The following is a 56,388-nucleotide window of genomic DNA, read 5'->3' as shown; positions in this document are numbered from 1 at the left end:
TCGCGCACTTGCGAGCTGGTCAGGCCGCCGCTGTAGATCGGAATATTCAACTGCAGGCCAACGCTGGTCTGTTCGACGTCGCCGCTGATGGGCCCGCCGAGGTTGGGGTTGGTGAAACCGAGGTTGTCGTTGTCGCCTTTCTGGTACTGCGCTACCGCATCCAGGGTTGGCGCGTGCCCGGCCTTGCGCTGGCGCAGGGTTTCTTCGGCGGCGGTGACGGCGTAGTTGGTCGCTTGCAGGTTGAGGTTCTGCTTGCCGGCGGTTTCGACCCAGGACGTGGCGTCATTCGGTACCGGGACCTGCACCGGCAGGGTGTGGCGGATGCCCTGGATCGCGTCGTAGTTGCGGTTGGTCAGGGTGATCAGTGCTTCGAACGCGTCATCGACCTGGCGTTGCGCGACGATCCGGTTGGCCCGGGCCGTGTCGTAACTGGCCTGGGATTGCAGGACGTCGGTCTTGTCCGAAAGGCCGACATCGAAGCGTTCATTGGACTGATCCAGCTGACGCTTGAAAGCGGCTTCTTCGGCTTTGGTCGACGCCAGGTTGTCCTGGGCGCGCAGCACCGCAAAATAGTTCTCGGCTGTTTGCAGGATCAGGTTCTGTTCAGTGGCCGACAACTCCAGCGCCGCCTGTTCATTGACCGCTTCGGCAGCCTGCAACTGGAACCAGCGATCGGCACGGAACACCGGTTGGGCCAGGGTTGCCGACCAGGAATTGCCGCTGCGGTTGGAGGTAGTCGATGGTTCATCGAGCTTGGTCCGGGTGCTCTGCATCTCGGCACCGGCCGAGAGATTTGGCAGCAGGCCGGCCCGGGCCTGGGGTACCACTTCCTTTTGCGCGCCATAGTTGGCACGGGCTGCGGCGAGGTCGGCGTTGTTATCCACAGCCTCCTGATAGACGCTGACCAGATCGGTTTTCGCTGACAAGGGCGCGTCTGCTGCCCAGGCCATTCCGTTGATAGCACAAGACACGGCAAGGGCCAGTGAAAGTTTGCGCAGCATAGGGCGATCCTTGAACGATTGAGTCTTTCTGAACCGGTGAGTGTAGATGCGCGGGCACTTTGCAACAATCGGCCAATTACACCATTTATCGTCACCGTGTTTGTACTGTTGGCTTTGCAGCGGCGTCCAGTCTAGACTGGGCGCGTTCTTGTCGGGGTGCCTTGCGTTGAGGCTGAGATCGGATAATCCGGATCCCGTTGAACCTGATCAGGTTAGCGCCTGCGTAGGGAACAAGATTTCTCGCTTTCCCGGCGAGTCTCTTGTGTCAGGTCCGGGAATGTCGAGCCAGCCGTAAGTAGCTGCAGGCATCCCCGCACATCTGGCACAGCACCGCTCCTGGTGCGTCCGTGCCTTTCAGGTTCTCCCCGACATTCCACTGCTAGGAAGCCGTCTGGAGAGCCTGTGATGAGTAAACAAGAAAAATACCTGACCAATCTGAGTGAGTCGGCCCAGGTCGATCAGCAGTCCGTACAGCCGTTCACCCGTTCGCGCAAAATCTATGTCGAAGGCTCGCGCCCGGACATCCGCGTGCCGATGCGTGAAATCAGCCTGGACGACACTCCGACCGATTTCGGCGGTGAAGCCAACGCGCCGGTGCTGGTCTACGACACTTCCGGCCCCTACACCGACCCCAATGTCGTCATCGACGTGCGCAAAGGCCTGAGCGATGTGCGTTCGGCCTGGATTGACGCCCGTGGTGACACCGAGCGCCTGCCCGGGTTGTCGTCGGACTTCGGCCAGCAGCGTCTGGCGGATGCCGAGCTGACCAAGCTGCGTTTTGCCCATGTGCGCAATCCGCGCCGGGCCAAGGCCGGCGCCAACGTCAGCCAGATGCACTACGCGCGCCAGGGCATCATCACCGCCGAGATGGAATACGTCGCCATCCGCGAGAACATGAAGCTGCAGGAAGCCCGCGCCGCCGGCCTGCTCGACCAGCAGCACCCGGGCCACAGCTTCGGTGCCAGCATCCCCAAGGAAATCACCGCCGAGTTCGTCCGTGAGGAGATCGCCCGTGGTCGCGCGATCATTCCGGCCAACATCAACCACGTTGAACTGGAGCCGATGATCATCGGCCGCAACTTCTTGGTGAAGATCAACGGCAACATCGGTAACAGTGCGCTGGGCTCTTCGATCGAAGAAGAAGTGGCCAAGCTGACCTGGGGTATCCGTTGGGGTTCGGACACGGTCATGGACCTGTCCACCGGCAAGCACATCCACGAAACCCGCGAGTGGATCATCCGCAACTCGCCCGTGCCGATCGGTACCGTGCCAATCTACCAGGCCCTGGAAAAGGTCAATGGCGTCGCCGAAGACCTGACCTGGGAGCTGTTTCGCGACACCCTGATCGAGCAGGCCGAGCAGGGCGTGGACTACTTCACCATTCACGCCGGCGTGCTGTTGCGTTATGTGCCGCTGACCGCCAAGCGCGTTACCGGTATCGTCAGCCGTGGTGGTTCGATCATGGCCAAGTGGTGCCTGGCGCATCACAAAGAGAACTTCCTCTACACCCATTTCGACGAAATCTGCGAAATCATGAAGGCCTACGACGTCAGCTTCTCGCTGGGCGACGGCCTGCGTCCGGGTTCGATTGCTGATGCCAACGATGCGGCGCAATTCGGCGAACTGGAGACCCTTGGCGAACTGACCAAGATCGCCTGGAAACACGATGTCCAGTGCATGATCGAGGGCCCTGGCCACGTGCCGATGCAGTTGATCAAGGAGAACATGGACAAGCAGCTGGAATGCTGCGACGAAGCACCGTTCTACACCCTCGGCCCGCTGACCACTGATATTGCCCCGGGTTACGACCACATCACCTCCGGTATCGGTGCGGCGATGATCGGCTGGTTCGGTTGCGCCATGCTCTGCTACGTGACGCCCAAGGAGCACCTGGGCCTGCCGAACAAGGATGACGTCAAGACCGGGATCATCACCTACAAGATCGCCGCTCACGCTGCCGACCTTGCCAAGGGCCATCCGGGCGCGCAGATCCGTGACAATGCCTTGTCCAAGGCGCGCTTCGAGTTCCGTTGGGAAGACCAGTTCAACCTTGGCCTGGATCCGGACACCGCACGTTCGTTCCATGACGAAACCCTGCCCAAGGATTCGGCCAAGGTCGCGCACTTCTGCTCGATGTGCGGGCCGAAGTTCTGCTCGATGAAAATTACCCAGGAAGTGCGTGAGTACGCCGTCAACCAGCGCATTGATGCGGTGGATGTGGCGGTCGAGGACGGCATGCGCGAGCAGGCCGAGCGGTTCCGCCAGGAAGGCAGCCAGTTGTACAAGAAGGTGTAACCGCATCGCGGGGCAAGCCCGCTCCCACAGAGATTACCTGTGGGAGCGGGCTTGCCCCGCGATAGGCCCCTAAGAACAAAAACTACTCCCTGTCGAGATCACCTTTGTGAGCACACCCAGCCAGTTTTCCCCCGATCACCCGGTAACCACCGGGCAACGCGTCCTCAGCGGTCGCGACCTCTGTTCCCTATGGTTCTCCCTAGGCATCGGCCTGATGGTCCTGCAGACCGGCGCCTTGCTCGGTCCCGGCCTGGGCCTGGCCAACGCCGTGCTGGCGATCATCATCGGTACCAGCGTGGGGGTCTTGCTGTTGGCGGCGGTCGGCGTCATCGGCAGCGATACCGGCCTGTCGTCCATGGCGGCCCTGCGGCGCAGTCTCGGTCGCGAAGGCGCCCGCCTGCCAGCGCTGCTCAACCTGCTGCAGCTGATCGGCTGGGGCTCGTTCGAAATTATCGTCATGCGTGATGCCGCCAGTCTGCTCGGCGCCCGCGCCTTCGGCGAAGGCAGTGCGCTGACCAACCCCTTGCTGTGGACCTTGTGCTTCGGCGCCCTGGCAACCCTGCTGGCGGTCAGCGGGCCGCTGACTTTCGTGCGCAAGATCCTGCGCAAATGGGGCATCTGGCTGTTGCTCGGGGCCTGCCTGTGGCTGACCTGGAACCTGTTTGCCAAAGCCGATCTCGCCGCCCTGTGGGCACGTGCCGGTGATGGCTCGATGTCGCTGGCGGTGGGCATCGACATCGCCATTGCCATGCCGTTGTCGTGGCTGCCGTTGATTGCCGACTATTCCCGCTTCAGCCGCCATGGCAGCCGGGTGTTTTTCGGTACGGCGCTGGGTTACTTTGTCGGCAACGTGTGGATGATGAGTCTGGGTGTGGCTTATACCCTGGCCTTCGCGCCAGCGGGCGAGGTCAATACCTTGCTGTTGGCGCTGGCCGGTGCCGGTATCGGTATTCCCTTGCTGCTGATTCTGCTCGATGAATCAGAAAAGGCCTTCGCCGACATCCATTCGGCGGCGGTATCAACCGGCCTGCTGATTCGCTTGAAGGTCGAGCATCTGGCATTGGCCATCGGTGTGCTGTGCACCTTGATCGCCTGCTTCGCGCCGCTGGCGCAGTACCAGAACTTCCTGCTGCTGATCGGCTCGGTGTTCGCCCCGCTGTTCGGCGTGGTGCTGGTCGATCATTTCGTCGTGCGTCGCCGTCGCAGTGACGCCAGTCCGATCCAGAGCCTGCACTGGCGCGCTCTGGTCGCCTGGGCCTGCGGCGTCGCCACCTACCATCTGCTGGCGCATTACGCTGCCGATCTCGGCTCGACCCTGCCTGCCTTGCTGCTGGCAGGGTGCGTGTACTGGGCGGCAGCGCCGTCGGTCAGCCGCGACCCGGAAACAACTCCGGCTTGATCACACCGTTCAGGCGCGGGTAGGGGATCTTCAGTTCGATGTGGCCCATGGAATACGGGGCGATGGCATACACTTCGTACTTGAGCACTACCGCGCCGTAGGTCAGGGCGATATGCGGGGTCTGGCGGAACGGCCAGGTTTTGACGAACTCGGCGTCCTTGTCCATGCCGGTGCTGATCAGCCAGGCCCTGTGGGCTTCCTCGGCAGTTTTCCAGAATGTCGCTTCCTGACCCGGCACCAGCATGTCCTGCAGGGTCAGGACCTTGTCCTGCTGACGCGAGTAGTTGATGAAGCCACGCCCCGGCATGCCATGGGCGCCACCGGTGTCCAGATAGCTGGACAGTTCGATGATCACCAGTCCGTCATGCTGCTCGCGTACCTTGGCTTGCAAGTAGCTGCTGTTGCGGGTCTCGGCGGTGGCCATGAACTGGTCTTCGTAGGCCTTGAGCGAAGCGGGCAGGGCGCTGTGCTGGTTGTCCTGGGTCATTTGCAACAGACGTTTTTCGACGATTGCGTCCAGTTTCGGGTTGGCCGGGAAGTGAATGGTGTCGATATTGACCAGCGGGCAATCGGCCGTGTTGCAACCGGGCTTGATGTGCTCCCAGCGGTCGCGCTTGACCTCCAGTGGCGTGCGCATGTTGGGCTGGAACAGGCTTTGACAAGCGCCCAGGGCCAAGGCCAGCACGGCCACGGTAGTTAGTTTCACAAGCGTCATGATGATCCTTGTAAGGCAAAGGTGATCGGGCTTGGACCGTCGGCAAGGCCTTCAGTTCGCCACTAAGCTGAATATCAGCAGGCTGTCTATCCTCGCAGCCCGGCCTACAAGTTGAAAGGGGTGAAACGTGGCGGTGCGCAGGTTAGGATGGCGCGATGCAGTACACGAGGTTATGAGGATTTCCATGTCAGACACGCTGAAACCTGTGCCCACGGACGTCGAGATCGTCGAAAGGGTCAACTGCTTCAAAGGCTTCTACCAGCTTGACCGGGTTCGCTTGCGCCACGAGCTGTTCGCCGGTGGCATGGGGCGCGAGATCAGCCGTGAGCTGTTCGTTCGCCATGATGCCGTCTGTGTGCTGCCCTACGATCCTGTGCGTGATGAAGTGGTGCTGATCGAGCAGTTTCGCGTCGGTGCCATGGGCAAGGTCGCCAACCCCTGGTTGATCGAACTGGTCGCTGGTCTGATCGATAAAGATGAAGTACCGGAAGAAGTTGCACACCGCGAAGCGCAGGAGGAAGCTGGGCTTGTGTTCAAAGCGCTGTGGCCGATGACCCGGTATTTCCCGTCACCTGGCGGCAGCGATGAGTTCGTTCATTTGTTTCTGGGCCAGTGCAGCAGCGTTGGGGCGGGCGGCCTGCACGGGCTGGAGGAAGAGGGTGAAGACATTCGCGTCAAGGTCTGGGCGTTCGAGGATGCCATGCAGGCCGTGCGCGATGGGCTGATCGCCAATGCGGCAAGCATTATTGCCCTGCAATGGCTGGCCTTGAATCGAGATGAAGTCAGGGGGCTATGGTCGTGAATCTGTTGCGCGAACGCTACCGGGTCGATCTGGTCGGGTTGCAGGCTGCCTGCGAGGCCAACTATGCGCGTTTGATGCGCTTGTTGCCGGACATGCGCAGCACCATGAGTTCGCGCCGCATCGGTATGACCCAGGGTGACCAGATGCTCGGTGTGCTGGTCCTTGATGTGGTGCTCGCCTGTCCCTACACCACCACCCTGCGCGTGCGCCAGGAGCACAGCCTGCCATGGCTGCCGGTACCACAGCTGGAAGTGCAGGTGTATCACGATGCGCGCATGGCCGAAGTGGTCAGCGCCGAGCACGCCCGGCGTTTTCGCAGCATCTATCCTTACCCGAATGCGGCGATGCACCAGCCTGACGAAAAAGCTCAGCTCAATCTGTTCCTCGGTGAGTGGCTCAGTCACTGTCTGGCCTGCGGCCATGAGTTGGCCGCAGTTCGCTGAAATGTGACGGCGGTCGTTTTCGCGTATTTGCTCAAGCGCCGCTTGCCGCCATAATCGCGCTGAATCCTTTCAAGGAGTCGGCCCTTGCCGCAACAATCGATCCCGCATAGCGATGCACCCTTGTACCTGGTGCAACTGACTGACAGTCATCTGTTTGCCGATGGGCAGGGTACGCTGTTGGGCATGAACACCCGCGACAGCCTGCAGCGGGTGGTCGAACGAGTGCGTGAAGAGCAGCCGCGGATCGACCTGCTGCTGGCTACTGGCGATTTGTCTCAGGACGGCAGCGAAGCCTCCTACGAATTTTTTCGTGATTTGACGGCAAGCCTCGGGGCCCCGGCCCGCTGGCTCGCCGGTAACCATGACGAGCCTGTGCCGATGGAGCGCGTGGCGCAGGGCAGTGATCTGCTCAAACCGCTGGTCGATATCGGTAACTGGCGCATCCTGATGCTTAATTCAGCGGTGCCGGGATCGGTGCCGGGCGTGCTCGATGAGCGCCAGTTGGCGCTGCTCGAGCAGTCCCTGAAAGAGGCGCCCGAGCGTCATCACCTGATCTGTTTCCACCACCAGCCGGTACCCATCGGTTGCTCCTGGATGGCACCGATCGGCCTGCGCAATGGCGACGCACTGTTTGCCCTGCTGAACGGTTATCCACAGGCGCGGGCCTTGCTGTGGGGGCATGTGCACCAGGAATGGGATGAGCGGCGTGACGGTCTGCGGCTATTGGCCTCACCCTCCACCTGCATTCAGTTCGAGCCCGGCAGTGAGGACTTCAAGGTCGGTGAGCAGGCTCCCGGCTACCGCTGGTTGCGCTTGCATGGCAATGGCTCGATCGAGACCGGAGTCTCGCGGGTAACCGGCTTCGCGTTCACGGTCGACTATGAAGGCGACGGCTATTAAGTGTTGCTGAATGGGTGAAACTGCTCCATCTGCCGTTGAACAGGCTAAAATGCGCGCTTTCCTGCCTGGCACCGTCAGGCGATTGAAGTACACCGGGGGCGGCATGTCGGGTTCGATTCTCTATATACACGGGTTCAACAGCGCGCCCTCGTCCAAGAAAGCCTGCCAATTGATTGCAGTGATGGAGCAGATCGGCCTGGGCGAACGCCTGCGGGTGCCAGCGCTGCACCATCACCCGCGCCAGGCCACGGCCCAGCTCGAAGCCGCGATTGCCGAGCTCGAAGCGCCATTACTGGTCGGCAGCTCGCTCGGCGGCTACTATGCCACCCACCTGGCCGAGCGCCACGGGCTAAAAGCATTGCTGATCAACCCGGCGGTCAACCCGCACCGGCGTTTCGATGGCTTTCTGGGCACTCAGCAGAACCACTACACCGGTGAGTCCTGGGAGCTGACCCTCGATCATGTGCAGGCCCTGGCCGAGCTCGAGGTGGCGCCGCCTACGGATGCCGGGCGCTATCAGGTCTGGCTGCAAACCGCCGATGAAACCCTGGACTACCGCCAGGCCGAACAGTTCTACCGGGCCTGCGCGCTGCGCATCCAGGCCGGTGGCGATCACAGCTTCCAGGGCTTCGCCGAGCGCCTGCCAGCCTTGTTGAGCTTTGCTGGCATTGCGCCACAGCAGTATCAAACGCTCGATTTTTCTGTATTTTGATGACTTATTTTCACCCACGACTGACGACGAGTACCCATGGCCATTCCCAGCGCTAGTGCCTATAACGCAGACGCCATCGAAGTCCTCTCGGGCCTTGACCCGGTGCGCAAACGCCCGGGCATGTACACCGACACCAGCCGGCCGAACCACCTGGCCCAGGAAGTCATCGACAACAGTGTCGACGAAGCCCTGGCCGGGCACGCCAAGTCGGTGCAGGTGATCCTGCACGCCGACCATTCGCTGGAAGTGTCCGATGACGGTCGCGGCATGCCCGTGGATATCCACCCGGAAGAGGGTGTTTCCGGGGTCGAACTGATCCTTACCAAGCTGCACGCCGGCGGCAAGTTCTCCAACAAGAACTACCAGTTCTCCGGTGGTCTGCACGGCGTGGGTATTTCCGTGGTCAACGCCTTGTCCAGTCAGGTGCGGGTCAAGGTCAAGCGCGATGGCAACGAGTACCAGATGACCTTCGCCGACGGCTACAAGGCCACCGAGCTGGAAGTCGTCGGTACAGTTGGCAAGCGCAATACCGGCACCAGCGTGTATTTCGCGCCGGACCCGAAGTATTTCGATTCACCGAAGTTTTCCATCAGCCGCCTCAAGCACGTGCTCAAGGCCAAGGCGGTCTTGTGCCCGGGGCTGCTGGTCAGCTTCGAAGACAAGGCCAGCGGCGAAAAAGTCGAATGGCACTATGAAGACGGTCTGCGTTCCTACCTGGTCGACTCGGTCAGCGAGTTCCTGCGCCTGCCCGATGAGCCGTTCTGCGGCAGCCTGGCGGGGAACAAGGAAGCTGCCGACTGGGCCCTGTTGTGGTTGCCCGAGGGCGGCGACAGCATCCAGGAAAGCTACGTCAACCTGATTCCTACCGCTCAGGGCGGCACGCACGTCAACGGCCTGCGCCAAGGCTTGCTCGATGCCATGCGCGAGTTCTGCGAGTTCCGCAATCTGTTGCCTCGTGGTGTCAAGCTGGCACCCGAAGATGTCTGGGAACGCATCAGCTTCGTCCTGTCGATGAAAATGCAGGAGCCGCAATTCTCCGGGCAGACCAAGGAACGCCTGTCGTCCCGTGAGGCCGCTGCGTTCGTCTCCGGGGTGGTCAAGGACGCCTTCAGCCTGTGGCTCAATGCGAACCCCGAGCTGGGCATGCAGCTTGCCGAGCTGGCCATCAACAATGCCGGACGTCGACTCAAAGCCAGCAAGAAGGTCGAACGCAAGCGCGTTACCCAGGGGCCGGCATTGCCGGGCAAGCTGGCTGACTGCGCCGGGCAGGACCCGATGCGAGCCGAGCTGTTCCTGGTCGAGGGTGACTCGGCAGGCGGTTCGGCCAAGCAGGCGCGCGACAAGGAGTTTCAGGCGATCCTGCCGCTGCGCGGCAAGATCCTCAACACCTGGGAAGTCGACGGTGGTGAAGTCCTGGCCAGCCAGGAGGTGCACAACATCGCCGTGGCCATCGGTGTCGATCCCGGTGCTGCCGACATGAGCCAGCTGCGCTACGGCAAGATCTGCATCCTCGCCGACGCCGACTCCGACGGTCTGCACATTGCCACCTTGCTTTGCGCTCTGTTCGTCCAGCACTTCCGTCCGCTGGTCGAGGCCGGTCACGTCTACGTGGCCATGCCGCCGCTGTACCGCATCGACCTGGGCAAGGAAATCTACTACGCCCTCGATGAAGCCGAGCGTGATGGCATCCTCGATCGCCTGGTCGCCGAGAAGAAGCGCGGCAAGCCGCAGGTCACGCGATTCAAAGGCCTTGGTGAAATGAACCCGCCGCAGCTGCGTGAAACCACCATGGATCCGAACACCCGCCGTCTGGTCCAGTTGACCCTGGACGATCTGGACGGCACCCGCGAAATCATGGACATGCTGCTGGCCAAGAAGCGTGCCGGAGACCGCAAGAACTGGCTGGAGTCCAAAGGCAACCTGGCCGAGGTCCTGGCTTGATTCGTTCACTCCTGGCAGCAGTGCTTGGCGTTTTTGCCCTGTCATCACAGGCCGCGCCGTGGCCGGAGTTGAAGTTTGTCGCCGAGTACCCGGTCGAGGGCATGCGCGGCGGCAACCTGTCGGGCCTGGCGCTGTGCAAGGGTGAGCTATGGACGGTGTCAGACCGCGATGACGACCTGATTTACCGGCTCAATACCCAGGCGCCGGTATGGCAGGCCGAATCGGTGCCGGTGGCGGCGCCGCCGGTGCCGGATAGCGGCTTGCCCTGGGGGATTCGTTCGCGAACCTGGGCAGTCGGTAAGGTTCGTGGCGGCGATCTGGATTTCGAAGGCATCAGTTGTGATGCCGCCGGTAACCGCTACCTGGTCAGCGAGGCCCATGCTGGCGTGTTGCAGGTTCCGGTCGACGGCGAGCCGAACTGGCTGAAGATCGACCCGAGCATGGTGCGTCAGGCGCGGGCCAGCGGCATGCTCCTACATTTCAACGCCCTGTTCGAAGGCCTGGCGGTGAGTCCGGCCGGTGATCGCATCTGGTTGGCGGCCGAGCGCGAGCGCCGCGGGCTGTTGCTGATCAATCGCCAGCAGACCGTCTGGAGTTGCGGCGATGGCTGTGTGCTGCTCAGCGAGGCCGGGGTCGAAATGCAGCCGCCGCAGATGCCCGGCGCGCGCGCGCTACCACGGGATTTTGCTGACCTGGCACTGTTCAACGGCAAGCTGTTCACCCTGGAACGCAACGCCCATCGTATCTGTCGGCGCGACACGGCGAGTGCCAAGGTCGAGCGCTGCTGGTCGTACGCTGAAGGTGGCTTGACCGAGCCGCGTCTGTACGCCCAGCCTTTTGGCCTGGCCGAGGCGTTGGTGATCGATGCCGAAGGCGCCTGGATCGGTTTGGACAACAATGGTGCAACCCGCAACGACGGCGAGTCGCGGCCGGTTGTCTGGCGTTTTGCCGCTCCAGCTGGCGGCTGGAGCAGTAAATCGTGAGTCAGCCTCCAGGCAAGCGTGCTGGCAGAGTACTGCTGGTCCTGGCCTGGGCGGCCGGATTGTTCCTGGCCACACGTTTTTTCGGTGATTGGGAGCAGCGTCAGGCCAACCCCAATGCACAGGTCCGTTCCCAGCACGGCGAAGGTTTTATCGAGGTGCAGCTGGCAGGTAACGGCCAGGGCCACTTTGTCGCCGATGGTCAGATCAATGGCCAGGCAGTACATTTTCTCCTCGATACCGGTGCCACCGACGTGGCAGTTCCCGAACGGCTGGCCGCAACCCTTGATCTTGAGCGTGGTGCCCCGGTGATGCTGAGTACCGCCAATGGCCGGACCCAGGGCTATCGAACCCGCCTTGGCACGCTGCAACTGGGTGACATCCTGCTGCGCGAGGTGCGCGCCCTGGTGGTGCCAGGGCTGGATGGCGACCAGGTACTACTGGGCATGAGTGCTCTGAAACAACTCGAATTTACCCAGCGTGGTGGCACCTTGCTGCTGCGCCAGAACCTGAAATGATGAGGCCCGCATGAGCGACTCCCTTGATCTCAGCCTCGATGGCGTAGAGCGCCGGTCACTGGCTGACTTCACCGAACAGGCCTACCTCAACTACTCCATGTACGTGATCATGGACCGCGCCTTGCCGCATATCGGCGACGGCCTGAAGCCGGTGCAGCGACGCATCGTCTATGCCATGAGCGAACTGGGCCTGGACGCCGACTCCAAGCACAAGAAGTCGGCGCGTACCGTGGGTGACGTACTCGGCAAGTTCCACCCCCACGGCGACTCGGCGTGCTATGAAGCCATGGTGCTGATGGCCCAGCCGTTCAGCTACCGCTACACCCTGGTCGATGGCCAGGGCAACTGGGGTGCGCCGGACGATCCGAAATCGTTCGCCGCCATGCGTTATACCGAGGCGCGCCTGTCGCGCTACTCCGAAGTGTTGCTCAGCGAGTTGGGCCAGGGCACTGCCGACTGGGTACCGAACTTCGACGGTACCCTGGATGAACCTGCGGTACTGCCGGCACGTTTGCCGAACATCCTGCTCAACGGCACCACCGGTATTGCCGTAGGCATGGCCACCGACGTGCCGCCGCACAACCTGCGCGAAGTCGCCAGCGCCTGCGTGCGCCTGCTGGACGAGCCGAAAGCTACGGTCGAGCAGCTTTGCGAGCATATCCAGGGCCCGGATTACCCGACCGAAGCGGAGATCATCACCCCGCGCGCGGAACTGCTGAAAATTTACGAAAGCGGTCGCGGCTCGGTGCGCATGCGCGCGGTCTACCGCATTGAAGATGGCGATATCGTTGTCACGGCACTGCCGCATCAGGTCTCCGGGGCCAAAGTGCTGGAGCAGATCGCCGCACAGATGCAGGCCAAGAAGCTGCCGATGGTGGCAGACCTGCGCGATGAGTCGGACCACGAAAACCCGTGCCGCATTGTGATCATCGCCCGCTCCAACCGGGTTGACCTCGACGAGCTGATGCAGCACCTGTTCGCCACCACCGACCTTGAGTCCAGCTACCGGGTCAACGTCAACATTATCGGCCTGGATGGTCGTCCGCAGCTGAAGAACCTGCGTGCGCTGCTGGTCGAATGGCTTGAGTTCCGCGTACAGACCGTGCGCCGCCGCCTGCAATTCCGTCTGGACAAGGTCGAGCGCCGCCTGCACCTGCTCGAAGGTTTGCTGGTTGCGTTCCTCAACCTGGATGAAGTGATCCACATCATCCGTACCGAGGATCAGCCCAAAGCCGCGCTGATCGCGCGCTTCGACCTGACTGAAACCCAGGCCGAGTACATCCTCGAAACCCGCCTGCGCCAGCTGGCGCGGCTGGAAGAGATGAAGATCCGCAATGAGCAGGACGAGCTGGCCAAGGAGCAAGCCAAACTGATCGCGCTGCTGGGCAGCGAAAGCAAGCTGCGCAAACTGGTGCGTGCCGAGCTGATCAAGGATGCTGAAACCTACGGCGACAATCGTCGTTCGCCGATCGTCGAGCGTGCTGAAGCCAAGGCGCTGTCGGAAAATGAATTGATGCCGACCGAGCCGGTGACGGTGGTGCTGTCGGAAAAAGGCTGGGTACGTTGCGCCAAAGGCCATGATATCGACGCCACGGGCCTGTCCTACAAGGCCGGTGACGGTTTCAAGACCGCCGCCGCCGGGCGCTCCAATCAGTTTGCCGTGTTCATCGACACCACCGGACGCAGCTATTCGGTTGCCGCGCATACCTTGCCTTCGGCACGCGGCCAGGGCGAACCGCTGACCGGTCGTCTGACGCCGCCGCCGGGGGCGGGCTTCGAGTGTGTGCTGCTGCCTGAAGATGATGCGCTGTATGTAATCGCCTCCGACGCCGGCTACGGCTTCGTGGTCAAAGGCGAAGACCTGCAGGCCAAGAACAAGGCCGGCAAGGCGTTGCTCAGCCTTCCCAATGGCGCCAAGGTCATAGCCCCGCGTGCGGTGGCTGACCGCGAGCTGAACTGGCTGGCAGCGGTGACTACCGAAGGTCGTCTGTTGATCTTCAAGATCAGCGACCTGCCACAGCTGGGCAAAGGCAAGGGCAACAAGATCATCGGGATTCCCGGCGACCGGGTTGCCAGCCGTGAGGAGTTCGTCACCGATCTGGCGGTCATTGCCGATGGCGCCACTCTTGTGTTGCAGGCCGGTAAGCGTACGCTGTCACTGAAGGCCGATGACCTTGAGCATTACAAAGGGGAGCGTGGCCGTCGAGGTAATAAACTGCCACGGGGCTTCCAGCGGGTTGATGCGTTGTTGGTGGAAAATCCCGTATAAGCCGGGACAGAGGCTGCGAATGGGTAAATTAGCGCCCGTTCGTGGTTGAAACACTGGAGTCGTGCCGCTATTTCGCGGATGATAGGGCCCTTGCGGTGCCAGCGTAGCTGTGTGCCCGAATGAATCTATGTGAGTATCACTGCGGTTTGCCTTGTGGCGACCGCCTGGATGGGATGATGAAATTTCTGCGCCTTCCGTTTGTTCTGCTGATGAGTGGCGTGCTCGGTCTGGCCGGTTGCAGCATGCACCAGCCGGTATCCCTGTATCAGCTCGACAGTGGTGAGCCTGGCCAGCCCAAGCAAAGCGCGGGCATGGCTGTCGTGCTCGGCCCGGTATCGGTTGCCGACTACCTGCAGCGCGAGACCCTGCTGCAGCGCCAGTCCGATGGCAGCTTGACCGCAGCGACCGATGGCCGCTGGGCTGGCAGCCTGTCGGCAGATATCGATCAGTTGCTGGTCCGTCAGCTGGCCTGGCGCCTGGACAGCCAGCGCGTAGTGCTGGCACCGGCTAATACCGGCTTCACGCCGGATGTGCAGGTCCTTCTGTCGATTACCCGTCTGGACTCCGGCACTAACCAGCCGGCGATTCTGGATGCCCAGTGGCGCTTGCTTGATCGCCGTGGCCAGGTCCGGGACAACCGCATCGTTCATCTGGAGCAGCAGCACCAGGGTAGCTCGGCGGCACAGGTTCAGGCCCAGGGACAGTTGCTGCAAAAGCTCGCTGAGCAGTTGAGTATTGCCCTCAAGCCTCTGGCCAACCAGCCTCCGATTGTTGAAGAGACGCCGAAGAAGGCCGCGCCGGTGCAGGTGCGCAAAGAGCCGGAGAAGCCAAAGATTCCTCTGGCGACGCCGATTCGTACCGATCTGGAAGTGTTCCGCTTCTAAGCAAGTACCCATAAAAAAGCCCGCAGCGATGCGGGCTTTTTTGTGGCTGTGGTATTGAGGTTGCTATCGCGGGGCAAGCCCGCTCCCACAGTGGGAGCGGGCTTGCCCCGCGATCAATGCATAAAGATCAACCCTTGACCCGACGCTCATGCATCCGCGCCAGCTGGCGCTCCAGCATCGACGGGTAAGGCTCCATCAGGCGCTCGACGCAGCAGGCGCCCTCGGGGCTGGCAATCGGACGGATGCGGGCACGCTGACGGATCAGGCTGTCATCGCTGATCTTGCGCTCAACCAGCAGCAGGTTACGGCTGTGTTGCGACAGGGCCAGGGCATCCTGGGCCTTCTCGGTCAACAGCAGGTCGATCTGGTTCAGGCCGTGCAGGTCTTCACCCAGGGTCAGGCCCAGCTGCAACTGCAAGGTGATGCCGCTGTCGGCCACTTCGATCTGCAGGGCATGCCCAAGGGCGCGCAACAGCTCGCCACAGCAAATGGCATTGGTGAGGTAGTCCTCGCCGCTGTCCTGGCTGTGGAACAGCATCAGGGTGCTGCCGTCGTTGAGGGTGTGTACTTCGCTTTCATACAGCGATGCGGCCTGGTCAAGGCAGTCGCGATAGCGCTCCAGCAACTCGGTCAGGCGGGTGCGCGGCAGGCGCCGAAGTTGCTCCTGGGAGCCTAGCTGTACCGCCAGTACCGCACTGGCCTGGGGCTCGCGATTGACGGCTTGCGGGGCAGGGCGCGGGGCGTTGTGCGTTTCGTCGTCGATCAGGTCGGCAAATGCGTCATCGTTGTCGTCATCGTCGGTGGTTACCGGCTTGCTGACCCTGGACACAGCAGGTGCTTCGTCAAAACTTGGGTCGCGCAGGTTACGAACTTCGAACTCGGGTTCGTCTTCGTCCAGTTCTTCGGGCTCTGGTTCGACTTCGCGCGGCGGTGGGGCGAAGCGGGTGTGCAACTGGCGGGCCAGGTCACCGATCTCATCTTGGCGGTCAGTGGCCGGGGTGAACTCGTTGATGTCACGCAGCCACACCCGCAGCTGCAGCAGCGGGGTAGAGATGAAGCGTCCCAGGCGCAAGCTCATGGCCAGGGCCAGGGCCAGCAGAATACCGGCGAGAATGCCCATGCTCTGCAGGCTGATGGTCAGCGGCTGCTGGAACTGGCTCATGTCCAGGCTGATGCGCAGTTGTCCGGCAGTCACGTCCTGGAAGGTGATCTTGGTCTGGTACAGGCCTTCGGCCTCACCCAGCAGGCCGTTTTTCGGGCGCTGGCCGGCTTCGGCAAGGATCCGGTTGTCGACGCTGTAGATCGCCGCATGGGCCACCAGCGGGTTTTTCACCAGGTTGCCCAGCAGCACATTGAGGCTGAGGATGTCGTTGGACACCAGCAGCTCGGTCGCCGAGGTAGCGGTCTGCGTGGTCAGGCTCTGCCCCAGGGCGTCGGCTTGTTCATGCATGGCCTGCTTGAATTGCAATCCCATCACGCAGGCATAGATCACCAGCGCCAGTGCTACCAGTAGCACGTTATGGCAGGCGATACGCAGCGCAAGCGGCACACGGCGTTGGCGCAGAGCATGAAATATCAGCAGGAAGAAGTTGTCGGTTTTAACGGGCGTGGGCCGGTTCACAGAGCGCGGCTCTTTATGTCGGAGAAGTTGCTGCGCAGTATAGCGAGCGCTCATGGACCGGCAAAGCATCGGCTGCACCCGATGGTCAGCGAAAATCGGTAGAATGTGCTTTTTTCCACGAGTCGGAGCCCGTTTTGCGCGAAATCGTTCTGATTAACATCACAGGTGAAGACCGTCCAGGTCTTACTGCGGCCATCACCGGCGTTCTGGCCCAGGGTGGTGTGAACATCCTCGACATTGGTCAGGCGGTGATTCACGACACCCTGTCTTTTGGCATTCTGGTGGAAATCCCGGATACCGATAAGGCCTCATCGGTGCTGAAGAATATTCAGGCTGCGGGCAACGAACTCGATCAACAGGTCCGCTTCACGCCGGTTTCCGAAGCCGATTACCAGAGCTGGGTTGAAGGCCAGGGTAAAGCGCGTCACATCGTGACCTTGCTGACCCGCAAGGTGACTGCCGAACAATTGCAGCGGGTCAGTTCGATTACCGCCAAGTACGGGCTGAACATCGACCATATCGACCGCCTTTCCGGCCGTGTGGCCCTGGATACGCCGGTCGAGCAGGGCAAGGGTTGCATCGAGTTTTCGGTCCGTGGCGAGCCGGCCGATCCGCAAGCTTTGCGTGCCGAGTTCCTCAGTGTGGCCCAGGAGCTGAACGTCGACATCGCCTTCCAGCAGGACTCGCTGTTCCGTCGCAACCGTCGCCTGGCGGTGTTCGATATGGACTCGACCCTGATCGAGGCCGAAGTGATCGACGAGTTGGCCAAGGCCGCTGGCGTGGGTGAGCAGGTGTCGGAAATTACCGAACGGGCCATGCGTGGTGAGCTGGACTTCCGTGCCAGCTTCAAAGAGCGTCTGGCCTTGCTCAAGGGCCTGGATGTTGGCGTGCTCGACGAGATCGGTGCTTCGCTGCGCCTGACCGAGGGCGCCGAGACCCTGTTTGCCGAGCTCAAGCGTCTGGGCTACAAAACCGCGATCCTGTCTGGCGGTTTCACTTACTTCGCCAAGCAACTGCAGGCCAAGCTGGGCATCGACTATGTCTTTGCCAACGAGCTGGAAGTGGTTGACGGTAAAGTCACCGGCGTTGCGGTTGAGCCGATCGTCGATGCCCAGCGCAAGGCAGACCTGCTGGGTGAGCTGGCGCGCAAGGAAGGTTTGCAGATGGAGCAGACCATTGCCGTAGGTGACGGCGCAAACGACCTGCCGATGCTGGCCATCGCCGGTCTGGGCGTGGCGTTCCGTGCCAAGCCGTTGGTCAAGCAGTCGGCCAAACAGGCGATTTCGACGCTGGGTCTGGACGGTGTGCTGTACCTGCTGGGCTTCCGCGATCGCGACGGTCGTAGTTAAGACCCGGTGGGAGCGGGCTTGCCCCGCGATTGCGGTGTGTCCGCTACATTGCTTCGCGGGGCAAGCCCGCTCCCACAGATAAAAAAGCCCGCATCGCTGCGGGCTTTTTCATTTTCAGGCCTGGGCAGGCAGCGCCAGACGCTGGCCCATGCTCACCGCCGAACCGGCACCGAGCTCTTCGGCCCATTTGACCTGCTCAGGTCCAAACAGCACGACGGCCGTCGAACCCAGCTTGAAGCGACCCAGTTCTGCACCTTTTTCCAGGTGGATCGGTGCGCGGCTGGCTTCGTCGTAGCGGAAGGTCTTCAGTTCACGCTTCGGTGGCGTCACCAGGCCAGCCCAGACGGTTTCGATCGACGCGACGATCATTGCGCCAACCAGCACCACAGCCATCGGCCCGCGCTCGGTATCGAACAGGCAGACCACGCGTTCGTTGCGGGCAAACAGCTCCGGTACGTTTTCGGCGGTGGTCTGGTTGACCGAGAACAGTCGACCCGGCACATAGATCATTTCGCGCAGGGTACCGGCCAGTGGCATGTGCACCCGGTGGTAGTCCTTCGGTGACAGGTAGATGGTGGCGAATTCGCCGCCCATGAACGGCGCAGCATTGGCCGGATCACCGCCCAGCAGTTCAAGCGCGCTGAAGCTGTGGCCTTTGGCCTGGAAAATGCGACCGTGCTCGATCGGGCCCAGCTGGCTGACCGCACCGTCGGCCGGGCAGAGGACCGCACCCGGGGTCTCGTCGAGCGGGCGTGCACCGGGTTTCAAGGCGCGGGTGAAGAAGGCGTTGAAATGCTCGTAAGCGGTGACGTCCTCGACCAGGGCCTGGGACATATCGACCTGGTAGCGCTTGGCGAACCAGCTGGTGAAGGCATTCTTGAACCAGCGCACGCGGCATTCGGCAATGCAGCCGGCCAGACGCGACAGCAGGTGATGAGGCAGCAGGTACTGACTGATGATGAACAAGCGGGATTTCATTAGGTTTCCTTAAACTTCAACAGGGGTGTCGGGGTGGTTGCCCCATTCGCCCCAGGATCCGGCATAGGCTTTGACCCGAGGGTAGCCCAGATGCTTGGCCACCAGGTAGGTAAAGCCGGAGCGGTGATGAGTCTGGCAGTGGGTAACCACTTCCTTGTCTTTGCTGATGCCCAGCTGTTCGAGGATCTCGGGCATGTCCTTGCGGATGCGCAGGGCATTGTTCATGTCCATGCCGGCAGTCCATTCGAAATTGACCGCGCCGGGAATGTGCCCGCCCTTGGCGGCCAGGACTTTCTCGCCGCGGTATTCAGCGGGGCTGCGTGCATCCCAGATCGCCAGGTCGGCGGCGCCGATGCGGCTTTGCAGGTATTCACGGGTTGCCGTGGGTTCTTCGTGCAGGGTCAGGCTGACCGTACCGCTGGCAGCGGCCGGTACGTCGGTGCTGAGAGTGCTCGCTGGCCACGCTTGCGCACCACCGTTGAGGTAGTGGTAACGCGTGTGGCCGATGACATCCAGCAACCAGATGAAACGCCCGGCCCAGCCGCCGCCTTCGTCGTCATAGACCACGTAGACCGCATTGGCGTTGTGGCCGAGTTCGGCAAACAGTTTTTCCAGGTCAGCTTTGGCCGGCAGCAGGCCCGGCGCAGGGGGTTGGCCCAGCTGGGTACGCTTCGGGTCGACAAAGCGAGCCCCCGGAATGTGCCCGCTGTTATAGCGGTTGACGCTGGTCAGGTCCACCAGGATCAACTCCGGTGCATCAAGCCGGGCTTGCAGGTCAGCCGGTTCGATTACCAGGGGCAAGCCAGAAAAGTCAGTCATCCAGAGTCTCCAGAGCAGAACAGAGGGGGCGATTGTAGCGCATGGGTCAGGCGCTGCGGGTGCTGAAGGCGGTCAAGGCGCGCTCGATACATTGCGCGGTCTTGGCAAAGGCCTGCACGCTGATGTCAGCCAGCGGTTTTGCACCCTGGTCGGCGATCAGCAGCATCACTACGCGGCCATTGCTCGACAGCGAGCGCAACAGCAGATGTTCGCTGCGAAACAATGCGCGCAAGCGGGCCGGAAGCAGTGCCGAGAATTGTGCGTGATTTTCGGGGGTCAGGCGCAGTTGCGCCGACGCGCTCAACAGGCGCTGAAGCAGTTTGCTCTGTTCAACAGGCAAAACCAGGCCAGCCGCTTCTGGCGCCAGTCCGGCAATCTGATGAACCCGCAGCTGAGTCTGGGTCTTGTCGGTCATCAGCAGCATGACCCGCTGCATGCCACAGGCGACCAAGGCATCTCGGGCCAGGGTCGTCAGGTGAATGGCATTGCTGAACGGGCTGGGCTCGACCAGTAGCTCGGCGCACAGCTTGCGCCAGGTGCCCAGGGCCTGGGCCGAGGGCGGCGGCGGGGCGATCAGCCCCTGGTGCAGGCGCCGTTGATGCCAGGGCCAGAGCAGGGCTTCGGCCGGGTGAAACAGGTCATGGCAGGCATGGTGGCGGGCGCTGATGGCCGCTTGTTGGTGCACCAGCTGTTGCACATCATCCAGTGAGGTCTGCAGGTACAGGCTGGTGAGCAGTTGCCAGCGTCGAACATGGGCGTTGGTCCAGCCAACTTGTGCCGCCAGTGCCAGGCCGTTGGCCAGGAGTACGGTGTTGGCGGGCTGATTGAACCAGCGGCGCAGGTTCGGGTTGTCGTCCAGACGCTGCTGTTGGCGCAGGTTGTTTCGATCACGGGCGATGTGCAGTGCCTTGGCCAGCAAGCGCCGCTCTTCCTGCAGCAGGTGATAGCCGCGCGTGACCCACTCCGGCAGGCGCCAGTGTTCGGCTAATGCCTGGCACAAGCTGAGCAGCCGTACCCCGAACAGCTCCAGTTCTACCTGCGGTGCCGATTCGCCCTTGTGCACCACGCGCAGTTCCCAGTCTTCAAGCAGCTTGGGAAAGGACAGGGCCAGTGGCCATAAAGGCGACAGGAACAACAGGCTGCCCCAGTGTATTTCCTGCCAGAGCCGCGCCAGGCGGCTGGCGAACAGGCCGTTGGCCTGCTGGCTGGCATGTTGGCTGACCAGCTGCAATTGGCGCAAGGTTGGCGCAATTTCCCCCTCGGGGAGCGCCGGCAAGCGCTCCAGCAGCGCTGAAGTGCGTGCCAGCCCCAGGCGATTGAGGGCGACTTCCAGGCTTTCGGCGGGTTCGCCGATGCTGGCATGGGTGTGATGGTTGGCCTCGCGCATGACGCTGAGTACCAGCGCCGGGCTGTCCTGCATCACCTCGGCAATGTCGCGCAGCGAGCTGCGGTTGTCGGCAATGCTGGCTTTTACCCGTTCGTAGCTGGCCAGCGGAACTGGCAGGCGAACGCTATCGAGTAGTTTGACCCAGGCATCGAGTGTTTTTGGTATTTGATCTGGCACGATGATTTCAATAGGTATGCTGGAGGGGCCGAACTGGCTTTTCGCCGTGAGTGACTATAGTCTGGCGCAGATCTGCCGATAAGTAGAAGAAGAGTTTTATTAACTTCCGCTCACGACCCTGACCACGACAGTAAGTGCTTTCTATCTATGGCTAAAATTATCGGCATCATCGTCGTATTCGCGAGTGTGCTCGGCGGATATGTTCTATCCCACGGCAAAATTGCCGCACTGATTCAGCCCTTCGAGGTGTTGATCATCGGTGGCGCGGCCTTTGGTGCGTTCCTGCAGGCGAACCCCGGTTACATGACCATGCATGTAATCAAGAAGTCGCTGAAGATGTTTGGTACGCGCTTTACCCATACCTTCTATATCGAGGTGCTCGGGCTGGTCTACGAGATCCTCAACAAGAGCCGGCGCGAAGGCATGATGGCGATTGAAGCCGATATCGAAGACGCCGCCTCCAGTCCGATTTTTGCCAAGTACCCCGCGGTGCTCGGTGATGAGCGCATGACTGCGTTCATCTGCGACTACCTGCGCATCATGTCCACCGGCAACATGGCTCCGCATGAACTCGAAGGCCTGTTCGACATGGAGCTGCTGAGCATGAAGGAAGAGCTCGAACACCCGTCCCATGCCGTGACCGGTATCGCCGACGGTATGCCAGGCTTCGGTATTGTTGCGGCGGTACTGGGGATCGTGGTGACCATGGCCTCGCTGGGCGATGGCGACCAGAAATCCATCGGCCTGCACGTGGGTGCGGCGCTGGTCGGTACCTTCTTCGGTATTCTCGCGGCGTACGGTTTCTTTGGCCCGCTGGCTACTGCCTTGCGTCAGGATGCCCGGGAAGAGCTCAACGTCTATGAAGCCATCAAGGCTTCGCTGGTAGCCTCGGCTTCTGGCATGCCGCCGTCGCTGGCTGTGGAATTTGGACGCAAGGTGCTGTTCCCAGCCCACCGTCCGAGCTTCGCCGAGCTGGAACAAGCGGTTCGCGGACGCTGAGTCATGGAGAACAACCAACCCATTATCGTCAAACGCGTCAAACGCTTTGGCGACGGCCACCACGGTGGCGCCTGGAAGATCGCCTTCGCCGACTTCGCTACGGCGATGATGGCGTTCTTCCTGGTGCTCTGGCTGCTGTCGACGGCCACGCCGGAACAGAAGATCGCCATTGCCGGCTACTTCAAGGACCCGATCGGTTTTTCCGAAAGCGGCACGCCTTATGTTATTGACCTGGGGGGCTCGCCACAGCTTGCTCCGGAAAAGACCATCAACCCGGAAGTGAAGTCCGAGCCGACCCCGGACACCAGTATCCAGCTGGGCCAGGACAAGGTTGAAAGCATGGCCGAGCAGGTTGAGCGCGAGCGTCTCGAGTTGCTCTTGCAGGAATTGCAGAACAAGGTCGAAGAAAACCCGCAGCTGCAGAAGTTCAAGGACCAGATCCTCTTCGAAATTACCCAGGATGGTCTGCGCATCCAGATCATGGATGCCGAAAACCGGCCCATGTTCGACCTGGGCAGCGCCCGCTTGCAGCCGTACTTCGAAGATATCCTGCTGGCCATGGCCGACACCATCAAGGCGGTGCCGAACAAAATCAGTATCAGCGGCCATACCGATGCCAAGCCATATGCCGGCACCGGTGACTTCGGCAACTGGGAGCTGTCGGCCAACCGTGCCAACGCGGCGCGGCGCGCCCTGGTTGCCGGTGGCTACCCGGATACGCAGGTTGCACGGGTGGTCGGTTATGCCTCGTCATCGTTGTTTGACCGGGCGAACCCGCTCAACCCGGTCAACCGGCGCATCGACATCATTGTCCTGACCAAGAAGGCCCAGCGGACCCTTGAAGGCGAGCAGCCAGCTGCGCCAGACGCCAATGCGCCGGCTCCAGCGCCTGCAGTGCCGGCCCCGGCGCCCGAGGCCGAGCCGATGCAGCCGCGCGAGCTGCGCCAGAAGCTGAACATCTTCGAGGATGGTGTGTTGAAGATGGATGAGAGCAAGGAGTAATCCTGTGTTCTGATCACAACGCCCGTGAGTGGCGATGCTCGCGGGCGTTGTGCTTTGTGGGAGGGTTCAGAAGCCGCGGCGGATCTTGGCCTTCAGGTCGGCGTGAAAGAAGCCGGCGTTCAGGCGGTTGGTGGCGTCGGCGCCAGCTTCTTCTTTGGTGATCGAACGTTTGAAGGTCTGTTCGTCATGGTAGGCGAGGACGAACAGGTCGATATGCTCGCGTGAGCTCATGATCGGCCACTTGTCCAGGTAGTCGGGCAATGTGCTCTCTGCACATTGGAACAGCGATACCCGGCGATTGCTGAGGGTGGCAGCACCGAGCTGGAAGGGCACCCACCAGGTATCGGCGTTCTCTTCGGATAGCACGCTGATCAGGTGCGTACAGCTGCTGATATTGCTACAGACCAGGCCGAAGATGTCGTCGCCGGTCTGCCCGGCGTCGCCATCGAACAGATCCAGGTGAGTAGCAATGCCTTCGAGCTTCAGGCGTTCGCTGATGATGTAGGCATTCAGGCGTTGCGGGTGGCGATAGCTGATAACGACGGGCATCAGGCGGGCCCTCCTGGTGCACAGGCTGGGTGGCGGGTACCTAAGTATCGAATTGTCATTGTTGATTCCTTTCATACTCAGAGCATGGAGTTGATTCGCTTGGTCGTGGCGAATCTGAAAGGTGACAATCAATGAAAGCTTTTATGACGGCAAGGGATGACCAGAGTTAAAGAATGGTCTTACTTTGCTTGGTAAATTTTCCTGCAGAGTTTTCCTACGAGGCGGCAATGTGAGGCCCGTTGCGAGCCTCACGCGGTATTTCAGTAGCTGTCTTCAGGCAGGCTGGCAATGATCGAGCGGTAGCTGTTCATCCGCTGCTGCTGGACTCGACCGTCTTCCAGGGCCTTGAGCAGCGCGCAACCGGGCTCGCGATCATGCTTGCAGTCACGGAAGCGGCAGGTGCCGATCAGGTCGTTGAACTCAATGAAACCGGCTTCGACATCGGCACGGCTGACGTGACCCAGGCCGAATTCGCGAATACCCGGGGAGTCGATCAGCTCCCCGCCGCCCGGGAAGTGGTACAGGCGTGCGGTCGTGGTGGTGTGCGTACCCTGGCCGGACCACTCCGACAGATCGCCGACCCGGGTCTGCACCTCGGGCAGCAGGCTGTTGACCAGCGACGACTTGCCGACCCCCGACTGACCCACGAAGACGCTGATATGGCCATCCAGGCGTGCCTGCAACTGCTGCATGCCATCGCCGTGATGGGCCGAAACCTCCAGCAATGGATAACCCAGCTGCCGGTACACCGCCAGCAGCGCGTTGAGCGCCGGGGCATTCTGTTCGTTGATCAGGTCGGCTTTGTTGAGCAACAGCAGCGGGTGAATGCCAGCATGTTCGGCGGCTACCAGGTAGCGGTCGATCAGGTTGGCATGCGGTTCCGGCGCCGGGGCGAAGACGATCACGATCAGATCGACGTTGGCCGCCACCGGCTTGAGCTGGCCACGGCTGTCGGGGCGGCACAGCTCGGTGTTACGCGGCATTTGCGCGACGATCACGCCGATACCCTGGTTACCCGCGCGCCACACCACGCGGTCGCCGGTTACCAGCGCTGGCAGGTTGGCGCGCAAGTGGCAACGGAACACCTGGCCGGCGTCTTCGCCGTCCTGGGCCTCGACTTCGACCTGCACGCCAAAGTGGGCGATCACCAGGCCAAGTTGCTCGGGGCCTAGGTCACCGCCTTCGAGCTCCTGCAGGGTCTGTTTTTCGCGTTTGGCGGCGCGGGCAGCGCGTTCACCCTGGATTTTTTCGATCCGCCAGTTTTGGCGGCGATTGAGCTGGCGTTTGGCCATGAAGGTTCCGTGTTCGGCATGCATTATTAAACGGCGAGGAGTTTAGCACGCTCCACTAGGCTAAACTGCGCACCTACCGAGGAGCAGAATCATGCAGAACCCACAGAACCTGATCTGGATCGACCTGGAAATGACCGGTCTGGATCCGGACCACGACGTCATTATCGAAATGGCCACCATCGTTACTGACAGCGACCTCAACACCTTGGCCGAAGGGCCGGTGATCGCCATTCACCACAGTGACGAGGTGCTGGCGCGCATGGACGAGTGGAACACCCGCACCCATGGCGCTTCCGGCCTGACCCAGCGGGTCAAGGACAGCAAGGTCAGCATGGCCGAAGCCGAAGCGCAGACCATTGCCTTCCTGGAGCAGTGGGTACCGAAAGGCAAGTCGCCGATCTGTGGCAACAGCATCTGCCAGGATCGCCGTTTCCTCTACCGTCACATGCGTGGCCTGGAAAACTACTTCCACTACCGCAACCTGGATGTCTCGACCCTCAAAGAGCTGGCGGCACGCTGGGCACCTGAGGTGCGCGACAGTTTCAAGAAAGGCGGTACGCACCTGGCACTGGACGATATTCGCGAATCGATCAACGAACTTCGCCACTACCGCGAACACTTCATCAAGTTCTGATCACGCCGCTGCACGGTTGTACAGACAATCCGTGCGGCGCCCCCTTTTGGTGCCTGAGGCAACTGGTTAGACTGCGCGCCCCATTGCACGGATCTGCGCCATGTTGTTGATGCTCTACCTCATTGCAATCACCGCTGAAGCCATGACTGGCGCGCTGTCTGCCGGGCGCCGCGGCATGGACTGGTTCGGCGTGGTGCTGATTGCCTGCATCACCGCCCTGGGTGGCGGTTCAGTGCGCGATGTGTTGCTGGGGCATTACCCGCTGACCTGGGTCAAGCACCCGGAATACCTGGTGCTGACCAGCTTTGCCGCGCTGATGACCATCTTCATTGCACCCTTGATGCGTCACCTGCGCTCCTTGTTCCTGGTGCTCGATGCACTGGGGCTGGTCGCTTTTACCCTGATCGGCTGCATGACCGCCCTGGAGATGGGGCAGGGCATGTTGGTGGCGTCTATCAGCGGGGTGATCACCGGGGTGTTTGGCGGCATTCTTCGGGATATTTTCTGTAACGATATTCCGCTGATCTTCCGCCGTGAGCTGTATGCGAGCGTGTCTTTTGCCGCGGCCTGGTTCTATCTGGGTTGTGTCTACTTCAAGGTACCCGGCGAGCAGGCGATTCTGCTGACCTTGTTTGGTGGTTTTCTGCTGCGTTTGCTGGCGATTCGTTTCCACTGGGAAATGCCGAAGTTTCATTACAACGACGAGCATTGAGTCGGTAGCTGCATCGCGGGGCAAGCCCGCTCCTACCGGGTGGGAGCGGGCTTGCCCCGCGATGAATGTTGCCCCAATGCCCACTCCACATGCTCGCGCACCAGCTCTGACGGATGATCCTGGCGGGCTTTAAGTGCCTCCAGTACCTGGATTGTCGACGGCGCATTCCCCAACCCCACCGCCAGGTTGCGCAGCCAGCGCTCATAGCCGGCGCGCCGCAGCGGCGAGCCTTCGGTACTGTCGAGAAAGGTCTGTTCATCCCACATGAACAACTCCGCCAATCCCGCGCTGTCGAGGTTATGCCGGGGCTTGAAGTCGCTCTCGCCGGTGGGCCTGGCAAAGCGGTTCCACGGACAGACGATCTGGCAGTCATCGCAACCGAACACCCGGTTGCCGATCAGCGCGCGCAGCTCTTCAGGGATGGCGCTTTTCAGCTCGATGGTCAGGTACGAGATGCAGCGTCGGGCATCAAGCAGGTAAGGGCCGACAAAGGCCTGGGTGGGGCAGATGTCCAGGCAGGCCGTGCAACGCCCGCAGTGTTCGCTGACCTGGGGCGGATCGACAGGCAGCGGCAGGTCGACGAACAGTTCGGCCAGAAAGAAGTAGCTGCCCGCCTTACGGTTGAGCAGCAGGGTGTTCTTGCCAATCCAGCCCAGGCCGGCCTGCTCGGCAATGGCCTTCTCCAGCACCGGCGCACTGTCAACGAAGGCGCGAAAGCCGAAGGGACCGATTTCTTTCTGGATGCGCTCGGCCAGGTGCTGTACGCGCTTGCGAATCAGCTTGTGGTAGTCACGGCCCAGGGCGTAACGGGAGATGTAGGCTTTTTCCGGCTGAGCCAGTTGTTGGGCCATGTGCGTGTCGCCTGGCAGGTAGTCCATGCGCAGGGACACCACGCGCAGGGTGCCGGGCACCAGTTGCTCGGGGTGCGAGCGTTTGCTGCCATGCGCGCCCATGTAGTCCATTTCACCGTGATAGCCCGCTTGCAGCCAGCGCTCCAAGTGTTGCTCGTGCTCGCCCAGCTCCACCCCGGCGATGCCGACATGGGCAAAGCCGAGTTCTTTGCCCCAATCCTTGATCGATTGGGCCAGTGCGGGAATATCAGGGGTGGCAGCAGACATGGGAAATAAGGCAACGCAGACTCAGGTGCGTATAATTCTGCCAGACATCGGAGCCTTTGACCCATGCCTCAGACCAAACACCCTGCAAACCAGGCGCAAATCCTCACCAGTGTTGCCTTGACGCCCCTCGCACCGCGCCCGCTTGCGGCGCAAAAAGGTGATTTCGGCCACGTCCTGGTGGTTGGCGGCGATCGTGGTACCGGCGGAGCGGTTCTGCTCAGCGCCGAAGCCGCCTTGCGTTGTGGCGCCGGGCTGGTTTCGCTGGCCACGCGCAGCGAGCAGGTGCCTGCGGCCCTGGCGCGGCTGCCGGAGGTGATGTGTCTGGGTGTGCATTCGGCCAATCAGTTGATGACCCCGATCGAGCGCGCGTCGGTCGTGGTGGTCGGCCCCGGCCTCGGCCAGGCGGCCTGGGGGCGTAGCATGCTGTCGGCAGTCGTCAACGCGCGGTTGCCGCAAGTGTGGGATGCCGACGCCTTGAACCTGCTGGCACGGGCGCCATTGGCGCTGGCGGCGGGCTCGATCATCACCCCGCATCCGGGGGAGGCGGCAAGGCTGCTGGGCATTTCCACCGAAGCAGTACAGGCAGATCGTGCCGGGGCGGCGCGCAAACTTGCGCGTAAATATGCGGTCATCTGTGTGCTCAAGGGCGCCGGCACCCTGGTGGCTGATCCGGCCGGGCAGCTTGCCCTGTGCAACCGGGGGCATCCGGCGATGGCCGGAGCGGGCCTGGGCGATGTGCTCAGTGGTGTACTGGGGGCGCTGTTGGCTCAGGGCATGTCGGGCTGGGACGCCGCCTGCCTGGGTGTCTGGCTGCATGCTTGCGCCGGAGAGCGGTTGGGCATGCACGGTCGGGGGCTGGCGGCCAGCGATCTGGTCCCGGCCATTCGTCATTTATTGGAGGAGCATTCAGCGTGTCAGGTGTAACCCTGTTTTTGGCCGACGAAGAGGCCATGGTCCGCTTCGGCACCCGTATCGCCGAAGTGACCAAAGGTCACGGCGTGATTTTTCTGGAAGGCGACCTGGGAATGGGTAAAACCACCCTGTCGCGCGGCATCATCCGTGGTCTCGGGCACAAAGGGGCGGTGAAAAGCCCTACATTTACTGTGGTCGAGCCCTACGAGATCGGCGAGATCCGCGCCTTCCACTTCGATCTTTATCGCCTGGTCGATCCCGAAGAGCTTGAGTACATCGGTATTCGCGATTACTTCGAAAACGATGCCCTGTGCCTGTTCGAATGGCCCCAAAAGGGGGCGGGTATTTTGCCAAAGCCCGACCTGACCATTACCATAAGCCCCCAGGCGAGCGGTCGTTCGCTCAACCTGTCGCCGCAGGGGGCACGTGGCGAAGCCTGGTGTGCCGCTCTGGCCTTGGAATTCAAATAGAAAATGGGGATAGGTATGCGCATTCGCGCACTGGTTGCGGTCGTAGGATTGCTGCTTACGGCGGTGACTGTTGATGCTCTGGCCGTCACGCAAGTCAAAAGTATGCGTTTGTGGCGAGCGCCGGATAACACGCGGCTGGTGTTCGACCTCTCAGGGCCTGTGCAGCACAGTGTCTTTACCCTGACCGCCCCGGATCGCCTGGTTATCGACATCAATGGTGCGACCCTGGCCGCGCCATTGACCGTGTCGACTTCCAACACCCCGATTACCAGTGTGCGCTCGGCCCAGCGTACACCTACCGACCTGCGTGTGGTCGTGGACCTGAGCAAGTCGGTGACCCCCAAGAGTTTCACCCTGGCGCCTAACGCCCAGTATGGCAATCGTTTGGTCGTCGACCTTTTCGACCAGGCCGCCGACGCCGTTTCGCCGCCGCCAACCCCTCCGGTTGCTACTGCACCCGCTGTGCCGGTGACGCCAGCGCAGCCGGCAATCAAGTTGACCCCTGTGCCCAATGGCAAGCGTGACATCGTTATCGCCATCGATGCCGGGCATGGTGGCGAAGACCCGGGCGCCATAGGCTCCAAGGGGCAGCATGAAAAAGACATCGTGCTGTCGATCGCCAAAGAGCTGCAGCGTCAGATCAACAGCGAGAAAGGCTTCCGCGCCGAACTGACGCGTACCGGCGACTACTTCATTCCGCTGCGCAAGCGTACCGAGATCGCCCGCAAGAAAGGCGCAGACCTGTTTATCTCGATCCACGCCGACGCCGCGCCGTCCAAGGCTGCCTTCGGGGCTTCGGTGTTCGCCCTGTCCGATCGTGGCGCCACCTCGGAAACCGCGCGCTGGCTGGCGGACAGTGAAAACCGTTCGGACCTGATCGGTGGCGCCGGCAACGTCAGCCTCGATGACAAGGACCGCATGCTCGCCGGCGTGCTGCTTGACCTGTCGATGACCGCATCGCTGAGTTCCAGCCTGAATGTCGGGCAGAAGGTGCTGGGCAACATGGGCCGGATCACGCCTTTGCACAAGCGCCGGGTCGAACAGGCCGGCTTCATGGTGCTCAAGTCGCCAGACATCCCGTCGATCCTGGTGGAAACCGGCTTTATCTCCAACGCCAACGAGGCAGCCAAACTGGCCACCCCGAGCCATCAGCAATCATTGGCACGCTCGATTCATAGCGGTGTACGCCAGTTCTTCCAGCAGAATCCGCCGCCAGGCACCTACATCGCCTTCCTGCGCGACAGCGGCAAGATTGCCCAGGGGCCGCGCGAACACAGCGTGCGGCCGGGCGAGACGCTGGCGATGATCGCCGTGCGTTATCAGGTCAATGTGGCCAGCCTGCGGTCTGCCAACAACCTCAAGACCGATGAGTTGAAGGTCGGCCAGAGCCTGCATATCCCTACTACTGCCCTGGCGTCCCAGCAATGACCGATAGCGCACGGATCGAGCTGCTCAGCCCGCGGCTGGCGAACCAGATCGCCGCCGGTGAGGTGGTCGAACGCCCGGCGTCGGTCATCAAAGAGTTGCTGGAGAACAGCCTCGACTCCGGTGCCCGGCGCATCGACGTGGAGGTCGAACAGGGTGGCGTGAAATTGCTGCGGGTCCGCGACGATGGCAGCGGTATCGCCGCCGACGACCTGCCGCTGGCCCTGGCCCGTCACGCCACCAGCAAGATTCGCGACCTGGAAGACCTCGAGCGGGTCATGAGCCTGGGTTTCCGTGGTGAGGCGCTGGCATCGATCAGCTCGGTCGCGCGCCTGACCCTGACCTCGCGAACCCGCGACGCCGAACAGGCCTGGCAGGTGGAAACCGAAGGCCGCGACATGGCCCCCCGAGTGCAGCCGGCGGCGCATCCGGTCGGTACCTCGGTCGAAGTGCGTGACCTGTTCTTCAACACCCCGGCCCGGCGCAAGTTCCTCAAAACCGAGAAAACCGAATTCGATCACCTGCAGGAAGTGATCCGGCGCCTGGCGCTGGCGCGCTTTGATGTGGGTTTTCACCTGCGCCACAACGGCAAGAGCATTCTCAGCCTGCACGAAGCTCAGGACGACACCGCACGCGCCCGGCGCGTGGCGGCGATCTGCGGCCCGGGCTTTCTTGAGCAGGCATTGCCGATCGAAGTCGAACGCAATGGCTTGCACCTGTGGGGCTGGGTTGGCTTGCCGACCTTCTCGCGCAGCCAGGCCGATTTGCAGTACTTCTTCGTCAACGGTCGTGCGGTGCGCGACAAGCTGGTTGCCCACGCGGTGCGCCAGGCCTATCGCGATGTACTGTTCAACGGCCGGCACCCGACGTTCGTGCTGTTCTTCGAGGTCGACCCCACCGGCGTCGACGTCAACGTGCACCCGACCAAGCATGAAGTACGCTTTCGCGATGGGCGCATGGTTCATGATTTCCTTTATGGCACCTTGCACCGGGCCTTGGCCGACGTGCGCCCGGAAGATCAACTGACAGCGCCTGCCGCGACCAGCGAAATCATCCGCCCCAGCGGAATCCAGGCCGGCGAGTTCGGCCCTCAGGGCGAGATGCGCCTGGCGGCCAACCTGCTTGAGCAGCCGCTGGCCGAACCGGGCGTGCGGCCCATGGGCACTGGCAACGGCAGTGGCGGTGGTGGCGCATACCAGTATCAGTACACCCCGCGTCCGGCCCAGGCGCTACCGGCTGCCGAGGCGCAGGGTGTCTACCGTGAATTTTTTGCGCCGCTGAACGAGGCCGCGCCCGCTGCACTGCCTGACAGCCAGGGTGATATTCCGCCGCTGGGCTACGCCCTGGCGCAACTCAAGGGTATCTATATTCTTGCCGAGAACGCCGTGGGTCTGGTGCTGGTAGACATGCACGCGGCCCATGAGCGCATCATGTATGAGCGCCTGAAAGTGGCCATGGCCAGCGAAGGCCTCAGCGGCCAGCCGCTGCTGGTGCCAGAGTCTCTGGCGCTGAGCCAGCGTGAGGCCGATTGCGCCGAAGAGCATGCCGAATGGTTCCAGCGCCTGGGCTTCGAATTGCAGCGTCTGGGCCCGGAAAGCCTGGCGATCCGCCAGATCCCCGCACTGCTCAAGCAGGCCGAAGCCAACCGCCTTGTCCAGGATGTACTGGCCGACCTGATGGAATACGGCACCAGCGACCGGATTCAGGCGCACTTGAACGAACTGCTCGGCACCATGGCCTGCCACGGTGCCATCCGCGCCAACCGGCGCCTGGCGCTGGCAGAAATGAACGGCCTGCTGCGCGACATGGAAAACACCGAGCGCAGCGGCCAATGCAACCATGGCCGACCGACCTGGACCCAACTGGGCCTGGACGATCTGGACAAACTGTTCCTGCGCGGTCGATAAAATGAGTGGCAAACCTCCCGCGATATTCCTGATGGGCCCGACCGCGGCGGGCAAGACCGATCTGGCCATCGAGCTGACCAAGGTACTGCCTTGCGAGTTGATCAGTGTCGATTCGGCGCTGGTCTATCGGGGCATGGACATTGGCACGGCCAAGCCCTCCAAAGTGGTGCTGGCTGCCCATCCTCACCGCCTGATCGATATTCTCGACCCGGCCCAGAGCTATTCGGCTGCCGATTTTCGTCGTGATGCACTGGAGGCCATGGCCGATATCACTGCACGCGGCAAAATACCGCTGCTGGTCGGTGGCACCATGCTCTATTACAAGGCCCTGCTCGAAGGCCTGGCCGACATGCCTGCGGCCGACCCGCAGGTGCGTGCCGAACTCGAAGAAGAGGCCGAACGCCTCGGATTGCAAGGGCTGCACCAGCAGTTGGCAGCGGTCGATCCGGAATCGGCAGCAAGAATTCACCCCAATGACCCCCAGCGCCTGATTCGCGCGCTCGAGGTTTATCGGGTCAGCGGCCTGACAATGACGGCTCATCGCCAGCGTCAATCCGCGGAAAGTAGCGCCGCAGGCCCTTCGGCGGCGGGTCATTTGCCCTATACTGTCGCCAGCCTGGCCATTGCGCCTGCCGACCGTCACGTGTTGCACGAGCGGATTGCGCTACGATTTGGGCAAATGCTGGAACAGGGCTTCGTTGACGAGGTCCGATTGCTGCGAGCCAGAAGTGACTTGCACGCGGGACTGCCGTCTATACGGGCGGTTGGTTATCGCCAGGTCTGGGATCATCTTGATGGCAAGTTAACATCAGTTGAAATGCGGGAGCGCGGCATTATTGCCACTCGCCAATTGGCGAAACGGCAATTCACCTGGTTGCGTAGTTGGGCTGACCTGCATTGGTTGGACAGCCTGGCTTGCGACAATCTGTCTCGCACCTTGAAATACCTGGGATCGGTCTCCATATTGGGCTGAGTCCTTGTAATTGCCGTCTATCCTTGGGGGTGGGGCGGCTTGAGCCATCAGTTTTTCTTTGATTTTTTTTACTATTGATCCTTACAGGAGTGCGGCATATGTCAAAAGGGCATTCGCTACAAGACCCTTACTTGAATACTTTGAGAAAGGAAAAAGTTGGGGTTTCGATCTATCTGGTTAACGGCATCAAGCTGCAAGGCACGATCGAATCCTTCGACCAGTTCGTGATCCTGCTGAAAAACACCGTCAGCCAGATGGTTTACAAGCACGCTATCTCGACAGTGGTTCCTGTGCGTCCGATCCGTCTGCCAAGCGCATCCGAATCCGAGCATGGCGACGCTGAGCCAGGTAACGCCTGATAGGAGTCTGCTTTGTTCTTTGAGCGCCACGGTGGTGGTGAGCGGGCAGTCCTCGTTCACTTGGAAGGTCAGAACCCTGAGGCGCGCGAAGATCCGCAGGAGTTTCGGGAGCTGGCACTGTCGGCTGGGGCCGATATAGTCGCGTTCGCCAATGTGGCGCGACATCAGCCCAGCGCCAAATACCTGATTGGCAGTGGCAAGGTCGAGGAATTGCGCGACCTGGTCAGCGCTGAGCAGGTAGATTTGGTGATTTTCAATCACACCCTCACCCCCAGTCAGGAACGTAACCTCGAACGAGTCTTCGAGTGTCGCGTGCTTGACCGCACCGGTCTGATTCTCGACATCTTCGCCCAGCGGGCGCGTACCCATGAAGGCAAGCTGCAGGTCGAACTGGCTCAGCTTGAGTACATGAGCACGCGGCTGGTACGCGGCTGGACACACCTTGAGCGGCAGAAAGGCGGTATTGGTCTGCGCGGCCCGGGTGAAACCCAGCTGGAAACCGACCGGCGCCTGTTGCGGGTGCGTCTGCGCCAGATCAAGGCGCGACTGGAGAAGGTCCGCAGCCAGCGCGAGCAGGCTCGCCGCGGGCGCAAGCGGGCAGATATCCCGTCGGTGTCCCTGGTCGGCTATACCAACGCCGGCAAATCGACCCTGTTCAATGCCCTGACCCAATCTGAGGTCTACGCGGCCGACCAGTTGTTTGCGACCCTCGACCCGACCCTGCGCCGGCTTGAGCTCGACGACGTCGGGCCGATCGTGCTGGCCGATACAGTGGGATTCATTCGCCACCTGCCGCACAAGCTGGTCGAAGCTTTTCGGGCTACGCTCGAAGAGTCGAGCAACTCCGATCTGCTGCTGCATGTGATCGACGCCCATGAGCCTGATCGCATGGAACAGATCGAACAGGTCATGGCGGTGTTGGGGGAGATTGGTGCAGAAGGCTTGCCGATCCTCGAGGTCTATAACAAACTCGACCTGCTTGAGGGTGTCGAGCCACAGATTCAGCGCGATGCCGACGGCAAGCCGCAGCGGGTCTGGGTCTCGGCGCGTGATGGGCGCGGCCTGGAACTGGTGGGGCAGGCAGTCGCCGAGTTGCTGGGGGATGACCTGTTTATCGGAACCTTGCGCCTTGAACAGCGTTTCGCGCGATTGCGCGCGCAATTCTTTGCATTGGGCGCAGTGCAGGGCGAAGAGCACGACGATGAAGGCAGCAGTCTTCTGGCCATTCGGGTGTCGCGGGTCGAGTTCAATCGCCTGGTCACTCGCGAAGGCTTGAAACCGGCGGAGTTCATCGAGCAACACACTTTGCAATAAAAGCCCGGCGACGCGGTCGGGCAGCCGTGACAGGCATTCTGTAGCATTGGACGGCGCGCCGTGGGTGCGTCTTTGCTTTATCAGATGGAGAGCGCTATGGCTTGGAATGAGCCGGGTGGCAACTCGAACAATCAGGATCCGTGGGGCGGGCGCCGTGGTGGCGACAAGAAAGGGCCGCCGGATCTCGACGAGGCCTTCCGCAAGCTGCAGGACAGCCTGAACGGCATGTTCGGCAGTGGTAAAAAACGCGGCGGCGACAACGGCATCGGCAAGGGCGGTGGCTTCGGCCTGCTCGGCATCGGGCTGGCCGTGCTGGCAGCCATCTGGCTGTACAGCGCCGTGTATGTGGTCGACGAACAGGAGCAGGCGGTAGTGCTGCGCTTCGGCAAATACTACGAAACCGTAGGGCCGGGCCTGAACATCTACTTCCCGCCGATCGATCGCAAGTACATGGAAAACGTCACGCGTGAGCGTGCCTATACCAAGCAGGGGCAGATGCTCACCGAAGACGAGAACATCGTCGAAGTGCCGCTGACCGTGCAGTACAAGATCACCAACCTGCAGGATTTCGTGCTGAACGTCGATCAGCCTGAAGTCAGCCTGCAGCATGCGACCGACAGCGCCCTGCGCCATGTGGTGGGTTCCACCGCGATGGACAAGGTACTGACCGAAGGTCGTGAGCAGATGGCTGTGGAAATCAAGGAGCGCCTGCAGCGTTTCCTCGATACCTACCGTACTGGTATCACCGTCACCCAGGTCAACGTACAGAGCGCGGCAGCCCCGCGTGAAGTGCAGGAAGCCTTCGACGATGTGATCCGTGCCCGTGAAGACGAGCAGCGTGCCCGCAACCAGGCCGAATCCTACGCCAATGGCGTGGTGCCGGAAGCGCGTGGTCAGGCCCAGCGGATCATCGAGGACGCCAACGGTTACCGCGACGAAGTCGTCTCGCGCGCCAAGGGTGAGGCTGATCGCTTCACCAAGCTGGTCGCCGAATACCGCAAGGCACCCGAAGTGACCCGTCAGCGTCTGTACCTGGACACCATGCAGGAAGTCTACAGCAACACCAGCAAGGTCCTGGTTTCCGGTAAGGATGGCCAGAGCAACCTGCTGTACCTGCCGCTGGACAAGATGGTCGAAGGCAGCCGTAGCAGCAGTGTTCCAGTAAGCGTCCCGGCTTCGGCCAACGACGCGGCCAATCGCGCGGCAGCTGAGCTGCAACAGCAGCAAACACAGTTGCGTACTAGGGAGAGCCGCTGATGAGCAATAAATCGCTGATCGCCCTGATCGTTGGCGTGGTGCTGGCGATCGTGGCCTGGAACAGCTTCTACATCGTGTCGCAGACCGAGCGTGCGGTACTGCTGCAATTCGGTCGTGTGGTTCAGGCCGATGTCCAGCCTGGCTTGCATGTGAAGGTTCCTTACGTCAACCAGGTGCGCAAGTTCGACGCCCGCCTGATGACCCTGGATGCCCCGACCCAGCGCTTCCTGACCCTGGAAAAGAAAGCGGTGATGGTCGATGCCTACGCCAAGTGGCGGGTCAAGGACGCCGAGCGTTTCTACACCGCGACTTCGGGCCTCAAGCAGATCGCCGACGAACGTCTGTCGCGCCGTCTGGAAAGCGGCCTGCGTGACCAGTTCGGTAAGCGTACCCTGCACGAAGTGGTCTCCGGTGAACGTGACGCGCTGATGGCTGACATTACTGCTTCGCTGAACCGTATGGCCAGCAAGGAGCTGGGTATCGAAGTGGTCGACGTTCGCGTCAAGGCCATCGACCTGCCCAAGGAAGTAAACCGCAGCGTGTTCGAGCGTATGAGCACCGAGCGTGAGCGTGAAGCCCGCGAACACCGCGCCAAGGGTAACGAGCTGGCCGAAGGTATTCGTGCCGACGCCGACCGTCAGCGCCGAGTCCTGCTGGCAGAAGCCTATCGGGAATCGGAAGAGACCCGTGGTGATGGTGATGCCCAGGCGGCGGCGATCTACGCCAAGGCCTATGGTCAGGACCAGGACTTCTACGCGTTCTACCGGAGCCTCAAGGCTTACCGCGAAAGCTTTGCCAACAAAAGCGATGTACTGGTGCTCGATCCGAGCAACGAGTTCTTCCGCTTCATGGACAAGGCCAAGTAGTCAGGTTGCACCCCGCCGGGCGGTTAAAACGCCTGGCGGGGTGATCCTGCGAGAAAACGGGTGTATGATGCGGCAGCCGGGAAATTCCCGGCTTTTTTGCGTCTGCAAGACCGAACGGCCGCAAGCCGTCGCCGGTCTACAGCGCAGCCCAAGGTATTTGAGGGTATCGGCACGGCGGTTGCGCTGGAATCAGTGCTGCGCGTCATAGTTTGGCGATACCTGCTTCACTCAAGGCAAGCCTGCGGGCAGGCCGCCCGGACCAAAGGGGAAATGGCGTAATGGCAACGGTAGACCGCTGGCTGCTGCCAGATGGCATCGAAGAAGTACTGCCACCTGAGGCGGCGCGCATCGAGATCGCGCGTCGTCAGGTGTTGGATCTGTTCCAGAGCTGGGGTTACGAGTTCGTCGTGACTCCGCATATCGAGTACCTGGAATCGCTGCTTACCGGTGCCGGCCAGGACCTGGATCTGCGCACGTTCAAGGTCATTGACCCGCAGTCGGGTCGGCAGATGGGCTTTCGTGCCGACATCACCCCGCAGGTCGCGCGCATCGATGCGCACACCCTGCGTCGTGAAGGCCCGAGCCGTCTGTGCTATGCCGGTAGCGTGCTGCACGCCTTGCCGCGCGCGCTGTCGACTTCGCGCAGCCCGATCCAGCTCGGTGCCGAGCTGTACGGCGACGCCAGCCCGGTCAGCGACGTTGAAGTAATCAGCCTGATGCTGGCCATGCTGCAACTGGCCGACGTGCCGGATGTGCACATGGACCTTGGTCATGTCGGTATCTACCGTGGCCTGGCCCGTGCGGCCGGTTTGTCCGGCGCGGTCGAACAGCAGCTGTTCGATGCCCTGCAGCGCAAGGCTATCGATGAAGTGATCGAGCTGACTGCCAACCTGCCGGCGGATCTTGCCGCCATGCTGCGCTCGCTAACTGAGCTGTGCGGCGGTCGTGAAGTGCTGGCCGAGGCGCGCGTGCGTCTGGGACGTGCGCCGGCTGCCGTGCTGGCAGCCCTGGATGACCTGCTGGCCATCGCCGAGCGCCTGGCAGCTCGCTATCCAGAGCTGCCGCTGTATTTCGACCTGGGCGAATTGCGCGGTTATCACTACCACACAGGCGTAGTGTTTGCCGTCTTCGTCCCGGGCGTTGGTCAGTCGATCGCCCAGGGCGGTCGTTACGACGACATCGGAGCAGACTTTGGCCGGGCGCGCCCGGCTACCGGTTTCTCCACGGATTTGAAGACCCTGGTCACACTGGGGCGGGCCGAGGTTGTGTTGCCGTCTGGCGGGATCTGGATGCCCGACAGCAGCGATGCAGCACTCTGGCAGTTGGTCTGCCAATTGCGCAGTGAAGGTCAGCGGGTGGTTCAGGCATTGCCTGGGCAGCCATTGACTGCCGCCGTCGAGGCGGATTGCGATCGGCAATTGATTCAGCAAAACGGGCTTTGGCAGGTACTGCCGCTGGCCATTTGAGATTCCCCGCCGGTACGAGCCGGCGCCAAGTTTGCGCGAATGAGGACAAGTGTTATGGGTAAGAATGTCGTAGTCCTGGGCACCCAGTGGGGTGATGAGGGCAAAGGCAAGATCGTTGATCTGCTGACCGAACATGCTGCCGCCGTAGTGCGCTACCAAGGTGGCCACAACGCGGGCCACACCCTGGTGATCGACGGTGAAAAGACCGTGCTGCACCTGATCCCGTCTGGCGTGCTGCGCGAAGGCGTACAGTGCCTGATCGGCAACGGCGTGGTGGTTGCACCGGACGCCCTGCTGCGTGAGATCAACAAGCTGGAGGAGAAGGGTGTACCGGTGCGCGAGCGCCTGCGTGTCAGCCCGTCCTGCCCGCTGATCCTGTCCTTCCACGTTGCGCTGGACCAGGCCCGTGAAAAGGCGCGTGGCGAGCTGAAGATCGGTACTACCGGTCGCGGCATCGGCCCAGCCTACGAAGACAAGGTCGCGCGTCGTGGCCTGCGTGTTGGCGACCTGCTCAACATGCCGCGCTTTGAAGACAAGCTGCGTGAACTGGTGGAGTACCACAACTTCATGCTGGTCGGTTACTACAAAGAGCCAGCCATTGACTTCGGCAAGACCCTGGCTGAATGCAAAGAATACGCTGAGCTGCTCAAGCCGCTGATGCTGGACGTTACCGCTGAGCTGCACGACCTGCGTCGCGCTGGCAAAGACATCATGTTCGAAGGCGCCCAAGGTTCGTTGCTGGACATCGACCACGGTACCTACCCCTATGTGACCAGTTCGAACACCACCGCTGGTGGCGTCGCTACCGGTTCGGGTGTTGGCCCTATGTTCCTGGACTACATCCTGGGCATCACCAAGGCTTACACCACGCGCGTAGGCTCGGGTCCATTCCCGACTGAACTGTTCGACGAGGTAGGTGCGCATCTGGCTAAACAAGGTCACGAGTTTGGCGCGACGACCGGCCGTGCTCGTCGTTGCGGCTGGTTCGATGCCGTTATCCTGCGTCGCGCTATCGATGTGAATAGTATCTCGGGCATCTGCCTGACCAAACTGGACGTGCTCGACGGTCTGGAAACCATCAACATCTGTGTCGGCTACAAAGATGCAGAAGGTAACGACGTTGCTCCGACTGACGCTGACAGCTACGTGGGTCTGCAGCCTGTGTACGAAGAAGTGCCGGGTTGGACCGAATCGACCGTGGGTGCCAAGACCCTGGAAGAGCTGCCAGCCAACGCTCGTGCTTACATCAAGCGCATTGAAGCGTTGATCGGCGCGCCAATCGACATCATCTCCACCGGCCCGGACCGCAACGAGACCATCGTGCTGCGTCACCCGTTCGCCTGAGTCGCGATTGATGTAAAAGCAAAGGCCCCTTTATAGGGGCCTTTGTCGTTTCTGCCTGCTGTTCGGCACAACCTTTGCTGTAAGAATCGCTTTCGGGTTGCCATCATTTTAATGGCCCCAGTAGTAGAGGGTTCTTACGTGTCTGCCGTTCTCTCACTGTTACGAAGCCGCCTGTTGCGGCCGGTCTTTGTTGCCCTTGGTATCGCTCTTTTGGTGCAGGTGCTGGTCGCGGTCGCGCTGACCCGGAGCACGGTCACCACACTCGAGGCCGATTTGGGCAAGCGATTGGGTGCCGATAGCCAGAAATTGTCCGCCGAGCTCGAGCAGGCCGGGCAGGAAGTCAGTGCCGGGCTCGATAGCCTTTCTGCCAGTACCCGCCAGCGTCTTACCGCTGGGCTTTCGGCTCGTCTGCAAGGCGAGCAGGCCCAGTTGCGGGCGACCCTGGAGAAAAATCTCAAGGACTCGGCCAATGACATGGCTGAACTGCTGGCCTCGGTCGCCCCGCGGGCCATGTGGGACAACGATGTGCCGACCCTGTCGGAGTTCTCCCGGCGTGCCCAGCGCAACCCCAGTGTGCTGTTTGTGGTGTACGACGATGCCCAGGGGCAGCACCTGACCCGTTACCTGAACCGGCAGAACCCGATCAACCAGGTCTTGCTGGAAAAGGGCCAGGGTGAACGAGCGCTGGACAAGGTCCTCGACGCTGCGCGCAATGATCCCTCGGTGTACTTCGTCGAGGCATCGATCAGCCCTAACGGCGTCGAGATCGGCAAGGTACTGATGGGCGTTTCCACCGCGGCAGTGGATGCCGAACTGGTCGCCCTCGACAAGCGCTTCTCGGCCTTGATCGCCAGTGGTGATCAGTTGGTTGGCGAGAGCCTGGTGGGCGCCGCTGCAGACAGTAACAAGGCCCTGCGCGCGCGCCTGGAGGCGGCACAGGCCAGTGCTGCTGGCATGCAGGCCAACACCTCGCAGAGTGTCCAGGAGGCTGCGGCAACGCTACGCTGGAATATCGGCGTAGGCCTGGCGCTGGTCGGGCTCGGCGTGCTGCTGGTGGTGGCGGTGGTGCTGGGGCGGCGGGTGGTCAACAAGCTGCGTCTGCTGATCGCTGCGCTCAACGATCTGGCGGCGGGTGAGGGTGACCTGACCAAGCGCGTGACCATCGACAGTCGCGACGAGATTGGCGATATGGCGGCCGCGGTTAACCAGTTTGTCGACAAGTTGCAGCCCATTGTCCGTGAGGCGGGTGAAGTGGCGCAGCGCACGGGCGTCGAGATCGGCGTCATGGCGCAGCGCAATGCCGGTGCCGATGCTGCGGCTGAACTGCAGCGTGACGAAGTGGCGGCCAGCCTGCGCGACTTGTCGAGCATGGCCGATGAGGCCCAGGCCGAGAGCCACGCCATGCAGTCGGCGTTGCAGCAAGTAGTGGATATCCGTCAGGCCACCGACGAAAACAGCCGGACCTCGACCCAGGTGGCCAAGCTCATCGAAGAGCTGGCCGGGCAGGTCGAGACCGGCTCGAAAGTCATCGAGCGCCTGGCTCAGCAAAGCGAGCAGATCGAGGTGGTGTTGACGGTGATTCACGGTATCGCCGAGCAGACCAACCTGCTGGCGCTCAATGCTGCGATTGAAGCGGCGCGGGCCGGTGAGACTGGGCGCGGCTTTGCCGTGGTCGCTGACGAAGTGCGGGCCTTGGCGAGCAAGACCCAGAGCTCAACCGGCGATATCCAGGCGCATATCGGCGCGCTGCAGCAAGGGGCGAAGGAAGCGGTCGCGGCGATCAGTCAGGCCGGGCGTCAGGCCAGCGAAGGTCTGTTGGTGCTGCGTGACAATGCGCGCCTGCAGCAGTCGGTGCAGGCCTCGGTTGAGCAGGTGCATGCGGCGATTGGCCTGGCTACCCGCGCGGCCGAGCAGCAGGCGCAAGGTGCTCAGGCTGTGCGTGGGCGGGTGCAGACCATTCATGCTCAGGCCGAGCGTGCTGCTGAGGTGGTGATGCAGACCACTGCCAGTAGCAAGGTGCTGGATGACCTGGCGGCGCAGCTCAAGGCCAGCCTTGGGCAGTTTCGGGCCTGAAAGCAATCGCGGGGTTGTACATAGCCCCTGTGGGAGCGGGCTTGCCCCGCGATGCTTTTTCACAACCTCAAGCGCGGTTCAGGTACATCCGCGTAGTCAACAAATACACCGGCAGCCCCGACACCAGAATCAGTAGCGCCGCATAAGGTGCCGCCGCCGCGAACTCGACGTTGGCGGTGTGCGCCCAGACTTCAGTGGCCAGGGTGGTCATGCCGGTCGGGCTGAGCAGCAGGGTTGCGGTCAGCTCCTTCATGGCATCGAGAAACACCAGGGCAAATGCTGCCGCCAGGGCCGGGAAGATAATCGGCAGGGTGACTCTGCAGAACGCCGTGAACTGCGTCGCACCAAGGGTGCGCGCCGCTTCTTCAAGCTGCGGCGCCGCCTTGTTCAGTGCCGTGCGTACCGGCGCCTGGGCCAGTGGCAGAAACAACAGGGCATAGGCCAGCAGCAACAAGCCGGTGGTCTGGTACAGCGCCGGCACGTAGTGCAGGGCGAAGTACACCAGAGTCAAGGCGATCACCAGGCCGGGCAGGGCGTGCAGCAGGTAGGGCAAACGCTCGGCCCAGATCGCCAGACGGCCTTTGTAGCGCACCACGAGGAAACTGACCGGCAGCGCCAGCAGCAAGCTCAGGCCGGCGCCACCCAGCGACAGCGACAGCGACGAGAACAGCGCACGGCTGATGTCGGCAACCGGAAAGGCCGCAGACGAGCCGACGCTCAACCAGTAACCCAGCATGCCCAACGGAATGCCGCTGCCCAGCAGTGCCAGGATCAGACAATACAGTTGCCCCGCTGGCATCCAGGCGCGCAGGCGGATCGGTGCGCCGCGTCGCGCCACGCCCTGGCCAATGCGCACATGCCGCGCCTTGCCGCGTACGCGCAGCTCAAACCAGAGCATCAGCAGGCACATGAACAGCAGCACCGCCGACAGCATTGCCGCGTTGGCGTTGCTGAACTCCAGTTCGAACTGCTGGTAGATCGCCGTGGTGAATGTCTGCAGGCCGAGGATCGACAGGGCGCCGAACTCCACCAGCATGTGCAGGGCGATCAGCAGGCTGCCGCCGAGAATCGATGGCCAGAGCAGTGGCAGGGTGATTCTGAAGAACACGCCCCAGCGATTTTGCCCCAGGGTGCGCGCCGATTCCTCCAGGGAGGTGTCGAGGTTGCGCAGGGTTGCCGCCACCGGCAGGAACACCAGCGGGTACTTGGACAGACTCATCACCAGAATGGCGCCGCCCAGGCCTTCGAAGCGCGGGCTCAGGGACACCCAGGTAAATCCGCTGACAAAGGCCGGCACAGCGAAAGGCAGGCACAGAATCACGCCCCATAAGCGCCGTCCTGGCAGATCGCTGCGCTCCAGTAGCCAGGCCAGTGACACGCCCAAGGCCATGCAGGCCAGGGTGACGCCGGCCATCAGCATCAGGGTATTGCGCATCAGGCCCCAGACAAACGGGCGCCAGAGCAGGTGCAAGGCTTCCCGCCAGCCGGCTTCCCAGGCTTTCAGGGCGACATAGAGCAGGGGCAGCAGGCTCAGGCCGACCAGCAACAGCACCGGTAGCACAACCCAGATCGAAGGGCGCTTGCGCTTGGGGACGTAGCGGCTGCCCAGTGCTGGTGCGGGTACGGCTGTACTCATCAGAGCAGGCCAACTTCGCGTTCAAGCTCCAGGGCTTCTTCAGCGTTACCCAGATCGGCCGGGGTGATTTTCGGTGGGCGCAGGTCTTCGAACGGCTTCAGGCCCTGGTCCGAGACCATGCCTTTGTGCAGCGGATACTCGGCGGTGGTCTGGGTGATTACGCGCTGACCTTCTTCGCTGGCCATCCAGGCCAGCAGTGCCTGGGCTTCTTTCGGGTGTTTGCTGGCCTTCACGGCGGCGGCGCCGGAAATGGTCATCAGGCCACCGACGTCGCCGTCAGCCAGGTAGTAGAGTTTCGAATCCAGCTGGCCGCGCTCCTTTTTCAGGGCGTACCAGTAGTAGTTGTTGACCAGCACCGCCGCCACTTCACCGTTTTCCACGGCTTTGAGGGCAACCATGTTGTTGGTGTAGGTCTTGCCGAAGGCCTTCAGGCCCGTCAGCCATTCTTCGGCGGCGTCGCGGCCGTGCAGCTTGAGAATGGCCACAGCCTGTTCCTGGAATGCACCGCTGGTCGGCACGAAACCGATCTTGCCTTCCCACTCGGGACTGGCGAAGTCCATCACCGAAGGTGGCAACTCTTTCTCGTCGATGACTTTCGGGTTGAACGCGACCACCCGGGTGCGTGCGGTTACGCCCATCCAGGTGCCGTTGGTTGCGACGAATTCCTTGGGCAGTACCTGCAGCGTTGACTCGTCGATCTTGGCCAGCAGGCCGAGCTCGCCCAGGTTGTTCAGCGGTGGCGACTCTTCGGTGTAGATGACATCGGCTGGCGAGCGCTCGCCTTCTTCGATGATCTGGCTGGCCAGCTGGTTGCTGCTGCCTTTGCGGATGTTGATGTGGATGCCGGTCTTGGTCTCGTAGGCCTTGGCGATGGCATCACCGATTTCCTTGTGCTGGCCGTTGTACAGGGTCAGGGAAACAGGGTCGGCGGCCATGGCGGTTGGAGCGCCAAGCAGCAGGGTCAAAAGAGAAACGGCCAGGCCGCGCAATAGGGGGGCATTGCGGAACGTCATGCGGGTACTTCCTCGCTTGCGGCTACATATCTGGAAACAATGATAAACGATATCGCTTCTCAGATGCCTGAATGAGAGGAATTTCATGAGCAGGCTATCGGCTTTCGGTGGGAGCGGGCTTGCCCCGCGATTGCAGTCTGTCAGGCACGGCCCATCGCGGGGCAAGCCCGCTCCCACAGGGAAGAAAATGGGGAGGGCAGAAACGAAAAAACCCGCTTTCGCGGGTTTGATCTGAATTGGTGCCCAGAAGAAGACTCGAACTTCCACGACCGTAAGGTCACCAGCACCTGAAGCTGGCGTGTCTACCAATTTCACCATCTGGGCATTTCGCTGAGGTCACATGATGCTTCACATCAGGTTGCATCTCAACTACAACGACGCTGTCCGTCGTTGTGGTGCGCACTATACGGATGCCTCTGAGAGCTGTAAAGCCCCGTGCAGAAAAAATCTTAAAATTTTCAAGTCATTGTTCCTTATGATGGTTTTGGCAGCATCCAGGGGGCTCTGAGAGGGCTGTCCAAGCCTGAAATTTCCGGTTTCAATACGCCTATGCCAAACTAACCCTTATATAGACAAGGTGAACCCCTCCTAATGGCCGATTGGCAGACCCTCGATCCCGAGGCCGCTCGTGAAGCGGAAAAATACGAAAACCCTATTCCTAGCCGTGAGCTGATCCTGCAGCGTCTGGACGAGCGCGGCTCGCCGGCTGCCCGTGAGCAACTGGTCGAAGAGTTCGGTCTTACCACCGAAGACCAGATCGAAGCCCTGCGCCGCCGCCTGCGTGCGATGGAACGCGACGGTCAGCTGATCTATACCCGGCGCGGCACTTATGCCCCGGTAGACAAGCTCGACCTGATCCTTGGTCGCATTGCCGGCCACCGCGACGGCTTCGGTTTCCTGATCCCGGATGACGGCAGCGACGACCTGTTCCTCAGCCCGGCACAAATGCGCCTGGTGTTCGATGGCGACCGTGCCCTGGCCCGCGTCTCCGGTCTGGACCGTCGTGGTCGCCGCGAAGGCGTAGTGGTCGAAGTGATCTCGCGTGCCCACGAAACCATCGTTGGCCGCTATTTCGAAGAAGGCGGTATCGGCTTCGTCACCCCGGACAACCCCAAGGTTCAGCAGGAAGTGCTGATCACCCCGGGTCGTAACGGCGGGGCGAAGATCGGTCAGTTCGTCGAAGTGAAGATCACCCACTGGCCAACCCCGCGCTTCCAGCCCCAGGGCGATGTCACTGAAGTGATCGGCAACTACATGGCGCCGGGTATGGAAATCGATGTTGCCTTGCGCAGCTACGACATTCCCCACGTCTGGCCAGAAGCCGTGATCAAGGAAGCACGCAAGCTCAAGCCGGAAGTCGAAGAGAAGGACAAAGAACATCGCGTCGACCTGCGCCATCTGCCGTTCGTCACCATCGACGGCGAAGACGCCCGCGACTTCGACGATGCGGTGTACTGCGAGAGCCTGGGCAAACTGCGCCTGTTCTCCGGTGGCTGGCGCCTGTACGTGGCGATCGCCGACGTTTCCAGCTACGTACGCCTGGGCTCGGCCCTGGATGCCGAAGCCCAGGTGCGTGGCAACTCGGTGTACTTCCCCGAGCGCGTCATTCCGATGCTGCCTGAAGAGCTCTCCAACGGCCTGTGCTCGCTGAACCCGCACGTCGACCGGCTGGCGATGGTCTGCGAAATGACCATCAACAAGTCCGGGCAGATGGTTGATTACCAGTTCTACGAAGCGGTGATCCACTCCCACGCGCGCCTGACCTACAACAAGGTCAGCAGCATGCTCGAGCATGCGCGTACCCGTGAAGGCAAAGCCCTGCGCGAGCAGTACAGCGAAGTGGTGCCGGACCTCAAGCAGCTCTATGCCCTGTACAAGGTGTTGTTGGCGGCCCGTCATACCCGTGGCGCGATCGACTTCGAAACCCAGGAAACCCGGATCATCTTCGGCTCCGAACGCAAAATCGCCGAAATCCGGCCGACCGTGCGCAACGACGCCCACAAGCTGATCGAGGAGTGCATGCTGGCGGCCAACGTGGCCACCGCCGAGTTCCTCAAGAAACACGAAATTCCGGCCCTGTACCGTGTTCACGACGGTCCGCCGCCGGAGCGCCTGGAAAAACTGCGCGCCTTCCTCGGTGAGCTGGGGCTGTCGTTGCACAAAGGCAAAGACGGTCCGTCGCCGAAGGATTACCAGGCGCTGCTGGCAGGTATCGCCGGTCGTCCGGACTTCCACCTGATCCAGACCGTGATGCTGCGGTCCCTGAGCCAGGCGGTGTACAGCGCCGACAACAACGGACACTTCGGCTTGAACTACGAGGCGTACACCCACTTCACCTCGCCGATTCGCCGTTACCCGGACCTGCTGACCCACCGGGCGATCCGCAGCGTGATCCGTTCGCGCCAGGAAACCCCGCACGTCAAGCGCGCCGGTGCCATGAGCATTCCCAAGGCACGCATCTACCCGTACGACGAGGCGACTCTGGAGCAGCTCGGCGAGCAGTGCTCGATGAGCGAGCGACGGGCCGACGAGGCCACCCGCGATGTGGTCAACTGGCTCAAGTGCGAGTACATGAAAGACCGCGTCGGCGAGAGCTTCCCGGGTGTGATCACCGCGGTGACCGGCTTTGGCCTGTTCGTCGAGCTGACCGACATCTACGTCGAAGGCATGGTGCATGTCAGCGCCTTGCCGGGCGATTACTACCACTTCGACCCTGTGCACCATCGCCTGGCCGGTGAACGTACCGGTCGCAGTTTCCGCCTCGGAGACACGGTTGAAGTGCGGGTAATGCGCGTCGACCTCGAGCAGCGCAAGATCGACTTCGAGATGGCCGAGAACACCCTGAAGGCGCCGATTGGCCGCAAACAGCGGTCTGAAGGCGTGCGGCCGCAGGATGGCAAGGCTGTACCGGTGCTCGACAAGGCCGAAGTGACCAAGGCCGAGCCTGCGCGCCGGAGCAAAAAGAACGAAACCGCCGAAGCTTACTTCCCTTCACATGCCGCGGCGAAGAACGCCGAAGTACGTAAAAGCCGGGAAATGAAGAAGGCGCTGATGTCCGATGCCAAGCACGCCAGCGGCAAGCCGGCTTCCAAAGGCGGCAAGTCGTCGGAGAAACCCAGCAAGCATCGCAAGGGGCCGCCAAAAGCCGGCTCTGGATCACGTAAACCCAAGGCCAAGTCATGAGTCAGTTGGAAAAAATCTACGGCGTTCACGCCGTAGAAGCCCTGTTGCGTCATCACCCCAAGCGGGTCAAGCAGATCTGGTTGTCGGAGGGGCGTAGCGACCCGCGCGTGCAGGTCATCGTTGACCTGGCCGGGCAGAACCGGGTTTCCGTCGGCCAGGCCGAGCGTCGTGAAATGGACGCCTGGGTTGAAGGCGTGCACCAAGGCGTTGTGGCTGAGGTCAGCCCAAGCCAGGTGTGGGGCGAGGCGATGCTTGAGGAGCTGCTTGATCGCACCGAAGGCGCGCCGCTGATTCTGGTGCTCGACGGTGTGACCGATCCGCACAACCTCGGTGCCTGCCTGCGTACCGCCGATGCCGCCGGTGCCCTGGCGGTGGTCGTGCCGAAAGACAAGTCGGCCACCCTGACGCCGGCAGTGCGCAAGGTTGCCTGCGGCGCTGCTGAAGTGATCCCGCTGGTAGCGGTGACCAATCTGGCGCGCACCCTGGAGAAACTCCAGCAGCGTGGCCTGTGGGTTGTCGGCACCGCTGGCGAAGCCGAGCAGGAGCTGTACCAGCAAGACCTGACCGGGCCGACCATCCTGATCATGGGGGCCGAAGGCAAGGGCATGCGCCGACTGACCCGTGAGCACTGTGACTTTCTGGTCAAGCTGCCGATGGCCGGTAGCGTCAGCAGCCTGAACGTGTCGGTAGCGACTGGAGTGTGCCTGTTCGAAGCCGTTCGTCAGCGTAACGCCAAAGCCAAAGGTTGATGCTTTCGCGGGGCAAGCCCGCTCCCACAGGGTGAACGCAAACCCTGTGGGAGCGGGCTTGCCCCGCGATGCTTTCATAGCTGCTCAATAATTCACCAATGACCTTGCTTGTCCCCCGGCGCTTCTCTACAATTGCGCCCCTTGCCATGTTGGCAGGCGTTCACACGCCTTCACCCAAGGCAAGACATACAGTGTCATTCACTCCTTGTCTGACCACTCTGGTGGCAGACTACAACCCGTAAGGAGCATTCATGCGTCATTACGAAATCATCTTTCTGGTCCACCCTGACCAGAGCGAGCAAGTCGGCGGCATGGTTGAGCGTTACACCAAGCTGATCGAAGAAGACGGCGGCAAGATCCACCGTCTGGAAGACTGGGGCCGTCGTCAACTGGCCTACGCAATCAACAATGTTCACAAGGCTCACTACGTGATGCTGAACGTTGAGTGCACCGGCAAGGCCCTGGCCGAACTGGAAGACAACTTCCGCTACAACGATGCCGTGATCCGTAACCTGGTCATCCGTCGCGACGAAGCCGTCACCGGCCAGTCCGAGATGCTCAAGGCTGAAGAAAACCGCAGTGAGCGCCGTGAGCGTCGCGACCGTCCTGAGCATGCTGACAGCGCCGATGGCGACGACAGCAATGACAGCGACAACAGCGATAACGCTGACGAGTAATCCACGGACCTTTTGAGGAGCCTATTACATGGCACGTTTCTTCCGTCGTCGTAAATTCTGCCGCTTCACTGCTGAAGACGTGAAAGAGATCGATTACAAAGATCTCAACACCCTGAAAGCTTACGTATCCGAAACCGGCAAGATCGTTCCAAGCCGTATCACCGGTACCAAAGCTCGTTATCAGCGTCAGCTGGCTACCGCTATCAAGCGCGCCCGCTTCCTGGCCCTGCTGCCCTACACCGACAGCCACGGCCGCTGAGACCGGGTCGTCGACAAGTAGCAAAGGATAAAATGCATGCGCGCCTTAGCTGATTTCATCATGCGCGGTCGCGTGCAAGCCACCCTGGTGGTGGTGGGTTGTGCGGCGTTGCCGCTGTTGTTCTGGTTGAGTGCCGCCGCCGGGAGCCTGGTGTTCCTGCGGCGCGGTTTCAAGGACGCCTCCGGAGTCCTCGCCTGGGCATTATTGCCGGCGTTGGCCTGGTGGTTCTTCGGCGAGCCGCGCACCTTGATGGTGTTGCTGGGGACGCTGGGGCTGGCTGCGCTGTTGCGCGCCGGTCAATCCTGGAACCGGGTGCTGTTGTTCAGCATCGCCATGGGCCTGGTGTATGGCGTGGTCCTGGGTTCGGTGTTCCGCGAACCGATCGAAGCTCTGGCTGGAGCGCTTGAAAAAGCCCTGCCGCAGATGCTCGACGGTCTCTACCAGCAGTTGTCGGTAGAGGAGCGGGCCCGCCTGGGCAGCCTGATCGCACCGGTGCTCAACGGCCTCATAGCGGCATTGTTGCAAGCCGTCAGTGTGCTGGCCCTGATGTTGGGTCGTTACTGGCAGGCAGTGTTGTATAACCCGGGAGGTTTTGGTCGCGAGTTTCAAGCGGTCAGGCTTCCCCTGGTGCCGACGTTGGTACTGGTGGTGCTCATGCTGGTGGGACCGAATTTCGGTCCTGAACTGGCGATGTTGACGCCCCTGTGCAGCGTACCGCTGATGTTTGCAGGGCTCGCCCTGATGCATGGGCTGGTGGCACAGGGCCGACTGGGCAAGTTCTGGTTGGTCGGGATGTACGTGACACTGCTGCTGTTCATGCAGCTGACTTATCCGTTGCTCGTGGTTTTGGCCATTGTCGACAGCCTGATTGATTTTCGCGGTCGCAAGGTACCCCCGAAAGGTGCCGATAACGATTCCGCGAACGGTGAAGGTTAAAAGTTAAGAGGTTATTACCAAATGGAACTGATCCTGCTGGAAAAAGTCGCCAACCTGGGCAACCTGGGCGACAAGGTAAATGTTAAGGCCGGTTACGGTCGTAACTTCCTGCTGCCATTCGGCAAAGCCACCGCTGCTACCGCTGCCAACCTGGCTGCGTTCGAAGAGCGTCGTGCTGAGCTGGAAAAAATCGCTGCAGAGAAAAAAGCTTCGGCTGAAACTCGCGCTGCCCAACTGGCTGAGCTGGAAGTGACCATCACTGCCACCGCCGGTGACGAAGGCAAGCTGTTCGGTTCGATCGGCACCCACGACATCGCTGACGCCCTGACCGCCTCTGGCGTTGAAGTGGCCAAAGCTGAAGTTCGTCTGCCGAACGGCACCATCCGTAACGTCGGCGAATACGACGTTGCCGTGCACCTGCACAGCGACGTTGAAGCCACCGTTCGCGTGGTTGTTGTCGCAGCCTAAGCTGGACCAATCGGCTGGCACCCTGAGTGCCAGCCGGTTAACATCGGGCACGATCCTGCTTTGCAGGTCGTGCCCTTTGTCTTTTTCATCACCCTGATTCCTGCGTGGCCATGAACGAGATAACCGCCCCCGAGCAATATGATCTGCAAACCTCTGCCCTGAAGGTGCCGCCGCATTCCATCGAGGCCGAACAGGCCGTGCTCGGTGGCCTGATGCTGGACAACAACGCCTGGGAGCGAGTGCTCGATCAAGTCTCCGACGGCGATTTCTACCGGCATGACCACCGTCTGATCTTCCGTGCCATCCACAAGCTCGCCGACCAGAACGCCCCGTTCGACGTGGTGACCCTGCACGAGCAGCTGGACAAGGAAGGTCTGAGCTCGCAAATCGGCGGTCTGGGTTACTTGGGCGAACTGGCCAAGAACACCCCGTCGGTGGCCAACATCAAGGCCTATGCGGCGATCATCCGCGAGCGGGCGACCCTGCGGCAGCTGATCAGCATCAGCAACGAGATCGCCGACAGTGCCTTCAACCCCCAGGGACGTAACGCCGCCGAGATTCTCGATGAAGCCGAACGGCAGATCTTCCAGATCGCCGAAGCACGGCCGAAAACCGGCGGCCCGGTGGGCGTCAACGACCTGCTGACCAAGGCCATCGACCGTATCGACACGCTGTTCAATACCGACAGCGCGATCACCGGCCTGTCCACCGGCTACACCGACCTCGACGAGAAGACCAGTGGCCTGCAGCCGGCCGACCTGATCATCGTCGCCGGCCGTCCATCCATGGGTAAGACTACCTTCGCCATGAACCTGGTGGAGAACGCCGTGTTGCGCAGCGACAAGGCGGTACTGGTGTACTCCCTGGAGATGCCAGGTGAATCGTTGATCATGCGTATGCTCTCGTCCCTGGGCCGTATCGACCAGACCAAGGTGCGCTCCGGTCAGCTCGAAGACGACGACTGGCCGCGCCTGACCTCGGCGGTCAACCTGCTCAACGACCGCAAGCTGTTCATCGACGATACCGCCGGCATCAGCCCGTCGGAAATGCGCGCGCGTACCCGTCGCCTGGTACGTGAGCACGGCGAAGTCGGCCTGATCATGATCGACTACCTGCAGCTGATGCAGATCCCGGGCTCCAGCGGTGACAACCGCACCAACGAGATTTCCGAGATCTCCCGCTCGCTCAAGGCCCTGGCCAAAGAGTTCAACTGCCCGGTGGTGGCCCTGTCGCAGCTCAACCGTTCCCTCGAGCAGCGGCCGAACAAGCGCCCGGTGAACTCCGACTTGCGTGAATCGGGTGCGATCGAGCAGGACGCCGACGTGATCATGTTCGTTTACCGCGACGAGGTCTATCACCCGGAAACCGAGCACAAAGGCATCGCCGAAATCATTATCGGCAAACAGCGGAACGGCCCGATCGGCTTTATCCGCCTGGCCTTCATCGGTAAGTACACGCGCTTCGAAAACCTGGCGCCGGGTAGTTACAACTTCGACGACGACGAATAAGGCTAAATGACCTATTCCGACCTTTAACGTCGGAATTGGTCAATTTTTGTGCTATATTCCGCGCCCGCGATTTTTCATCGATTAGCTACCGGTCACTGACATGCAAGCAGCCAAACCACTTTTCGACTATCCCAAGTACTGGGCCGAATGCTTCGGACCAGCGCCTTTCCTGCCGATGAGCAGGGAGGAGATGGATCAGCTCGGCTGGGATTCCTGCGACATCATCATCGTGACCGGCGACGCCTACGTCGACCATCCGTCGTTCGGCATGGCGATCATCGGCCGTCTGCTGGAAGCCCAGGGCTTTCGCGTCGGCATCATTGCCCAGCCGAACTGGCAGTCCAAAGACGACTTCATGAAGCTCGGCGAGCCGAACCTGTTCTTCGGCGTCGCGGCCGGCAACATGGACTCGATGATCAACCGTTACACTGCTGACAAGAAGATCCGCTCCGACGACGCCTACACCCCGGGCGGTCTGGCCGGTAAGCGTCCGGACCGCGCCAGTCTGGTCTACAGCCAGCGCTGCAAAGAGGCCTACAAGCATGTGCCGATCGTTCTCGGCGGCATCGAGGCTTCCCTGCGCCGCATCGCCCACTACGATTACTGGCAGGACAAGGTTCGCCATTCGATCCTGATCGATGCCTGCGCCGATATCCTGCTGTACGGCAACGCCGAGCGGGCCATCGTCGAAGTGGCTCAGCGCCTGGCGTTCGGTGAGAAGATCGAAGACATTACCGACATTCGCGGTACTGCATTCATTCGTCGCGACACGCCGCAAGGCTGGTACGAAGTCGACTCCACGCGTATCGACCGTCCGGGCAAGATCGACAAGATCATCAACCCGTACGTCAACACCCAGGACACCCAGGCCTGCGCCATCGAGCAGGAGAAGGGCCCGGTCGAAGACCCGAACGAAGCCAAGGTCGTGCAGATCCTGGCCAGCCCGCGCATGACCCGTGACAAGACGGTGATTCGCCTGCCATCGTTCGAGAAGGTGCGCGGCGACGCGGTGCTCTATGCCCACGCCAACCGCGTGCTGCACCTGGAAACCAACCCGGGCAACGCCCGTGCCCTGGTGCAAAAGCACGGCGAAGTGGACGTCTGGTTCAACCCACCACCGATTCCGATGACCACTGAAGAAATGGACTACGTGTTCGGCATGCCCTATGCGCGCATCCCGCACCCGGCGTATGGCAAGGAGAAAATCCCGGCCTACGACATGATCCGTTTCTCGGTGAACATCATGCGTGGCTGCTTCGGTGGCTGCACCTTCTGCTCGATCACCGAGCACGAAGGGCGGATCATCCAGAACCGCTCGCACGAGTCGATCATTCGCGAAATCGAAGAGATCCGCGACAAAGTGCCTGGCTTTACCGGTGTCATTTCCGACCTCGGTGGCCCGACCGCGAACATGTACCGTATCGCCTGCAAGAGCCCCGAGATCGAATCGGCGTGCCGCAAGCCATCGTGCGTGTTCCCGGGCATTTGTCCGAACCTGAACACCGATCACTCCGCGCTGATCAAGTTGTACCGCAGTGCGCGTGCCTTGCCGGGGGTGAAGAAGATCCTCATCGCTTCGGGCCTGCGCTATGACCTGGCGGTGGAATCGCCGGAGTACGTCAAAGAGCTGGTGACCCACCACGTTGGTGGCTACCTGAAGATTGCCCCGGAGCACACCGAGGAAGGCCCGCTGAATCAGATGATGAAGCCGGGCATCGGTAGCTATGACCGCTTCAAGCGCATGTTCGAGAAGTACTCCAAGGAAGCGGGTAAAGAGCAGTACCTGATCCCGTACTTCATTGCCGCGCACCCGGGCACCACCGACGAAGACATGATGAACCTGGCCCTGTGGCTCAAGGGCAATGGCTTCCGTGCCGATCAGGTGCAGGCGTTCTACCCGTCGCCGATGGCCTCGGCCACGGCCATGTACCACTCGGGCAAGAACCCGCTGCGCAAGGTCACGTACAAGAGCGACCCGGTGACCATCGTCAAGAGCGAGCAGCAGCGTCGTCTGCACAAGGCCTTCCTGCGCTATCACGATCCGAAGGGCTGGCCGATGCTGCGTGAAGCCCTGGAGCGCATGGGCCGTGCCGACCTGATCGGCCCGGGCAAGCACCAGCTGATTCCGCTGCACCAGCCTGCCACCGACAGCTACCAGAGTGCCCGGCGCAAGAACTCGACGCCGGCGGGCAGCCACAAGGTGGCCAAAGAGCAGAAGATCCTCACCCAGCATACTGGCTTGCCGCCACGTGGCAGCGATGGTTCCAATCCGTGGGACAAACGCGAACAGGCCAAGGCCGCGGCCTTTGCCCGCAACCAGCAGGCAGCCAAGGAGCGCAAGGAAGCCGCCAAGGGTGGCAAGGGCAAGAAGAAGCCCGCGCGCCAGCCGGTTCTGCCGCGCTGATCTGACCGGGTAGGAGCGGGCTTGCCCCGCGAAGAAGTCGGTCCAGGCATTACAAAGTATGTAGCCTGGACAGGCCAATTCGCGGGGCAAGCCCGCTCCCACAGGCAATTTCTCCCACTCAGTCAGGTTTTTTGTCGACCCATTTGGGCAGTACCGGTGCCTGGTAACTGTCCATGGCATCCAGCAGTTCGGCAGGGCTATCGGCCAATCGCAGCATGGCGCGATGCTGTGGGCGTACGAAGCCTTCTTCCACCACGTGGTCGAGGAAGCTGCCCAGCTTGCTGTAGAAACCGTTGACGTCGAGCAGCCCCAGCGGCTTGGCGTGATATCCCAGCTGGCCCCAGGTCCAGACTTCGAACAGTTCCTCCAGAGTACCCAGGCCGCCGGGCAGGGCAACGAAGGCATCGCTCAACTCGGCCATGCGTGCTTTGCGCGCGTGCATGCCATCGACGACTTCCAGGCGGGTCAGGCCGCTGTGGCCGACTTCGGCATCTTTCAGGGCCTGGGGGATGATACCGATCACTTCACCACCGGCGGCCATGGCCGCATCGGCAACGATACCCATCAGGCCGACGGCACCACCGCCATAGACCAGGGTCAGGCCGCGCTGGGCGATGGCCTGGCCGAGGGCGATGGCGGCTTCGCGGTAAGCTGGGTTGACGCCGGTGCTGGCGCCACAGAACACACAAACGGAACGTACTGGCATTGCTTCTCTCCGGTTACAAGCGGACACAGAGTAAGCGGCTGGCCGGTAGCTTCCAAGTCGGTAATGTGGCATTAACTGCTGGCTGCCCGTTATTCCGGTCGGGCAAACTCGCAGGTCGCGCCGCTGGCACCACAGGCGTAGGCGGCCAGCAGGCTGTTCATCAAGCTACCAAAGAACATGTTTTTTGCTCCTGAATGAGAGGTTGTCTCATCGTCCATTAATGGAGCATGATGTGCACTTTGATTGGCTGTATACAATCGATAGAACAATTCTACTGCCTGGCCCTTGGCCAGCCCCTTGATGCATATCAGGGAAAGGCTGAAGGGATTCAGGCAGTCTGCAAACTGATCAAAACCCTGCCAAGGAGATTCACGATGTTTGCCAAAGTTGTAGCCGTATCCTTGCTGACCCTCGCCAGCACTCAGGTATTTGCCGCCGAGTGCAAGGTTACCGTCGACTCCACCGACCAGATGTCCTTCAACACCAAGGCCATCGAAATCGACAAGAGCTGCAAGACTTTCACCGTTGAACTGACTCACTCCGGTTCCTTGCCGAAGAACGTCATGGGCCACAACCTGGTGATCAGCAAAGAAGCTGACATGCAGCCGATCGCGACCGACGGTCTGAGCGCTGGTATCGATAAGGACTACCTGAAGGAAGGCGATGCGCGTGTGATTGCTCACACCAAGGTGATCGGCGCCAAGGAAACCGCTTCGGTGACCTTCGATGTATCCAAGCTGGATGCCAACGAGAAGTACGGTTTCTTCTGCTCGTTCCCAGGCCACATCTCGATGATGAAAGGCACTGTTACTCTGAAGTAATGCGTAGCCTGTAAATCGCGGGGCAAGCCCGCTCCCACAGACAATGTGTGGGAGCGGGCTTGCCCCGCGATGCATTTCAGGGCGCGAACGGCATCTCGCGCTTGTGCTGGGTCTTGCGGTAGGTGCCACTGATGATGTCGAACGCTTCCTGGCTCACCGGCTCGCC

The 56,388-nt window shown here is 61.5% G+C and carries 50 protein-coding genes, 1 tRNA gene, 1 pseudogene and 1 riboswitch (2 of these 53 cut by a window edge); of the genes and pseudogenes, 38 read left to right on the top strand and 14 right to left on the bottom strand.

Going from position 1 to position 56,388, the window contains the following annotated elements:
- On the bottom strand, positions 1-1,001 hold the 5' portion of the coding sequence (locus tag PSAKL28_RS24165) for a TolC family outer membrane protein (protein ID WP_038615260.1). It extends 430 nt beyond the left edge of the window; 1,001 of the gene's 1,431 nt are visible here — the first part of the coding sequence; its start codon is at positions 999-1,001; its stop codon lies off the left edge, out of view.
- A gap of 142 nt (positions 1,002-1,143) precedes the next feature.
- Positions 1,144-1,248: riboswitch (TPP riboswitch) on the top strand.
- Between the two features lie 158 nt (positions 1,249-1,406).
- Here PSAKL28_RS24165 and thiC point away from each other — a divergent pair.
- Both thiC and cytX read left to right on the top strand, forming a co-directional pair.
- A complete protein-coding gene (thiC, locus tag PSAKL28_RS24160) occupies positions 1,407-3,296 on the top strand; it encodes a phosphomethylpyrimidine synthase ThiC (RefSeq protein WP_038615258.1) in 1,890 nt (629 codons plus the stop codon).
- 106 nt (positions 3,297-3,402) lie between these two features.
- Complete coding sequence (gene cytX, locus PSAKL28_RS24155; protein WP_038615256.1) at positions 3,403-4,695, top strand: putative hydroxymethylpyrimidine transporter CytX; 1,293 nt, start codon at positions 3,403-3,405, stop codon at positions 4,693-4,695.
- Here cytX and PSAKL28_RS24150 read toward each other — a convergent pair.
- On the bottom strand, positions 4,664-5,410 hold the full coding sequence (locus PSAKL28_RS24150) for an RsiV family protein (protein WP_038615254.1): 747 nt from the start codon (positions 5,408-5,410) through the stop codon (positions 4,664-4,666). The two genes, cytX and PSAKL28_RS24150, sit on opposite strands and share 32 nt — an antisense overlap.
- A 184-nt stretch (positions 5,411-5,594) precedes the next feature.
- On the opposite strand from PSAKL28_RS24150, the gene PSAKL28_RS24145 reads away from it, so the two are divergent.
- The 9 genes from PSAKL28_RS24145 (at position 5,595) to PSAKL28_RS24105 (ending at position 14,859) form a co-directional block, all read left to right on the top strand.
- On the top strand, positions 5,595-6,212 hold the full coding sequence (locus PSAKL28_RS24145; RefSeq protein ID WP_038615252.1) for an NUDIX domain-containing protein: 618 nt from the start codon (positions 5,595-5,597) through the stop codon (positions 6,210-6,212).
- Positions 6,203-6,655, top strand: coding sequence for a DUF1249 domain-containing protein (locus PSAKL28_RS24140; protein WP_038615250.1), 453 nt, complete (start codon positions 6,203-6,205; stop codon positions 6,653-6,655). The genes PSAKL28_RS24145 and PSAKL28_RS24140 overlap by 10 nt, the downstream gene beginning before the upstream one ends.
- Before the next feature lie 84 nt (positions 6,656-6,739).
- Positions 6,740-7,555, top strand: coding sequence for a 3',5'-cyclic-AMP phosphodiesterase (gene cpdA, locus PSAKL28_RS24135; protein ID WP_038615248.1), 816 nt, complete (start codon positions 6,740-6,742; stop codon positions 7,553-7,555).
- Between the two features lie 103 nt (positions 7,556-7,658).
- Positions 7,659-8,267, top strand: coding sequence for a YqiA/YcfP family alpha/beta fold hydrolase (locus tag PSAKL28_RS24130; RefSeq protein ID WP_038616995.1), 609 nt, complete (start codon positions 7,659-7,661; stop codon positions 8,265-8,267).
- Positions 8,268-8,303: 36 nt separating this feature from the next.
- Positions 8,304-10,208 carry a DNA topoisomerase IV subunit B gene (parE, locus tag PSAKL28_RS24125; protein WP_038615246.1) on the top strand — a complete coding sequence of 635 codons (1,905 nt, stop codon included), beginning with the start codon at positions 8,304-8,306 and terminating at the stop codon, positions 10,206-10,208.
- Positions 10,205-11,191 carry an esterase-like activity of phytase family protein gene (locus tag PSAKL28_RS24120; protein WP_038615245.1) on the top strand — a complete coding sequence of 329 codons (987 nt, stop codon included), beginning with the start codon at positions 10,205-10,207 and terminating at the stop codon, positions 11,189-11,191. Before parE ends, PSAKL28_RS24120 begins: the two co-directional genes overlap by 4 nt.
- Positions 11,188-11,706: a retropepsin-like aspartic protease family protein gene (locus PSAKL28_RS24115; protein ID WP_038615243.1), complete on the top strand. Its 519-nt coding sequence runs from the start codon at positions 11,188-11,190 to the stop codon at positions 11,704-11,706. The genes PSAKL28_RS24120 and PSAKL28_RS24115 overlap by 4 nt, the downstream gene beginning before the upstream one ends.
- A 10-nt stretch (positions 11,707-11,716) precedes the next feature.
- A complete protein-coding gene (gene parC, locus PSAKL28_RS24110) occupies positions 11,717-13,975 on the top strand; it encodes a DNA topoisomerase IV subunit A (protein WP_038615241.1) in 2,259 nt (752 codons plus the stop codon).
- Between the two features lie 176 nt (positions 13,976-14,151).
- Positions 14,152-14,859: a PqiC family protein gene (locus PSAKL28_RS24105; protein ID WP_075226601.1), complete on the top strand. Its 708-nt coding sequence runs from the start codon at positions 14,152-14,154 to the stop codon at positions 14,857-14,859.
- 127 nt (positions 14,860-14,986) lie between these two features.
- On the opposite strand, the gene PSAKL28_RS24100 is transcribed toward PSAKL28_RS24105, so the two are convergent.
- Positions 14,987-16,480 carry a HAMP domain-containing protein gene (locus PSAKL28_RS24100; protein WP_038615237.1) on the bottom strand — a complete coding sequence of 498 codons (1,494 nt, stop codon included), beginning with the start codon at positions 16,478-16,480 and terminating at the stop codon, positions 14,987-14,989.
- A gap of 134 nt (positions 16,481-16,614) precedes the next feature.
- Between PSAKL28_RS24100 and serB the strand changes: the two genes are divergently transcribed.
- The gene (serB, locus tag PSAKL28_RS24095) at positions 16,615-17,829 is read left to right on the top strand and encodes a phosphoserine phosphatase SerB (protein WP_038615235.1); all 1,215 of its coding nucleotides are present in this window, start codon (positions 16,615-16,617) and stop codon (positions 17,827-17,829) included.
- A gap of 114 nt (positions 17,830-17,943) precedes the next feature.
- On the opposite strand, the gene asd is transcribed toward serB, so the two are convergent.
- Genes asd through PSAKL28_RS24080 form a run of 3 tightly spaced genes read right to left on the bottom strand, consistent with a single transcriptional unit; the run spans position 17,944 to position 21,208 of the window.
- Positions 17,944-18,807: an archaetidylserine decarboxylase gene (asd, locus tag PSAKL28_RS24090; protein WP_038615233.1), complete on the bottom strand. Its 864-nt coding sequence runs from the start codon at positions 18,805-18,807 to the stop codon at positions 17,944-17,946.
- A 9-nt stretch (positions 18,808-18,816) separates the two neighbouring features.
- Entirely contained in the window at positions 18,817-19,626 is an 810-nt protein-coding gene (locus PSAKL28_RS24085; RefSeq protein ID WP_038615231.1) for a rhodanese-like domain-containing protein, read from the bottom strand.
- Between the two features lie 46 nt (positions 19,627-19,672).
- Positions 19,673-21,208, bottom strand: a complete 1,536-nt coding sequence (locus PSAKL28_RS24080; RefSeq protein ID WP_038615229.1) for an HDOD domain-containing protein — start codon at positions 21,206-21,208, stop codon at positions 19,673-19,675.
- A gap of 129 nt (positions 21,209-21,337) precedes the next feature.
- On the opposite strand from PSAKL28_RS24080, the gene motA reads away from it, so the two are divergent.
- Positions 21,338-22,189 (top strand): flagellar motor stator protein MotA, encoded by an 852-nt coding sequence (gene motA / locus PSAKL28_RS24075; protein WP_038615227.1) that lies wholly within the window; start codon positions 21,338-21,340, stop codon positions 22,187-22,189.
- Positions 22,190-22,192: 3 nt separating this feature from the next.
- Positions 22,193-23,191: a flagellar motor protein MotB gene (gene motB, locus PSAKL28_RS24070; RefSeq protein ID WP_038615225.1), complete on the top strand. Its 999-nt coding sequence runs from the start codon at positions 22,193-22,195 to the stop codon at positions 23,189-23,191.
- Between the two features lie 66 nt (positions 23,192-23,257).
- Here the strand turns inward: motB and PSAKL28_RS24065 are convergent, their stop codons facing one another.
- Positions 23,258-23,740, bottom strand: coding sequence for a toll/interleukin-1 receptor domain-containing protein (locus PSAKL28_RS24065; RefSeq protein WP_038615223.1), 483 nt, complete (start codon positions 23,738-23,740; stop codon positions 23,258-23,260).
- A gap of 260 nt (positions 23,741-24,000) precedes the next feature.
- Positions 24,001-25,032, bottom strand: coding sequence for a small ribosomal subunit biogenesis GTPase RsgA (rsgA, locus tag PSAKL28_RS24060; RefSeq protein ID WP_038616993.1), 1,032 nt, complete (start codon positions 25,030-25,032; stop codon positions 24,001-24,003).
- 91 nt (positions 25,033-25,123) lie between these two features.
- On the opposite strand from rsgA, the gene orn reads away from it, so the two are divergent.
- Together orn and PSAKL28_RS24050 are read left to right on the top strand one after the other, a co-directional pair.
- A complete protein-coding gene (gene orn / locus PSAKL28_RS24055; RefSeq protein ID WP_038615221.1) occupies positions 25,124-25,666 on the top strand; it encodes an oligoribonuclease in 543 nt (180 codons plus the stop codon).
- Positions 25,667-25,766: 100 nt separating this feature from the next.
- The gene (locus tag PSAKL28_RS24050; protein ID WP_028945669.1) at positions 25,767-26,378 is read left to right on the top strand and encodes a trimeric intracellular cation channel family protein; all 612 of its coding nucleotides are present in this window, start codon (positions 25,767-25,769) and stop codon (positions 26,376-26,378) included.
- Positions 26,379-26,410: 32 nt separating this feature from the next.
- Here the strand turns inward: PSAKL28_RS24050 and queG are convergent, their stop codons facing one another.
- Positions 26,411-27,496: a tRNA epoxyqueuosine(34) reductase QueG gene (queG, locus tag PSAKL28_RS24045; RefSeq protein WP_038615219.1), complete on the bottom strand. Its 1,086-nt coding sequence runs from the start codon at positions 27,494-27,496 to the stop codon at positions 26,411-26,413.
- 63 nt (positions 27,497-27,559) lie between these two features.
- On the opposite strand from queG, the gene PSAKL28_RS24040 reads away from it, so the two are divergent.
- The 13 genes and pseudogenes from PSAKL28_RS24040 to PSAKL28_RS28750 all read left to right on the top strand — a co-directional run bounded on the left by PSAKL28_RS24040 (position 27,560) and on the right by PSAKL28_RS28750 (position 41,862).
- The gene (locus tag PSAKL28_RS24040; RefSeq protein ID WP_038615217.1) at positions 27,560-28,420 is read left to right on the top strand and encodes an NAD(P)H-hydrate dehydratase; all 861 of its coding nucleotides are present in this window, start codon (positions 27,560-27,562) and stop codon (positions 28,418-28,420) included.
- Entirely contained in the window at positions 28,408-28,878 is a 471-nt protein-coding gene (gene tsaE, locus PSAKL28_RS24035) for a tRNA (adenosine(37)-N6)-threonylcarbamoyltransferase complex ATPase subunit type 1 TsaE (RefSeq protein WP_038615215.1), read from the top strand. The genes PSAKL28_RS24040 and tsaE overlap by 13 nt, the downstream gene beginning before the upstream one ends.
- Positions 28,879-28,881: 3 nt before the next feature.
- Positions 28,882-30,306, top strand: coding sequence for an N-acetylmuramoyl-L-alanine amidase (locus PSAKL28_RS24030; protein ID WP_218918490.1), 1,425 nt, complete (start codon positions 28,882-28,884; stop codon positions 30,304-30,306).
- Complete coding sequence (mutL, locus tag PSAKL28_RS24025) at positions 30,303-32,210, top strand: DNA mismatch repair endonuclease MutL (protein WP_038615211.1); 1,908 nt, start codon at positions 30,303-30,305, stop codon at positions 32,208-32,210. Before PSAKL28_RS24030 ends, mutL begins: the two co-directional genes overlap by 4 nt.
- Before the next feature lies 1 nt (position 32,211).
- Positions 32,212-33,183 (top strand): tRNA (adenosine(37)-N6)-dimethylallyltransferase MiaA, encoded by a 972-nt coding sequence (gene miaA, locus PSAKL28_RS24020; RefSeq protein WP_038615209.1) that lies wholly within the window; start codon positions 32,212-32,214, stop codon positions 33,181-33,183.
- A 98-nt stretch (positions 33,184-33,281) separates the two neighbouring features.
- A complete protein-coding gene (gene hfq, locus PSAKL28_RS24015; protein ID WP_028945676.1) occupies positions 33,282-33,542 on the top strand; it encodes an RNA chaperone Hfq in 261 nt (86 codons plus the stop codon).
- 12 nt (positions 33,543-33,554) lie between these two features.
- Positions 33,555-34,856, top strand: coding sequence for a ribosome rescue GTPase HflX (gene hflX, locus PSAKL28_RS24010; RefSeq protein WP_038615206.1), 1,302 nt, complete (start codon positions 33,555-33,557; stop codon positions 34,854-34,856).
- 96 nt (positions 34,857-34,952) lie between these two features.
- Positions 34,953-36,113, top strand: coding sequence for an FtsH protease activity modulator HflK (gene hflK, locus PSAKL28_RS24005; RefSeq protein ID WP_038615204.1), 1,161 nt, complete (start codon positions 34,953-34,955; stop codon positions 36,111-36,113).
- Positions 36,113-36,979, top strand: a complete 867-nt coding sequence (gene hflC, locus PSAKL28_RS24000) for a protease modulator HflC (RefSeq protein ID WP_038615202.1) — start codon at positions 36,113-36,115, stop codon at positions 36,977-36,979. The genes hflK and hflC overlap by 1 nt, the downstream gene beginning before the upstream one ends.
- A 278-nt stretch (positions 36,980-37,257) precedes the next feature.
- Positions 37,258-38,445, top strand: coding sequence for an ATP phosphoribosyltransferase regulatory subunit (locus PSAKL28_RS23995; protein WP_038615200.1), 1,188 nt, complete (start codon positions 37,258-37,260; stop codon positions 38,443-38,445).
- 54 nt (positions 38,446-38,499) lie between these two features.
- Positions 38,500-39,789, top strand: coding sequence for an adenylosuccinate synthase (locus tag PSAKL28_RS23990; RefSeq protein ID WP_038615198.1), 1,290 nt, complete (start codon positions 38,500-38,502; stop codon positions 39,787-39,789).
- Positions 39,790-39,900: 111 nt separating this feature from the next.
- Positions 39,901-40,956: pseudogene (locus tag PSAKL28_RS28755) on the top strand (methyl-accepting chemotaxis protein); the annotation flags it as partial.
- A 21-nt stretch (positions 40,957-40,977) separates the two neighbouring features.
- Positions 40,978-41,862: a methyl-accepting chemotaxis protein gene (locus PSAKL28_RS28750; protein WP_408635436.1), complete on the top strand. Its 885-nt coding sequence runs from the start codon at positions 40,978-40,980 to the stop codon at positions 41,860-41,862.
- A 67-nt stretch (positions 41,863-41,929) separates the two neighbouring features.
- Here the strand turns inward: PSAKL28_RS28750 and PSAKL28_RS23980 are convergent, their stop codons facing one another.
- The 3 genes from PSAKL28_RS23980 to PSAKL28_RS23970 all read right to left on the bottom strand — a co-directional run bounded on the left by PSAKL28_RS23980 (position 41,930) and on the right by PSAKL28_RS23970 (position 44,835).
- On the bottom strand, positions 41,930-43,498 hold the full coding sequence (locus PSAKL28_RS23980) for an ABC transporter permease (RefSeq protein ID WP_038615195.1): 1,569 nt from the start codon (positions 43,496-43,498) through the stop codon (positions 41,930-41,932).
- Entirely contained in the window at positions 43,498-44,511 is a 1,014-nt protein-coding gene (locus PSAKL28_RS23975; protein ID WP_038615193.1) for an extracellular solute-binding protein, read from the bottom strand. Before PSAKL28_RS23975 ends, PSAKL28_RS23980 begins: the two co-directional genes overlap by 1 nt.
- Positions 44,512-44,748: 237 nt before the next feature.
- A tRNA-Leu gene (locus PSAKL28_RS23970) sits at positions 44,749-44,835 on the bottom strand.
- A 267-nt stretch (positions 44,836-45,102) separates the two neighbouring features.
- Between PSAKL28_RS23970 and rnr the strand changes: the two genes are divergently transcribed.
- From rnr to PSAKL28_RS23930, 8 genes are all read left to right on the top strand, one after another.
- The gene (gene rnr / locus PSAKL28_RS23965) at positions 45,103-47,694 is read left to right on the top strand and encodes a ribonuclease R (protein WP_038615190.1); all 2,592 of its coding nucleotides are present in this window, start codon (positions 45,103-45,105) and stop codon (positions 47,692-47,694) included.
- Entirely contained in the window at positions 47,691-48,443 is a 753-nt protein-coding gene (gene rlmB / locus PSAKL28_RS23960) for a 23S rRNA (guanosine(2251)-2'-O)-methyltransferase RlmB (RefSeq protein WP_038615188.1), read from the top strand. Before rnr ends, rlmB begins: the two co-directional genes overlap by 4 nt.
- Before the next feature lie 251 nt (positions 48,444-48,694).
- Positions 48,695-49,120 carry a 30S ribosomal protein S6 gene (gene rpsF / locus PSAKL28_RS23955; protein ID WP_010221605.1) on the top strand — a complete coding sequence of 142 codons (426 nt, stop codon included), beginning with the start codon at positions 48,695-48,697 and terminating at the stop codon, positions 49,118-49,120.
- Between the two features lie 28 nt (positions 49,121-49,148).
- Positions 49,149-49,379: a 30S ribosomal protein S18 gene (gene rpsR, locus PSAKL28_RS23950; protein ID WP_009403887.1), complete on the top strand. Its 231-nt coding sequence runs from the start codon at positions 49,149-49,151 to the stop codon at positions 49,377-49,379.
- Positions 49,380-49,415: 36 nt separating this feature from the next.
- Positions 49,416-50,315 (top strand): hypothetical protein, encoded by a 900-nt coding sequence (locus PSAKL28_RS23945; protein WP_038615185.1) that lies wholly within the window; start codon positions 49,416-49,418, stop codon positions 50,313-50,315.
- A gap of 21 nt (positions 50,316-50,336) precedes the next feature.
- Positions 50,337-50,783 (top strand): 50S ribosomal protein L9, encoded by a 447-nt coding sequence (gene rplI, locus PSAKL28_RS23940; RefSeq protein WP_010221607.1) that lies wholly within the window; start codon positions 50,337-50,339, stop codon positions 50,781-50,783.
- A 110-nt stretch (positions 50,784-50,893) separates the two neighbouring features.
- The gene (dnaB, locus tag PSAKL28_RS23935) at positions 50,894-52,291 is read left to right on the top strand and encodes a replicative DNA helicase (RefSeq protein WP_038615183.1); all 1,398 of its coding nucleotides are present in this window, start codon (positions 50,894-50,896) and stop codon (positions 52,289-52,291) included.
- 100 nt (positions 52,292-52,391) lie between these two features.
- Positions 52,392-54,695, top strand: coding sequence for a YgiQ family radical SAM protein (locus PSAKL28_RS23930; protein WP_038615181.1), 2,304 nt, complete (start codon positions 52,392-52,394; stop codon positions 54,693-54,695).
- A gap of 118 nt (positions 54,696-54,813) precedes the next feature.
- On the opposite strand, the gene PSAKL28_RS23925 is transcribed toward PSAKL28_RS23930, so the two are convergent.
- Positions 54,814-55,401: a cytokinin riboside 5'-monophosphate phosphoribohydrolase gene (locus tag PSAKL28_RS23925; protein WP_038615179.1), complete on the bottom strand. Its 588-nt coding sequence runs from the start codon at positions 55,399-55,401 to the stop codon at positions 54,814-54,816.
- Between the two features lie 374 nt (positions 55,402-55,775).
- Here PSAKL28_RS23925 and azu point away from each other — a divergent pair, with 374 nt between their 5' ends.
- Entirely contained in the window at positions 55,776-56,222 is a 447-nt protein-coding gene (gene azu / locus PSAKL28_RS23920) for an azurin (RefSeq protein WP_038615177.1), read from the top strand.
- 76 nt (positions 56,223-56,298) lie between these two features.
- Here azu and nadE read toward each other — a convergent pair whose 3' ends face one another.
- On the bottom strand, positions 56,299-56,388 hold the 3' end of the coding sequence (gene nadE / locus PSAKL28_RS23915) for an NAD(+) synthase (protein WP_038615175.1). The gene runs 738 nt beyond the window's last position; 90 of the gene's 828 nt are visible here — the last part of the coding sequence; the start codon falls outside the window, past its right edge; its stop codon occupies positions 56,299-56,301.

This window comes from Pseudomonas alkylphenolica (assembly GCF_000746525.1).
Taxonomy (GTDB): domain Bacteria; phylum Pseudomonadota; class Gammaproteobacteria; order Pseudomonadales; family Pseudomonadaceae; genus Aquipseudomonas; species Aquipseudomonas alkylphenolica.
Note: the sequence above shows the minus strand (reverse complement) of the source record. Positions and strands in the feature narration are given on the sequence as shown.

What these genes read in the sequence shown, in the direction of transcription:
- thiC (WP_038615258.1), top strand. Translation starts at nt 1,407, where the DNA reads ATGAGTAAACAAGAAAAATACCTGACCAATCTGAGTGAGTCGGCCCAG.
- PSAKL28_RS24150 (WP_038615254.1), bottom strand. Translation starts at nt 5,410, where the DNA reads ATGACGCTTGTGAAACTAACTACCGTGGCCGTGCTGGCCTTGGCCCTG.
- PSAKL28_RS24145 (WP_038615252.1), top strand. Translation starts at nt 5,595, where the DNA reads ATGTCAGACACGCTGAAACCTGTGCCCACGGACGTCGAGATCGTCGAA.
- PSAKL28_RS24140 (WP_038615250.1), top strand. Translation starts at nt 6,203, where the DNA reads ATGGTCGTGAATCTGTTGCGCGAACGCTACCGGGTCGATCTGGTCGGG.
- PSAKL28_RS24130 (WP_038616995.1), top strand. Translation starts at nt 7,659, where the DNA reads ATGTCGGGTTCGATTCTCTATATACACGGGTTCAACAGCGCGCCCTCG.
- parE (WP_038615246.1), top strand. Translation starts at nt 8,304, where the DNA reads ATGGCCATTCCCAGCGCTAGTGCCTATAACGCAGACGCCATCGAAGTC.
- parC (WP_038615241.1), top strand. Translation starts at nt 11,717, where the DNA reads ATGAGCGACTCCCTTGATCTCAGCCTCGATGGCGTAGAGCGCCGGTCA.
- PSAKL28_RS24105 (WP_075226601.1), top strand. Translation starts at nt 14,152, where the DNA reads ATGAAATTTCTGCGCCTTCCGTTTGTTCTGCTGATGAGTGGCGTGCTC.
- asd (WP_038615233.1), bottom strand. Translation starts at nt 18,807, where the DNA reads ATGAAATCCCGCTTGTTCATCATCAGTCAGTACCTGCTGCCTCATCAC.
- PSAKL28_RS24085 (WP_038615231.1), bottom strand. Translation starts at nt 19,626, where the DNA reads ATGACTGACTTTTCTGGCTTGCCCCTGGTAATCGAACCGGCTGACCTG.
- motA (WP_038615227.1), top strand. Translation starts at nt 21,338, where the DNA reads ATGGCTAAAATTATCGGCATCATCGTCGTATTCGCGAGTGTGCTCGGC.
- motB (WP_038615225.1), top strand. Translation starts at nt 22,193, where the DNA reads ATGGAGAACAACCAACCCATTATCGTCAAACGCGTCAAACGCTTTGGC.
- PSAKL28_RS24065 (WP_038615223.1), bottom strand. Translation starts at nt 23,740, where the DNA reads ATGCCCGTCGTTATCAGCTATCGCCACCCGCAACGCCTGAATGCCTAC.
- rsgA (WP_038616993.1), bottom strand. Translation starts at nt 25,032, where the DNA reads ATGGCCAAACGCCAGCTCAATCGCCGCCAAAACTGGCGGATCGAAAAA.
- orn (WP_038615221.1), top strand. Translation starts at nt 25,124, where the DNA reads ATGCAGAACCCACAGAACCTGATCTGGATCGACCTGGAAATGACCGGT.
- PSAKL28_RS24050 (WP_028945669.1), top strand. Translation starts at nt 25,767, where the DNA reads ATGTTGTTGATGCTCTACCTCATTGCAATCACCGCTGAAGCCATGACT.
- queG (WP_038615219.1), bottom strand. Translation starts at nt 27,496, where the DNA reads ATGTCTGCTGCCACCCCTGATATTCCCGCACTGGCCCAATCGATCAAG.
- PSAKL28_RS24040 (WP_038615217.1), top strand. Translation starts at nt 27,560, where the DNA reads ATGCCTCAGACCAAACACCCTGCAAACCAGGCGCAAATCCTCACCAGT.
- PSAKL28_RS24030 (WP_218918490.1), top strand. Translation starts at nt 28,882, where the DNA reads ATGGGGATAGGTATGCGCATTCGCGCACTGGTTGCGGTCGTAGGATTG.
- mutL (WP_038615211.1), top strand. Translation starts at nt 30,303, where the DNA reads ATGACCGATAGCGCACGGATCGAGCTGCTCAGCCCGCGGCTGGCGAAC.
- miaA (WP_038615209.1), top strand. Translation starts at nt 32,212, where the DNA reads ATGAGTGGCAAACCTCCCGCGATATTCCTGATGGGCCCGACCGCGGCG.
- hfq (WP_028945676.1), top strand. Translation starts at nt 33,282, where the DNA reads ATGTCAAAAGGGCATTCGCTACAAGACCCTTACTTGAATACTTTGAGA.
- hflK (WP_038615204.1), top strand. Translation starts at nt 34,953, where the DNA reads ATGGCTTGGAATGAGCCGGGTGGCAACTCGAACAATCAGGATCCGTGG.
- hflC (WP_038615202.1), top strand. Translation starts at nt 36,113, where the DNA reads ATGAGCAATAAATCGCTGATCGCCCTGATCGTTGGCGTGGTGCTGGCG.
- PSAKL28_RS23995 (WP_038615200.1), top strand. Translation starts at nt 37,258, where the DNA reads ATGGCAACGGTAGACCGCTGGCTGCTGCCAGATGGCATCGAAGAAGTA.
- PSAKL28_RS23990 (WP_038615198.1), top strand. Translation starts at nt 38,500, where the DNA reads ATGGGTAAGAATGTCGTAGTCCTGGGCACCCAGTGGGGTGATGAGGGC.
- PSAKL28_RS28750 (WP_408635436.1), top strand. Translation starts at nt 40,978, where the DNA reads ATGGCGGCCGCGGTTAACCAGTTTGTCGACAAGTTGCAGCCCATTGTC.
- PSAKL28_RS23980 (WP_038615195.1), bottom strand. Translation starts at nt 43,498, where the DNA reads ATGAGTACAGCCGTACCCGCACCAGCACTGGGCAGCCGCTACGTCCCC.
- PSAKL28_RS23975 (WP_038615193.1), bottom strand. Translation starts at nt 44,511, where the DNA reads ATGACGTTCCGCAATGCCCCCCTATTGCGCGGCCTGGCCGTTTCTCTT.
- rnr (WP_038615190.1), top strand. Translation starts at nt 45,103, where the DNA reads ATGGCCGATTGGCAGACCCTCGATCCCGAGGCCGCTCGTGAAGCGGAA.
- rlmB (WP_038615188.1), top strand. Translation starts at nt 47,691, where the DNA reads ATGAGTCAGTTGGAAAAAATCTACGGCGTTCACGCCGTAGAAGCCCTG.
- rpsF (WP_010221605.1), top strand. Translation starts at nt 48,695, where the DNA reads ATGCGTCATTACGAAATCATCTTTCTGGTCCACCCTGACCAGAGCGAG.
- rpsR (WP_009403887.1), top strand. Translation starts at nt 49,149, where the DNA reads ATGGCACGTTTCTTCCGTCGTCGTAAATTCTGCCGCTTCACTGCTGAA.
- PSAKL28_RS23945 (WP_038615185.1), top strand. Translation starts at nt 49,416, where the DNA reads ATGCGCGCCTTAGCTGATTTCATCATGCGCGGTCGCGTGCAAGCCACC.
- rplI (WP_010221607.1), top strand. Translation starts at nt 50,337, where the DNA reads ATGGAACTGATCCTGCTGGAAAAAGTCGCCAACCTGGGCAACCTGGGC.
- dnaB (WP_038615183.1), top strand. Translation starts at nt 50,894, where the DNA reads ATGAACGAGATAACCGCCCCCGAGCAATATGATCTGCAAACCTCTGCC.
- PSAKL28_RS23930 (WP_038615181.1), top strand. Translation starts at nt 52,392, where the DNA reads ATGCAAGCAGCCAAACCACTTTTCGACTATCCCAAGTACTGGGCCGAA.
- PSAKL28_RS23925 (WP_038615179.1), bottom strand. Translation starts at nt 55,401, where the DNA reads ATGCCAGTACGTTCCGTTTGTGTGTTCTGTGGCGCCAGCACCGGCGTC.
- azu (WP_038615177.1), top strand. Translation starts at nt 55,776, where the DNA reads ATGTTTGCCAAAGTTGTAGCCGTATCCTTGCTGACCCTCGCCAGCACT.